The organism is Streptomyces sulphureus DSM 40104, assembly GCF_000381025.1.
In the GTDB taxonomy this organism is placed as follows: Bacteria; Actinomycetota; Actinomycetes; order Streptomycetales; family Streptomycetaceae; genus Streptomyces; species Streptomyces sulphureus.
The window spans coordinates 1-57,671 of sequence record NZ_KB905824.1 but is presented as its reverse complement, the minus strand read 5'-3'; the positions used below and the strand labels follow the sequence as shown (position 1 = coordinate 57,671).

Genomic DNA, 57,671 nt, shown 5'->3' with positions numbered 1-57,671 from the left:
GATTGCCGGGTACAGCGCGCGTGGGGGCGCGTAGAGTCGGCCGCGCTGCTCAACGATCAGAGGTTTCAGGAGTCTTCGGAGGACATGATGGCCACCAACGGCGGCGACGAGGACCGGCTCGGCGTCAAGCGAGCCCACCCCGCGCGCCTCTACGACTTCTACCTCGGTGGCAAGACCAACTACCCCGCCGACCGGGAGACCGCCGCCGAGGTTCTCGGTGCCAACCCGAACGCGATGGTCGCCGCCCGCGAGAACCGCGGCTTCATGCACCGCGCCGTCCGGTACGTCGTCGAGCAGCACGGCATCCGGCAGTTCGTCGACATCGGCACCGGCATCCCCACCGAGCCCAACCTCCACCAGGTCGCGCAGCAGTTCGCGCCGGACGCCCGCGTCGTCTACACCGACAACGACCCCATCGTCCTCACCTACGCACGCGCCCTCCTCACCGGCACCCGCGAGGGCCGCACCGACTACATCGACGCAGACGTGCGCGAGCCGGACCGCATCCTCGAACAGGCCGACAAAACCCTGGACTTGAGCGAACCGGCCTGCCTCTCCGTCGTCGCACTCTTCCACTTCGTCGGCGACGACGCCGACCCGCACGGCCTCACCCAGCGCCTCCTCGACGCCATGGCGCCGGGAAGCGCGCTGATCCTCTCGCACGCCACCGAGGACTTCGACCCCGAGGACGCCACCACGGGCACGATGCGCGAGCTCGGCCGCGTCTACCGCTCGCGGGGGATGACGCTCGCACTCCGCGACAAGGCCACAACGGAACGGTTCTTCCACCAGGCTGGGACCGAGATAGCCGACCCGGGGCTCACCCCGAGCCACGAGTGGCGCACCGAGTTGGAGATCGACCAGAAGCCGCGGCTCGCCGGGATGGTGAGCGCGGCGGAGGTCGGCGTCTGGGCCGGTGTCGGCATCAAGTCCTGAGCGTGACCGTCGAGTTGGGGACGTCGCAGCCGTCGCGGCACCGGCGAGGAGCACACCACAGGCAGGCTCCTCACGTGCCGGGGCCGACATCCGCCGCGGCCACCTGGAGACGCGTATGGCACCCCTCGACGAGCGGGACCCGCTGAGCGGCCGGGCGCGCCCGGGCAACCGGTCGGCAGCCGTCGAGGCTGTCGACGCCCACCCCGGCATCGCCACCGCCCACCCGGTCCGCAACTCCACGCCCCCCGCCGCTTGTTGCCGCGCCGAGCGCGGCAACGTAGGACGGCGCCGAACCCGGCCTCCGCCGCATCACCCAGCAGTGCGCGGCGGAGATGCGCGCCGACCACGCCGACACGCGCACGCCGGCAGCGCACCGACCCTCTCGCCGCCGACATGAGCGACGCTGACGCTGGCCGCCAACTCGAAGCGCACACACTGCACTTCGCGAAGGAGCGGCACGCACCGGTGGCGCGTCGGCCGCTGCCCCCGCACCACCTCGCCCGTCCCCGCCACCTCGGGAGTCACCGGTTGAACAACGCAGCGCAGGACAGGCTCGGCGTCAAGCGCGCCCACCCGGCGAGGCTCTACGACTACATCCTCGGCGGCAAGACCAACTACCCGGCGGACCGGCGGGGCGCGGGCGCCGCTATCGAGGCGTTCCCCGACGCGATCGTCGCCGCGCGCCAGAACCGCAACTTCATGCACCGCGCGACGCGTTGGGCGGTCCAGGAGCACGGCATCCGGCAGTTCCTCGACATCGGCACGGGCGTCCCCACCGAGCCCAACCTCCACCAGGTCGCGCAGGCGCACCGCCCCGACGCGCGCGTCGTCTACGTCGACAACGACCCGATCGTCCTCACGCACGCCCGGGCGCTCCTCACCGGCAACGACGCGGGTCGCACGGCATACGTCGACGCCGACGTGCGCGACCCGGACCGCATCCTCGAACGCGCCGCCGCCACGCTGGACTTCGGCGAACCCGTGGCCCTGTCCCTCATCGCCCTGCTGCACTTCATCACCGACGCCGACGAGCCGCACCGCCTCGTCGCGCACCTCATGGACCGCCTCCCGCCCGGAAGCACGCTCGCCGTCTCGCACGGCACCGAGGACTTCGACCCGCCGACGATGCGCCGCCTCGCCGAGGTCTGCCGCGCACAAGGCATCGAACTCGCCCTCCGCATCCGGGCGGAGACGCAGGCATTCTTCGAACACTCCAGCCCCGCCCTCGAATTGGTCGCACCCGGGCTCGTCGCGACCCACGAGTGGCGACCCACGCTCGCACGCGTCGGCGTGCCCCAGCTTCCCGGTACGGTCGGCCGCGCCGAGGCCGCCGTCTGGGCGGGCGTCGGGGTGAAATCCTGACCGAGCCCCGCGAACACCGGGGAGCCCCTTGCGACGACCGGACGGACGAACCGGCGACGAACGTCCCCACCCCTCGCACCTGCACGACCACTAAATCGGCGGCGCCACCCGCCTCGCCGAGGACCGCCAACCCGCCGCGCACGCAGCGCGGTTGAGCCCCGGCCTGATGGTCGCAGCGCGCGCCAACCGGGCCGTGGCGCACCGCACGACCCGCTGACCAGCCGAGGCGCTGGGCACCCGCCAGTTCCCCGGCATCGGCACCGGCATCCCGCCGCTCCTCACCCCCGCCGCGCCGGAAAGCACCGCCAGCACGACGACGAGTGGCCAAGCCACGCCTCCCCCGCCCGCCCGACCGCGACCCACAGCCACACACACCCGTTCACCCAGCGACCACCCGGCACCGTCACACAAGCCAGTCCCCCACTCTCAACTCCCCGCAATCCCCCGTGCATCCGCCTCGGGCACCCACCCCTCGACGGGCCACTCCCGCCACCCTTCCCGCTCCCCCAACGCACGCGCCGCCTCCACCAGGGCGTCCAGCCCGGGATGCCCCCGCCGCCGGTACACCAACGAGACGGGCGAGAGCGCGCACGGCTCCACCAGGGGCCGCAGCACCATGCCGGGCACGCCCACGAACACCTCGCTCGCCAGCACCGACCACCGACGCTTGCGCACGAGCCGGGCGAACTCGGCCTCGCCCTCGATCTTCGGGAACGGCGGCAGCAGGCCCACCCCCGTTCCGGCGACGAGGGCCTCCGCGTAGTCGGTCCACTCCGCCGTCTCCGGGTTGCCCGCGCCCGCGTACAGCTCGGACCCGCGCAGCAACCGCAGCGGCACCTCCGGCAGTCGGGCTCGCGGGTCGTCCTCGGGGAGCAGTACGCAGACGCGTTCGTAGCGGACCAGGACGTGCCCGAGTCCGGCGCGTGACGCACGGTCCAGCCCCGCGAACCGGCCGAAGGAGGCGTCGAGGCGCCCGTCCGCCATCTCGGCGGCGGCACGCGCCAGCCCGCTGTGGTACCGCGCCACGAACTCCACGCCGGGCGCCGACTCCCGTGCCGCGTCGAGCACTTGCTGCCCGGTCGAGACGGGAGCGGCCACGTCGACCACGTACGGACGCTCGTCGGGCACGAACGCCTCCGCCAACTCCCGCTGCGCCTCGACGACGCGACGTGCAAGCGGCAGCAACCGCGCACCCGCGGCGGTCAACTCCACACGCCGCGTGGTCCGATGGAAGACCGCAGCGCCCAACCGGCGCTCCAGCAGCGCGATGTCCCGGCTCAACGCCTGCTGCGCCACGGGGATACGAGCGGCGGCACGGGTGAAGTGCAGCTCCTCAGCGACTGCGAGGAAGCAGCGGAGCACCCGGGGCGGCAGGTCGGCAGGCATCCGAGGAGGCTAACAACACAACCCGGTGAATCACTCCGCAACAGGTGTTGGACGCCGCAGCCAGCAGCCGTGGACCGTGCACGTATGCCCTTCCACACTCCGGGCCCCAGCTACCGACGGGCCCAACCCCCGTCTGCCCGCGGCCACTTGCCCTGGCTGAGCGGCCACACGCTGCTCATCGCCCAGCCGCACCGCCGATCCCGTACTCCCCGCCGCACCGGCCCGTACGCGCGCCTCTTCACCGTCCGGGGAACCGTCGCCTTCACCCTCGGCAACCTGCTCGCCCGCCTGCCCATGGGGATGTTCAGCGTCAGCGCCGTCCTGATGATCGCCGAGCGGCGCGGCTCGTACGCGCTCGCCGGAGCGGTGGTCGCTGCCGGACTCGCCGCGACGGCGCTCGTCGCCCCGCTCGTCGCGCGCCTCGTCGACCGGCACGGGCAGTCTCGTGTCGCCCTGCCCGCGACGCTCCTCGCCGCCTGCGGCTCCCTCGCGCTCGTCGCCTCGCTGCGCAGCGGTGCCCCCGACTGGACGCTCTTCGCCTGCTACGCGGCGACGGCCACCACGCCCAACACCGGTGGGATGTCGCGCGCCCGCTGGGCCCACCTGTACCGGCACGACGCCTCGGCCCGCCACTCCGCGAACTCCCTGGAACAGGCCCTCGACGAGGGCTGCTTCACCGCGGGTCCCGTCCTCGCCGCGGCGCTCTGCACCGGGCTCTTCCCCGAGGCCGGCACCGTCGCCGGCGTCGTCCTCCTGGTCGTGGGCATGGTGCTCTTCACGGCCCAGCGGAGCACGGAACCGCCGGTGGCGCGCTCCCGGTCGCTGCGTGCGGCAAGTCCGTTGCGTCTTCCCGGCATGCCGTCGCTGCTGGTCGTCTTCCTCGCCGCCGGCGCCGTCTTCGGCTCACTCGAAGTAGTGACGCTCGCCTTCGCCGACGCGCAGGGGCACCCGGCGGCGGGCGGCGCCGTCCTCGCCCTCCAGGCCGCCGGCTCCGCGCTCGCGGGCCTCGCGTTCGGCTCCCGCGACTGGCCGGGCACCGCCGCAGCACGGTTCCTCCCCTGCACGGCCGCGATGGCGACGCTGCTGGCGCTGCCGCTCGTCACCGCCGCGGCGGGCGGCGGCCTCGTCCTCCTCGGCGCTTCCCTCCTCGTCGCCGGCATGGCGACGGCGCCGACGATGGTCACGGGCATGACGCTCCTCCAGGAGCGCACCCCTGCGGCACACCTCAACGAAGGCATGACGCTCGCCGTCACCGCGCTCATGGGCGGTATCGCGGCCGGCTCCGCAGCGGGCGGCCAGGCCGCCGAACGTGCGGACGGCGGGCACACGTACGCCGTGCCCTGGTGCGCCGCGCTCCTCGCCGCCGCTCTGGCATGGCGACTGCGCAGGCGATCCGAGCCACCGACGGGCTTGCCGGAAAGGCCAGTTGGGGACGCCGCTCACACCCGCGGCGAGTAGTGCGTGGGCGAACCCCGCTCGGCCGGCGGCGGAAGGTTGCGCCGCGGCGTCTCCACAACGGGCGCCCCGAGAGCGCGCCGCCCGGCCACGCGCTCCCAGCCCGCGCGTGCGCGCGGGTGGTACCGCCGGGACGGCGGCACCAGGCGCCAACCGAGGTGCACCAGGCGCCCGAACCTGCGCAGCCGCGCCTCGTCGCGGACCGTCCACGCGTACCCGAGCCGCCTCCGCACCGCCGGCGGGAAGAGACCGACGGTGCACCAGAGCATCGGCCGCGCGACGGCCGGACGCACCAGCCGCCACACCGCGTCGGGAAGCAGCCGCAGCACCGGCGGCTTGGCGAGTTCGCCGAGGTCGAGGACGTCCCTGGTCGCGCGGTTGTCCTCCAGGACGTCGGCGGCCATCCGGTCCCAGTAGGCGCAGAAATCCTCCCAGGTACGCGGCACGGGACGGGTGGTCATCCCGTACATCCGCCACCACTGCACGTGCTCGTCGAAGAGTTGCCGCCGCTCGGCCTGCGTCAGCCCGGGGCCGAAGCGGTCGGCGACGAGGAGGGTGAGGACGAAGAAGGTGGCGTGCGCCCAGTAGAAGACCTCGGGATCGAGCGCGTGGTACGGCCGCCCCTGCGCGTCGGTCCCGCGGACGGTGCGGTGGTAGCCGCGCACCTGTCGGGCCGTCTCGGCGGCGCGCGGTCCGTCGTAGACGACGCCGCCGATCGGATAGAGCGAGCGGAAGAGCCGCTGCCAGCGCTCCTCGAAGAAGCGCGAGTGCTCCGCGACGCCCGCGCCGAGCCGCGGGTGCATGTTCTGCATGGCTCCGGCCCAGGGCGCGAGGAGCACCCCGCGCCAGTCGCCGAAGTACTTCCAGGTGAGCGAGTCGGGCCCGAGCGGCTCGGGCGCCGAGTCCTCCGGGGCGTGCGGCATTCCGGGCTCCCTTCCGCGCAGCGCCGTTCCCCGAAGGGTAGGCGCCGTGCGCCCGGCGTCAGCGCCCCGAACCGGCCACTCAATCCGCCACGTCACTCCCCGCCCTGAAGAGACGGTCCCAGGGGGCGAACCGCTCGCCCGTCTCGTCGAACCGGTCGAGCAGTGCCGTTTTCAACGCTTCGGGCGTCTCGCCCGAGTGCCCGGCCAGCTCGTTCAACCGCTTCCGGTTGCGCCGGCGTTGACGCACGGTGAAGACCCCGGGCACCCGCCCGACCGCCACCATGACGGAGAGCGCGGCCTGCTGCCGGGGCACCTGGGGAGCGGGCTGCGAGTGGTCGAGGAGCGGGAGGGACGCCTCCGAGCGCAGCTCCTCCACCATGCCGGGCTTCAGCACCGAGACCCGGTCGCTGAGCCAGTCGCGCCGCTCCACCTCGATCACGCCCGCAGCCTCCAACTGCCGTTCCACGGCCTGGAGCGTGCGCGTGCGGTCACGCTTGATGAGCTTCTCCCATTTCCGCGGACGCATGGAGACGAGTTCCCGCAGCACCCAGTCGAGCATCGGGTCCCCGGTGCGCACGTCCCCGACGGGGGCGGCCCGCCCGTCCCGGTCCTCCAGGCATCCGCGGTGCTGGAGTTCGGTGAGGATGCCGGCGCGCAGGACGTACCCCAGCACGTTGACGCTCCGCAGTCTGCGGCGCTTGGTGTCGCAGGCGAGGAGGTACAGCTTCGCTGGCAGGCAGTCGGGCGCGGGCTTGGCATGCATGGCCTCCATCACAGCACGCCGGCCGGAGCGAGCGCGCCCGTCGTCCGGCAACCGTTACGCGCCCGGCACAGAGCGGCGGAGCCAACCTCCCGGAGCCCGTAGGGGAGTTGACCGCCGCGCCGCAGCCGCCCCGACACGCGACAGGGCCCCCGTCCGCCGTAGCGGAACGGGGGCCCTGCCCACATGGGATCGGTGGAGATGGCGGGAATCGAACCCGCGTCCAACGGAGCGGAAGGAGGGCTTCTCCGAGCGCAGTCCGCGTAACCCCTGCTTGCACAGGGAGCTTTTCTCAGCCCTGGAGCTCTTGCGGACGAGTCTCCGTGGGCTCAGTCACTGTGTGGTGTCCCGGTAGGCCCCGTGACCGGACCTACGCGGTGAGTTCCCTAGCTGATGCCAGGAACCGGGTCGGGAACGCACCCGGGCTGACACTTCACGCTCGCTGCTTAGGCAGCGAGGGCGAAGGAATCGCGCTTTTGGTTGGCGATTATTTTTTTGCGGCACATGGTTAACGAGATCATTGCCGCGTTCCTCGGCTCGCTTCCCCTGCTTCGACATCCGCTGTCGAAACCGATCATCCCCATGTTGAGTTGAGAAACTCCGCGCCCTCTCGGACGCTGCGTCGCCCATCATAAGCGACGGTGCGGCGCCGGTGCCAACGCTTAGCCGTCGGCCCGCATCCTGTTCAACGCATCCGGGCTCCCTCGCATTCCCGCCGCGTCACAGCGCGGCGGCCCGCTGCCTGCGCCGTGCCGCCGAGATCGCACGGTCCGCGTCCCTGCGGTCCTGCTTCTCGCGGAGCGCCTGCCGCTTGTCGTACTCCTTCTTGCCCCTGGCCAGGGCGATCTCGACCTTCGCCCGTCCCTTGCGGAAGTAGAGCTGGAGCGGGACGAGCGTGTACCCCGTCTCCTGGAGCTTCCCCACGAGCTTGTCGATCTCCGCTCGATGAAGGAGCAGCTTCCGCTTTCGTCGCGCTGCGTGGTTGGTCCATGTGCCCTGGGTGTACTCCGGGATGTGCACGTTGTGGAGCCAGACCTCGCCGCGGTCGATCTGGGCGAAGCCGTCCACCAGGGAGGCGCGCCCCTCACGCAGGGACTTGACCTCGGTGCCCGTGAGCACGAGGCCGCACTCGTAGGTGTCGAGGATGTTGTAGTCGTGCCGCGCCTTCTTGTTCTGCGCGACGAGCTTGCGCTCCGGGGCCGTGTCCTTGGCCTGCTTCTTCTTGCTCGCCTTCTTTGCCATAGCCCCGCCATTGTTCCACTACGCCCCCGTACCGAGGCCACCCAATACTCTGCGTGCACGCTCGACGGCCCCCGCCTCCACAGGGAGGTCGGGCACGATCCCCGTGCCCTCCACCCGACGGCCACCCGGCGTCGTGTAGTGACCGACCGTGAGCTCGGCGACGGAACCGTCGGGGAGCTGCCGCGGAATCTGGACCGCCCCCTTGCCGAAGGTGCGTGCGCCGACGATCACCGCGCGGCCGCGGTCCTGGAGCGCCCCTGCGAGCAGCTCGCCCGCGCTCATCGTCCCGCCGTCGACGAGCACCGCGACCGGACGGCGGCCGTCCCCGCCGTGCTCCGCGTAGAGCGCCCGCTGGCCGTCCCCCGCGTCGTACGTCGCGACGAGGCCGCCGTCGAGGAAGGCGCCCGCCGCGTCGACGGCCTCCTCCACGAGGCCGCCCGAGTTGCCGCGCAGGTCGAGGAGGACGCCGGTGCCCTCGGGCTGCGCGGCGACCGCCTCGCGCACCTGCTCGCCCGAGCCGCGGGTGAAGGCGGCGACGCGGACGCGGGCCGTCCCGTCGTCGAGCCGGTCGACCGTCACCGTTCGCGTGCTCAGCCGTGTGCGCTCCAGTGCGGCCCGCCATCTGCGCCCGTCGCGCTCCAGCAGCACACCCACCTCGCTCCCGGGCGCCGCCGCGGCGCGGCCCTCGCCGCCCGAGCCGCGCAGGAGCGCGACCACGTCGGTGACGGGGACGCCCCGCACCGTCGAGCCGCCCACGGTGAGGAGCCTGTCACCCTCCCGCACACCGGCCTCGGCCGCCGGACTCCCCCGCTTGACACCGGCGACCCGGGACCCGGCTGCCGACTCCCGCCCGTGCTCCCGGGCCACCGAGAGGCCGACGCCGATGTAGGTGCCGTCGAGGGCCTGTTGGACGCCCTCGTACTCGCGCGCCGTGTACGCGGTCGCCCAGCGGTCGCCGCTGCGGCTGACCAGCTCCTCCGCGTCGTCGGCGAGTTGGGCGCGCCCCCGGTGGGCCGAGGCGGCGGCGTCCCCGGCGCGCTCGGCGGCGCCGAGTGCCGCGTCGGGACGCAACTCGGCGCGGCCGCCGGACCGGTGGAGCGGCCCGCCGTCCCAGGAACCCGTCGCCGCGCCGGCGGCGAGCGCGCCGGCGAAGACCAACGTCAGCGCAGCGCCACGGGCGCCGACGAGCGCCGGACGTCGCTGAGCGGACCACCACGATCCCGACATGGTGCGGAGTCTAGGACAGCGCCCCCTGGGGCAGGGCAGGTTGGCCACGCCGGAGGGGCGGTCAGACGCGCAGGTACTTGCGCAGGGTGAAGAAGGCGGCGATCGCCGGCATCAGCACACCGACCGCCACCACGAAGGGCAACACCTTGATCACCGCGTCCCAGCCGATGAAGTTGATCAGCACGATCTTCTCGGCGAGCCAACTGTCGATGAGGAAGTACTTGGCGCCCAGCAGCAGTACACAGGCGAGCCCCGCGCCAATCAGCCCCGCGATGGCGGCCTCCAGGATGAACGGCATCTGGATGTAGAAGCTGGAGGCACCGACGAGTCTCATGATCCCCGTCTCGCGCCGGCGGCTGAACGCCGACACCCGCACGGTGTTGACGATCAGCAGCAGCGCAACGACGAGCATCAGCGCCATGACGCAGAGCGCGGCGATGTTCATGCCGTTGAGGAGGTTGAAGAGGTTCTCCAGGAGACTTCGCTGGTCCTGCACTTCCTGCACGCCGTCTCTGCCGGAGAACGCCGTCTGCAGGACCTGGTACTTGGTCGGGTCGTTGAGCTTGACCCGGTAGGACTCCTGCATCTGGTCGGGCGTGAGGGAGTCGGCGAGGGGCGAGTCCTTGAACTGCTCCTTGTAGTGCTTATAGGCGGCGTCGGAGGACTCGTAGTAGACCTTGTCCACCACGTTCATCTCGTCGAGCTCGCTCTTGATCTTCTTCTTCTGCGGCTCGGTGACGGCGCCCTTGGCGCAGTTCGGGTCGGAGGAGGCATCGTTCTTGTTGCAGAGGTAGATCGAGACCTGGACCTTGTCGTACCAGTACCCCTTCATGGTGTTCACCTGCTCGCGAGCGAGCAGCGAACCGCCCGCGAGCGCGAGCGAGAGGGCCACCGAGACGATCACCGCGAAGGTCATCGTGAGATTGCGGCGGAGACCGACGCCGATCTCCGACAGTACGAACTGGGCGCGCATGGCGTCCTTTCAGACAGGTAGTGCGGCTGGAGCGGAAGGGCGCTTGCGCCCGGCTGGCACGGCGCGGTGGGCGCTCAGTGCTGGTAGCCGTAGACGCCGCGCGTCTGGTCGCGTACGAGCCGTCCCATCTCCAGCTCGACCACGCGCTTGCGCATCTGGTCGACGATCTGCTGGTCGTGCGTGGCCATGACGACCGTGGTGCCGGTGCGGTTGATGCGGTCGAGCAGCTTCATGATGCCGACGGAGGTCTGCGGGTCGAGGTTGCCCGTCGGCTCGTCCGCGATGAGCAGCATCGGGCGGTTGGCGAAGGCGCGTGCGATGGCGACGCGCTGCTGCTCACCACCGGAGAGTTCGCCCGGCATCCGGTCGCCCTTGCCCCCGAGGCCGACCAGGTCGAGCACCTCAGGCACCGTCTTGCGGATCTGCCCGCGCGACTTGCCGATGACCTCCAACGCGAACGCCACGTTCTCGCCGACGGTCTTGTTGCTCAGCAGCCTGAAATCCTGGAAGACGGTGCCGAGTTGACGCCGCATCTGCGGCACCTTCCAGTTGGAGAGCCGCGCGAGGTCCTTGCCGAGCACATGCACCCGGCCCTGGCTCGCGCGCTCCTCCCGCAGTATCAGCCTCAGGAACGTCGACTTGCCTGAACCTGAGGAGCCCACCAGAAAGACGAACTCGCCGCGCACGATCTCCAACGACACCTCGCGGAGGGCGGGACGGTTCTGCTTCGGGTAGGACTTGGAGACGCTGTCGAATCGGATCACGGATACACCACGTCGACCTGGGTAGGGGCAGCGGAAGCCGCGGTGCGGCTCCCCGTCGGTGTGGCGACCATACGCGAACCCCCGAGTGCCTTGCAGTCGGGACGGTGTGTTGGTGGGTTTCTTCACGGTGCCAATGGGCACAAAACGGCAGCCCTCGCAGCAGACCGGAGCACCCCGGGACGCCCTCCGCACGTACGGCTGTTGACCACGGACCGGGCCGGCGGGTAGTGCGCTCGGTCGGCTGCCTCGGCGGCCGCGCTGCGCGGGTGGCAGAGTAGGGAGAAGGACCCCCGCCGCCACCGGGGCCGCCGCACTTGCGGAACCGGTGGGCCGCGCCATGCGTCTGCGGGGACAGGCGCCGCCGGAGGCCGTCGCCCCGGAAGCGCCGCTGGGAGAGGAGTACCGCATGACGTGCGACCGACTGGTGTGTGCCAACTGCGCGGGCCCGGTCAGCGAGGGGCGCTGCCACGTCTGCCGTGCCCACCGCGAGCGCCTCCACCGGGACAACCCGCTCGCTGCGCTCTCCCCCGCCGCCCTCCTCGGGCTCTTCGCGGCCCTCGTCGCCGTCGCGCTCGTCGCCCAGCGGGTGGCCACGGCCTGATCGGTTGCGCTCCGCGGCGGGGCGCGAGCGGGGCCCGTTACGGCTGCGGGTGTGCACGGGGCGGCCGAACCGACCCGAGCAACCGTCGCGCGACAGACCGAAGGGCCGGGGAACGCGTCCCCGGCCCTTCGGTGCGCCGACGGGCAAGTGCCCGTCAGGCGCGGGTCGTTCAGGCTGCTGCGCCGCCGTTGCGGCCGAGGAGCCGCGGCAGGAAGCGGAAGCCGACGCCGCCGGCGATCATCGTCGCCGCGCCGACGAGGAGGAAGGTGGTCTCGGCCGCACCGGTGTCGGCGAGCTCCTCCTGGGGCTTCTCGGGCTTGGAGTCCTGCACCGGCTGGCTGCCGGCGCTGTCCGGGTTGGTGCCGCCGCAGTCGACGCTGGCGTCGCCGAGCTCGCAGGTGTCGTCGCCGCCACCGCCGGAGCCGCCGATCGTCGCCGGCTCCTCGCCGCCGCCGTTGCCGCCGTTGCCGCCGCCGTTGTCGGAGCCGCCGTTGTCGGAGCCGCCGTCGCCCCCGGGGCCGCCGTTGCCGCCGCCGTTCTCGCCCGGGTCGCCGTTCTCACCGGGGTCGCCGTTCTCGCCCGGGTCACCGTTCTCACCGGGGTCACCGTTCTCGCCCGGGTCACCGTTCTCGCCCGGGTCACCGTTCTCACCGGGGTCACCGTTCTCACCCGGGTCACCGTTCTCACCCGGGTCGCCGTTGCCGCCCTCGGTGACGCCGGACTGGTCGCCGCCCTCAGGGCCGCCGTTGTCGCCGCCCTCGGTGACGCCCGCCGTGGGGCCTTCGTCACCGCCGCCGCCGAGGAGGCCGCCGAGGAAGCCCCCGCTGTCCTCGCCCTGGGCGGAGACCTCGTTGTTGCCGTCCAGGCCGGCGGCCTGGGCCGCGCCCGCTGCGGTGAGCGAGGCGCCTGCGGCGAAAACGGCGGCGGCGGAGATCCGCGCCACACGCAGCCGCGTCTTGGGATTGGTCATCTTCCAACTACCCCCAGTAGCTGTACTTCGTCGTCAGCGGCCGCGGTGTCGAAGCGCCCGCCCCTGCCGCGAGCTGGGAGGTGCCTGCTCGCCCCGGGACCGCGATGGAATGCGCCTGGCGGCGCGGTGTCGCGCGCGGCGACCTCCACCGAACTGCGGGGAAACGCGGGGAGCTACGGCGTCTCGCACCTGATGCCCCTGACACAGGCATGCCGAGCCGACAGCTTTCCCAGTTTTCACAGCGACGTCAAGTGAAGCCCGGGAAATATCGTCGCAGAAAGGGCAGTTGGGTAGTGGAACGCTCAATTCCCGGAGGCGGCGCCCGGGTTGGCAGTCCGGCGATCAGCCCTTGGCTTCGGCGGCGGCCTGCTGCTCCTGCTGCTTGCGCCAGCGGATGCCGGCCTCGATGAAGCCGTCGATGTCGCCGTCGAGGACCCCCTGCGGATTGCCGACCTCGTGCTCGGTCCGCAGGTCCTTGACCATCTGGTACGGCTGGAGGACGTACGAACGCATCTGGTTGCCCCAGGAGTTGCCGCCGTCGCCCTTGAGCGCGTCCATCTTCTTCTGCTCCTCCTCGCGACGGTGTGCGAGGAGCCGGGCCTGCATGACGCGCATGGCGGCCGCGCGGTTCTGGATCTGCGACTTCTCGTTCTGGCAGGAGACGACGATGCCGGTCGGGATGTGGGTCATCCGGACCGCGGAGTCGGTGGTGTTCACCGACTGGCCACCGGGCCCCGAGGAGCGGAAGACGTCGATCCGCAGCTCGTTCTCCGGGATGTCGATGTGGTCGGTCTGCTCGACGACCGGCATCACCTCGACGCCCGCGAACGACGTCTGCCTCCGCCCCTGGTTGTCGAAGGGCGAGATGCGCACCATGCGGTGGGTGCCCTGCTCGACGGAGAGGGTGCCGTACGCGTACGGGGTCTTCACCGCGAAGGTGGCGGACTTGATGCCGGCCTCCTCCGCGTAGGAGATGTCGTAGGTCTCCGTCGCGTAGCCTTTGCGCTCCGCCCAGCGCAGGTACATCCGCATGAGCTGGTCGGCGAAGTCGGCGGCGTCGACGCCGCCGGCCTCGGCGCGGATGCTCACCATCGCCTCGCGCGGGTCGTACTCGCCGGAGAGGAGGGTGCGGACCTCCATCTCGTCCACCGCCTTGCGGACGGAGTCGAGTTCGGTCTCGGCCTCGGCGCGGGTGTCCGCGTCGTCCTCGCTCGCGGCGAGCTCGAAGAGGACCTCCAGGTCCTCGATCCTGCCGCGCAGCTCCTCGACCTTCCGCAACTGGCCCTGGAGATAGGAGAGCCGACTCGTCACGCGCTGTGCGTTGTCGACGTCGTCCCAGAGATCGGGCGAGGCGGCCTGCTCCTCCAGCGCCGTGATGTCGGCGCGCAGCGCGTCCAGGTCGAGGACGGCCTCGATCGACTCCATCGTGGAGGAGAGGGACTTCAGAGCTTCGGAAACATCGACGACTGCCACGCATCCACCCTAACGGCTGGCTCCGCTTCCCGTTCCCCCGCGACCGGGGCGTACGGCCCCGCGATGCCCGCGCGCCCCCGCACGACCGCGCGCGTGGCCTTCGTCACCACCCGGCTCACTCCGTGGAGCCGTACCCGGCGGCGGGTGCCCGCTGCGACCCGGTGGAGTCGTCGGAGAGCGCGAGCCAGCCGCCGATGCCCAGGGCAGCAGCCACCAGCACGCCGACCGCGCCCAGCCGCAGCCGGCGCCTGCGCTCCGCCAGCCGGTGGCGGGCCGAGCCGGCGCGCGGCTCCCCCGTCGCACGCGGGTTGCGGGCCGTGCCGTGCGCGCCGCCAGCGAGTTCCTCCGCTCCGGGGACGCGCATGCTCGTGTGGGTGTCCCGGTTGGAGTCGGGCCCTGCGCCGGCGTGGACGAGCGGGACGGCGCCCCGCGGCGGCGTGCCCGCCTCGGTCGGCGGCGGCTCCGCGGGGTAGGCGGCGGTCGGCGGCCCCTCGTCGACGAGGTCCTCCGGGTGCTCGTCGATGTCGAGCGGCGGGACGCCTTCGAGCTCCGGCAGCATCTCGCGGAGCCCGGCGGCGAGTTCGGCGGCCCTCAGCCGGGAGGCCGGCGCCTTGGCGAGGCACTGGTGGATCAGACGCCACAGCTCCTCGGGGATGCCGGGCAGCGGCGCGACCGTCTCCGTGACGTGGCGGCGGAGGACGGCGCCCGGGTGGCCGCCGCCGAACGGCGTGAAACCGGAGAGGAGTTCGTAGAGGACGGTCGCGAGCGCGTAGATGTCGACGGAGGCGCGCGGCGGCAGGCCCTCGACGAGTTCGGGCGCGAGGTAGTCGGGGGTGCCGATGATCGAGGTGGCGCGGGTGCGGCGGGGCGAGTCGATGAGCTTCGCGACGCCGAAGTCGGTGAGGAGCGCGGGCGGTGCGCCCGACGGCCCGGGCGGCGCCACGGCGTCGAGGAGGACGTTCTCCGGCTTGACGTCGCGGTGGACGAGCCCGGCTGAGTGCGCGGCGGCGAGGCCCTCCGCGACGTCGGCGGCGATCGCGGCGGCGGCCTGGGGGACGAGCCGGCGCTCGTGGTCGAGACGGGTGCGCAGGTCGGTGCCGCGCACCAGCTCCATGACGAGCGCGAGGTCGCTGCCGTCGACGACGAGGTCGCGGACGCCGACGATCCGCGGATGGTCGAGGGAGAGGAGGGCGCTGCGCTCCTGCACGAAGCGCTCGGCGAGATCCTCGTCCCCTGCGAGGTCCTCACGGAGGATTTTGACGGCCACGGCCCCCTCGGGGCCCTCGCCGAGCCAGACCGTACCGGCGCTGCCGCGGCCCAGGACGCGGTGAGCGGTGTAGCGACTGCCGATCTTCCGTGCCATGGCGACAAAACTACGCGGCGAGGCGGGGGTTGGGCCCGCTGGATGCCGGTAACCGTCGCTTCTGTGCCGGAAAACGCCCGCGGGGAATCGACAAATCTCCTGCGTGGGCGACCGCCCGCCGTGCCCGCGGGTCCGCGGGCACGGCGGGCGGCGTCAGCCGATGTTGTCGAAGAGGTCGCCGACGCGGCCGAAGAAGTCCTTCACCGACTCCCAGAAGCTCCTGCCCTCGGCCCACCACTCGGGCGCCGGCGTGAAGTTCCACACGAGGAAGCAGATCACGGCGAGGATCACGAGCACGAAGAGGCAGCCCTTGAGGCAGCCGAGGCCGGGGATGTGCATCGGGTTGGCACTGCGGCGGCGCTCGCGCGGAGGCTTCGGCTCGCGGGGCGGCTGCGGCTCCCGACGCGGACGCTGCTGCTGCGGCGGGGGCGGCGGGGGACCGCCGTACTGCTGGCCGTAGGGCTGCTGTTGACCGTACGGCTGCCCGTACTGCTGTGCCTGCTGGGGCTGTTGGGGCGGGGGCGCGGGGCGGCGCTGCGGGGGGCGGCGGAGCGGGTCCTCGGCCGGGTCCATCGGGCGGACCTGCGTCTGCTCGTTCCGGTCGCGCGCGGCGCGCAGTTGGCTCTCCCAGGGGTGCGGACCCTCCGGCTCCGGCGGCGGCTGCCCGTGCTGGGCCTGCTGCCCGCCGGGGACAGGCGGCATGACCTGCGTGGGGTCCGCGTTGCCGCCGGCCCCCGGGGTCTGCTGCATGGCGCTGGTCGCCGCCTCCGGGTCGCCGCCCGCCGCCGAGTTGGCGGCCGCCGCGCCCGCGGCACCGCCGAGTGCGGCGCCGCCGAGCGCCGCTCCTGCTGCGCCGTACGGGAGGGACTGCGTCGGGTCCGCGTCGCTCGTCCGCTGCTGTCCCGTGCCGCTCCCCGGCACCTCGGCCGGCTGCGGGTCGGGGGCGAGGAGGGCGCCGACGCCCATCGCGGCCGTCTGCTGCTCGGGGGTGGCCCCCGGCGCGATGCCGGAGGCGACCGTGCGCAGTCCACGCGCGAGGTTGACGGCGCTCGGGCGCTCGTCGGGGTTCTTGCGCAGGCAGCGCTCCACCACCGTCCACAGCGGGTCGGGCACCTGCGGGGGGCGCTGCGGCTCCTCGGCGAGGTGGCGCTGGAGCACCTCCAGTGCGCTGCCGCCGCCGAACGGGGGCTGGCCCGTGAGGAGTTCGTAGAGGAGGATGCCGGCGCCGTAGATGTCGACGGCCGAGGTCTGCGGGCGTCCTTCGGCCGATTCGGGGGCGACGTAGGCGGGGGTGCCGACGAACTCCTGGGTGCGGGTGAGCCCGGGGGAGTCGGCGAGGCGTGCGATACCGAAGTCGGTGAGCATCGGGTGCATGCCCTCCTCTCCCTCGGAGAGGAGGACGTTCGCCGGCTTCAGGTCGCGGTGTACGACGCCGTCCGCGTGGCTGGCGGCGAGCGCGTCGGCGATTTGCGCGGTGACGAGCGCGGCGGCGATCGGCGTGAACGGGCCGTTCTGCCTCAGGTACTGGTGGAGGTCGGGGCCTTCGACCAGGTCCATCACCAGCGCGAGCAGGTCGCCCTCGACGACGAGGTCCCGCGTGCGGACGATGTTGCGGTGGGTGAGCCGCAGGAGCACGGAGCGCTCCCGCAGGAAGCGCATCACCACATCCGCGTCGTTGGCGAGCTCCTCCTTGAGGACCTTGATCGCCACGGCCTCGCCCGGGTGCCCGGCGACCGCCGCCTCGGCGCCCGCCGTCTCCCGCTGGCGGGCGCGCCACACGGTGCCTGTCGCGCCGCGTCCGAGCGGCTCTTCTAGCAGGTACTTGCTGCCTACCGGCCGCACGTCATGCGCTCCCTGGTCTCGTACTGCATCCTGCCCACCATAGTGCCGTGCCGCCCGCTCGCGGCGGGCCGCAGGCGGGCACCTGCTCCCCGTAGTCCCGCTCCGCCCTGCCGTCCGCGCCCGCCGGGAGGGGAAACTCCCTGGAAGACGCCGCACGTCCGGTTCCGGTTGCGCGTGGCGCGGACCGCGGTGTCCCGGGCGGGTGCCCGTTCGCCGCGCGTCCACTCCTCTCCGGTTCGGACGGCCCTCCCGGTGTACCGGGCGTGAATGTGTTGCGCAGGTCCCGGTCGGATTCCGGTCGGATTGCGGTCGGGCGACGGCCCGGAAGGGGTGACCCGTACACGGGAGGGGAAGCCGGGCAGGTCGTAAATACCGTACGTGGGCGGAAGCTTCCTACTTTCCTCACCCGGGCAGGGGCGCTTTCGTCGTGTCTGCGGGCAGTGGCTAGTCGCGGGTGGCTCCCTCGGGCCACACCACATCGACGGGCACGCCCGTACGCCGTGCGTAGGCGACGACGTCCGCCGTCCCGCCGTACCCGCGGGCCGGCTTCCCGTCCCACACCGCGACAAGCCGGTCGACCAGGCCGACGAGAATTTCGCTCCCCGCCTGGTGAGCCTGTGACGTCGATTCGCGCATGCCGGTGTGGTGCGCTTCAGCCGCCCGCGCGAGCAGCTTGTCGTACGTCGGGTGGTGCGACTCGGGTAGACCTTCGCGATACTGCTCGGCGGGCACGACGACCTCGATCCGGCCGCCGCGGTCGAGCACCGCCTCGGCGAACCATGCATCGGGCCCGTCCGCAATGCACGACACCCCGAGTAGCTCGGCCGGGTCGTACTTCCGCAGCTCTTCGTCAAGGGCTTTGCGCACCGTCCGCTCAACCTGGGCGGACAGTCCACGGTGCCCGGTGATCCCCAAACGCACAGTCCTTACCTCTCTCCGTTACAGGAACACGCCGTGCAGGCGGTCGTCGAAGTCGCGCAGGACTTTAGGGGGCGTGGGACCGGAGTACGAGCGGCGCACGGCTCGCGCCCGTTCCACGATGCGCCCCGACTTGTAGCGCAACCCCACTTCGAGTGCCCGTGCAGCCACGGTGAATGCACCGTCAAGGCGCCCGGCTGCGAGATACCCCGACGCCATGTCGAGTTGGAGCAACGCCCGTTGCTTGTCATGCCCCGAGGTCATGACCGCGGTGGTCGAGTCTTGCTCGCTGGCGATCCAGCGGGGCAGCCCAAGCCGTGCGCCGCACGACACGCGGGTCGCGGCGACCTTGGCCTCGGTGAATGAGAACACCCACGGCCACGGTGGCGTGTCCTCGTGTTCGATCTGCTTCGCTCGACGAGCTGCTGTTCGCAGTGCCTCGTCGGCAGAACTCTCGGCACCGCCCGCAGCGTGGGCGAGGGCCTCGACGCCGGACAGCCACGCGTCGGCAATGGCGGGCATGTTCAGCCCAAGCTGCTTGCGCGCGGAACGGGCAAGGCTGAGCCCCTGCGCCGCGTTCCCTGAGTGCGCCTCGAACTGCGCGAGACTCCCCAACTGGTACGCCGCAAGTAGCGGGTTGGTCGCACGCCGGGCAGCCTTGATCGAGGCGCCGTACCAGGTGCGGGCCGACCCGTTGTCGCCCATGTCCCAGTGCAACCACCCGGCGAGACTGGCGATTTCGCTGCCGACGGCCGCGAGTCTCGCCCGCTCGTCTTCGCCCTCGGCATCCTGCGCAATCGATTGCGTCAGTTTCAGATGCGAGAGCACCGTGTCGACGAGTTGCCGCGACGGCGTTGTGCCGTCGAGGCGCCGGAATGCGGTGGTGGCCACGCGAAGGGTGGCCGCTTGTCCGGTCTCGACTGCGTGCGCTTGCTGCGTGGGCGCCATGGAGAGCGCCGGCGCTGCGGCGACCGCCGCGACCCCACCAAGGAAGTTGCGCCGTTCCACATCGGTTCCGTTTCCATCCCTCCGCGCGACGATCGCCGCTGTGTGGTCGGCCAAGCCGACGAGGTGCGGGGGAATCTGAAGATGACTCGCCACCCGTGATAGTTGAGCCGTTTCGTACGACCTCGTGCCCCTCCCCTCAAGGCGCGAAATCGCGGATTGACTCATCCCGCAGGCTTCCCCGAGCTGCCCTTGCGAAAGGCCAGCCGCGGCCCGGGCGAGTTTCACCACCCGGCCGTAGTCGCCTGCTCGTGCAGCGTCGCGGATCGATTGCGCGGACCAATTCACGGGATTTCTTCTCCCCCTCTTGCTACGCGGCATGGACCCGGAGTGCCGCACCGCTATGCGCTGCGCGAATCGCCGTATGCAGTCTGCGGATAGTTCGTGGCCCGTACAGCATGCCCCGGGGTTGAGTGACCGCACTACCCGTCACCGGGAGGACACGCATGGTCGACGAACAACAGGGCGCGCGGCAACTCACTTCGAGGCCCGATCAGCCGCGAGAGTTGGTGCTAACCGGCAAGCCGCAATCGGCCCGTGAGGCACGGCAGTTCGCCCGCGAGTACGTGATGCAGAGTGAGCCGGCCGCGTCGGAGGACTACATCGACGCGATCGTGTTGGTCACGAGCGAGCTCGTCACCAACAGCATTCGCTACGGGACCGAGCCCGGCGACTCCCTTGCGCTCAAGCTGCACACCCGCCACGGCCGCACGCGAGTTGAAGTTCGCGACCCGGTGCGCCGACGCCCGCACCTGCGGCCCGAGTCACACAAGCGTGATCGCGGCCGCGGGTTGGTGATCCTCGACGGGCTGTGCCACTGGGGCGTTGACGACGTGGCGTTCGGAAAGATCGTGTGGGCCGAGGTGATCGCGAAGTGACGAGCGCCCAGCAACTCACCCCGACTGCACCGACTTCGGGCGTGATCGCGTCCCTGTCAGTACGGCCGTGGGTGGACCGGATCAACGATCACGGGTTCGCCCCCATGCTGATCACGCATCCGAGGCCGCGCCGGGACACGGACACCGCAGCCGTAATCGAGTCCCGCATGCTCGGCATAGCGCGAGCCCTCGGCACGGCGCCCGCTCACGCCACGTTGCCCGACGCGGGTGAGCGGATCGCCGTGCACAACGGTGTCGTGCTGCTGCGTCTCGACGGCACCCCGCATGTCCTCACCACCCGCGCCGGGAACTGGGGGCGGGTGATCACCGAGATCGGGTACGTGCTGCTCGCCGTCGGCCTCGACCCGCTGTCGACCGCAGCGAACGGCGCCGAGGTGAACGAGTACATCACCGCGTCGGTCAAGGCGAACCGGCTGTACTTCGCGGCTGCGAGCGTCGCCGCCTCGGCGCGTTGGATACGAGCCGCCGAGGCGGTTCGCCCCTGAGACAGGGTCGTTCGGGGTCGAGTCTCCCCCGTGACTCCCCCGGGCGGCCCGCTTCCCCGCCCGCCGGCCGAAGGAACTTAGCGGTCGGCGGGCGGGGCCCAAGAGCGCCCCTATCCGCCACCAATTACGCCCCGCCGCGGAGGTGCCACGGTGACCCGCCGATTTGCCTATCGGTGCGAAGCCATCGCGCAAGATCTCACCGACTCGTACGAGGTCGTTCTCGCCACCCACCGCGCCATGACGCCGCGCCTCGCTGCCCGTTGGGCCCGCCACACCGCACGCCGGTACGCCGGTCTGCTCGCCCCGGCGCCGACCACGGGATATCTCCTCCGGGCTCCCCTAGTCGAGACTGCGCCGGACGCCCCGCGCCCCGACGTTGTGCTGCTCGGCTGGGCCGACAGCATCGAGCTCTACGCACACGCAGCCGGTGTTCTCGAACGGATGGCGTACGGGTCGTCAGCGTGAACGCCGAAACGGCCACACCCCGGGAGGCTGCCGCGCACATCCTGGCCTCGCTGGATCCTCACCCCGCTAGCGTCGGAGGCAACACGAGCCCCGACAAGCACACGGTGACCCCATGGCCCTCGCAACCCCCGTCGTCGACACGCACGTGATCCTCCGCGACGGCGAGAAGATCCTCATGTCGCAACGCGGCGGCCCCTACGGATACGGCCGCTGGCACCTGCCAAGCGGCAAACTCGACGCCGGCGAACCGCTCACCGCCGGCGCCGCCCACGAGCTCTACGAAGAAACGGGCGTCACCGTCCATCCGGCCCACCTACGGCAGGTGCACACCGTGCACCACCGGCAGTCGAAAGAGATCGAGCGCATCGGCGTCTTCTTCCTCGCGACCGAATGGCAAGGGGAGCCGACCAACCGCGAGCCCGACAAGTGTCTCGACCTGCGTTGGCAGTCGGTGCACGACCTGCCCGGGGACGTCATCGAGTACCCGGCCGCCGGTCTGCACGGCTATCTCGCGGGCACCGTGCTCACCGAACACGGCTGGTAGACCCGCGTCGCCGGTGGGGCTCCGACCGCACGGTCGGAGCCCCACCGTGTGTCCTGGCTCGGCCGCCCCGGCGCCCCTCGACGGCCGAGGTACACCGGCGGCGCGTTCGGACGGCCCTCCCGGTGTACGGGGCGTGAACGTGTTGCGCAGGTCCCGGTCGGATTCCGGTCGGATTCCGGTTGGGCGACGGCCCGGAAGGGGTGATCCCGTACACGGGAGGGGAAGCCGGGCAGGTCGTAAATACCGTACGTGGGCGGCGACTTCCTGTGTGAGGTGCGGTTTCGCCGGGGAGGGAGGGGCGAGTGAGGCGTCTCACTCGCCGGCGCACTCGTCTCCGGAACCGAACAGGTGCGAGATTCATGATCACTTGGCGGTTCCGCAGGTACACCGATGTCGGTGGCAGGTGCGATTATTCGTCCGGCAGCAGAAGCAACCGCGCTAACGTGCCCTGTGCGCCGGCCTGTCCGGCACACCTTGCGGAGGGGACCTGGAGGGACCGATGCAGATCCGGCTGACCGTCACCCTCGGGCCGCGCGCGGGCGGCCCCGGGGCCCCCGCGTCGAGGCAGCCGGGCGCGGGCACCGAGGGGACGGCTTCGCCGCGAGCCGACGTCCTGGTCACCGCGCCCGGCGGCACCCCGCTCTCCGCTGTGGTGAGCGCGCTCGGCTCCGCCGTCGCCTCGGCCGCCTCCGGCGGTGCCATCGGCAGCAGCCCCTCGGGGCGAGGGGGGCGGAGCGCCTCCGGCTCAGGGGGCTCGCAGGAAGCGCCCGCGGTCTACGCCGGCTCCGAACGCCTCGACGCACAGCACCCGTTGGGCGAGCCGCCCCTCCTCGACGGCGCCGTGCTCGCGCTCCACGGCCCCGTCCCCGACGCCTCCTCCGACACCGCCTTCGACACCGCGAAGGCCCGCCTCCACGTCGTCGCGGGGCCCGACGCGGGCGGCATCCACCTCCTCCAGGGCGGCCGGGTACGGCTCGGCCGCTCGGCGGAGGCCGACGTCCCGCTCGACGACCCCGACGTCTCCCGCCTCCACTGCGCGGTCACCGTCACCGAGGGCGGCACGGTCACCGTCACCGACCTCGACTCCACCAACGGCACCAGCGTCGACGGCCTCCGGGTCGCGCCCGGTCCCGTCCTGTTCAAGCCGGGCTCCGTGCTGCGCATCGGGGAGTCGGCGCTCCGCCTCGAAGCGGCGGGCCCGCTTCCGGGGCCGCCGGGTCCGTCCCGTGCCACCGTCCGGGACGGCGAAGGGAGGCTCCGCCTCACCGCGTCGGACGAGCCCACGGCCGAAGGGCGCACGGAGAGCGCACCACCCCCTCCGCCCGCCCCGCCGGACGACGGCGGGACGCACGGCTCCGGGCTCGCTCCGCTTTCCCTCCCCTTGCAGGGAGGAGAAGGCCGCAGGGCCCGCGGCCCCGTCGCCTGGGCGCGGCGGTTCGCCGGCCCCCGGAGTGACGAGGGCCGGCAGCCCGCCTCCCCCGAGCCGCCCCCTGCCGAGCCGCCCGAACCGGAGCCGGCGCTCCCCGATCCGGCCGCCGTACTCCTCGGCGCGCTCGGCCCCGGGCCGCAGTTGTGGGAGGGCGAGCCGCCGCGCGCCGGCGCGCTCGCGGCCCGCCTCGGCACCGCGCACCCGGCCGCGCCGGGCCGCGGCGCGCGCGTCCTCGCCACCGACTTGGGGGAGCACGGCGCACTCGGCCTCGCGGGGCCGCGGTCCCGGCTCGCCGGGCTCGCCCGCTCCGTGCTCGCCCAGCTCGCCGCCGCGCACGGTCCTTCGCGCCTGGAGGTGGTGCTCCTCGCGGCCGACCGCACACGTCCGGCCGCCGAGCGCGCCGCCGAGTGGTCCTGGCTCGGCTGGCTGCCGCACCTCCACCCGCGCCGCGGCCAGGACTGCGGCCTCCTCCTCGCGCTCGACCGCGAGCAGGCGGAGGCCCGCGCCGACGAGCTGCTCCACCGCCTGGAGTCGGCCCGCGGGACGCCGGAGGAGCGCACGCTCCTCGTCGTCGACGGCGACCCGGGCACGGCGACCCTCCGCGAAGCCGTGGCGAGGCTCTCCGTCGAGGGTCCGAGCGCCGGCGTCCACGTCCTCTGCCTCGCGGAGACACCCCCCGCGACCCCCGCCTCACCCGTCGCGGCGACGGTCCGCGCCGCGCTCGCCTCCTCCCCCGCCTTCCGGGCGCTCCGGATCTTCGCCGTCCTCAGCGGGGACGTGGCCACCGCGGTACGCCTCGTCCGCGTGCCCGAGGGTGCGGCTCCGGAGGGCGAACCGCAGCCGCTCGGCCCCGTCGCCACCGTCGACGCCGTCTCGTCCGCCTGGGCCGAGCGGTTCGCGCGCGCCCTCGCCCCACTGCGCGAGCCGGAAGACGACCCGCGCACCGCGCCCACCTCCCCGCTCCCCCACACCTGCCGCCTGCTCGACGAGTTGGGGCTGTCGCGTGCCACCCCCGCGGCACTGCGCGCGCGTTGGGCCGCGCGCGCCGACTCCCCCGCCGGCGTACCGCTCCTCTTCGGCGCGGGGCTGCGCGGCCCGCTCCAGGCCGACCTCGCCTCGCTCGGCGGGACGGCCGTGGTGCGGGGGCCTGCCGGCTCGGGCAGGTCGGAGCTGCTGCGGTCGCTCGCCGCCTCGCTCGCCGCGGGCGAACCGCCCGAGCGCCTCGGGCTGCTCCTCGTCGACGGCGCGGCCCAGCCGGGCGACGAGCGCGGCGGGCTCGCCCCGTGCGGCCAACTCCCGCATGTCCGGGGCCAGATGAACGGCTCGGAGCCGGTCGCCATGCGGGAGTTCGCGCAGTCGCTCGGTGCGGAGCTGAAGCGCCGCGCCGAAGTCCTCGACTCCTACGGTGCACGCACCTGGGAGCAGTACACCGGCTCCGCTTCCCGCACCTCCGCGGGCCGCGCGGGCGCGAGCGGCCCCGCACCCCATCCCGGTGCCGAACCGTCCCGGCACACCGCGCCATCCACCGCCGACGCCCCGCCCGCACTGCCCCGGCTCGCCGTGCTCGTCGACGACTTCGACACGCTCGTCGAGCCGGCGCTCGGCAACCCCGGCCGCCCGGCGGCGGGTTCGGTCGTCAGGGCGCTGGAGGCCGTCGCGCGCGGCGGCGCGGAACTCGGCGTCCACCTCGTCCTCACGACGGGGCGTTCGACCCGCGCCGCCGAGACGACGGCCGTGCGAGCGGCGTCCCTCCTCGCCGAGTTGAGCGGGGAGGAGGGAGGCGCCCCGCGCGGGCGCGGCACCCTCCGCGGGCCGCAGGAGGCGGCAGCCTTCCAGTCGGCCCGCGTCACCGGACGCATCCCCCGTACGGCCACGATGCGGCCCACCGTCGTCCCCGTCGACTGGGCCCGAGCCGGCGACCCGCCGACCCGCCGCCAGGTCCGCGAGCTGGGCAACGGACCCACCGATCTCGCCCTGCTCACCAGCGCGTTGGAGCGCGCCGCCGGCACGGGCGCCCCACCCCGGGTCGTCCCTCCGGACACCGGCGACGTCCCCCGAACCCCGGCGCCGCGCTCCCCTTCCGATGCGCTGCCGTCCAACACGCACGCGGGGGCTGTTTCCCCGGCGCCCGACGGGCGGCCCGAGGTGCGCCCCGACGCTTCCGTGCCCAACGCGCGGGAGGAAACGACGCGTACACCGAGCGCAGCCCCGGCCGAGGAACGCCCCGATCCCCGCGTCGCCTCACCGGGCGCCCCGGCACGCGGGCGCGAGCGGGGGCGCGCGGAGGGAGCGTCCGCTCGGCCGAGCGTGCCGCTTGGTGGGGAGGGACCCGAGGGGTAGGGGCGCTGGAGCGCCCCCGGGACAACACCCGTGATTGCTCGGCGCGTTGGAGCTCCGACCCGCGGGCCGAGAGCAAGCCACGAGCCGGGGACGTCACGGCAACGCACCGGAGGCTCCTCCTCGCGGAGAACGCGGCGTGCTTGGGGTGGCCCCGGGGCCGCCATGGAACGCCGGCCGCTACCGCAAGGGGCGTAGGCGAGTTGCCGGCACGTGAGCCCCCGCGTCTGGAGAATTCGGCGGCGTCCCGAAAACCCGGTGGTCGTCGGCGTGCGCGGGGCAGGGCAGCAGGGACTGGTGTGTTGCTTGAGAGTGCGCCTGCCAGCGCCAGGGAGAAGATTTCCCGCAACGTCGCCCTTGGTCGGCGGCGCACAACGCAAGAAGTTCCGCACGAGAAGGAGCGGAAAGGACAGACCCCGGGCGGAGAGCAATCGCCTCAACCGCCCTTGTCACCAGCTCATTTCGATGGTCGCCCGCCTCCGAGGCATCCTCTTTCGGCGGACCGGGACACCGGTAGCCGTCCACGCCTCGGCCTACCCGAAGAGATCGAGCCAGTAGCGGTAGGCAGAGGCGAAAGGTTCGGCGCCGTCACCGCCTCGGCTGCCCGCCTCCACCAGCCACTCGCAGGTCTCCAGGGCGGTGCTGACGACGCTCTCGGGGTAGGCGTGCACGGCTCGGTGTTCGGCGAACTCGTCCTCGTCCTCGATCCGGGGCTCGCCGCCGGGAGGCCGCACGACGTCGAGATCGAGGTCCACCATGCGCAGGACGGTCCCGTCGGCGTTCCACTCGGGCACCGTGCACACGTCGCAGTACATCTCGGGGCCGGGTGCCGCACAGAACGTGGCCGTCCACCACTCGCCGCGCGGGACCAGCATCACGTACGCGAACCGGCTCGTCCAACCGCCCGTGGCCGAGCCGACGGAGACTCCCCGCGCCGTGCCCAACCAGACCCCGTACTCGTCTTCACCGAGCCGGTCGGCGGTCCACCGCGCACTCAGGCTGCCGTCGTACTTCCGGATGTCGACCAGCACGGAGGGGCTCTTTGCGCTCACACGCAGGACGCTAGCGCGACAGCTCTGCCGAGGCGAGCACGGAAGGCCGCCAACTGCGCGCGCTGTGCACGACGTTGGTCCGCGGCACAGGCGTCGGCCCGAGCGGGCCGGTGCCGGTGCATGGCCACGGGTGTCGCACGGCGCACGGGAGGCTCCTTTCGAAGAGACCAGCCCGGAGCAGCAACCCCGACTGCCGCCGTGACCAGCCTCGTGCGACGGCCGCCCGCCTCGGCAAGACCCGCCCTCCGCACCCGAAGCCCGCACACACCCACCCGGCACCGACCGGTCGCACCCCGACGCCCTGGCCACGGCGGCGAGCTCTCGTATGCCTGCTTCACCGCGGGAGGGCGTCACCGGCTCTCCCCGCCGCCCCGTTCCCTTCGCCGCAACCCCCCACCCCCGTACCGCAGTTCACCCCCCACCGCCCTATTGCCGTCCGCCCGCGCCGGGCGTACACCTATGCGCACGGAAAGCACAGTGCGAGGCGCCCGGTAGGAAGCGCGCTGCGAACGGGGGACGAGAGGCATGCCTACATCGCTACGCGGCAAGGGCGCCGGACGGCTCGCGAGTGTCGGGTTGCGGGGCGCGCTGGTGCTGGCGGCCGTCGCCGCGCTCGCCGTCACCGCCGTCGGTCGGGAGGAGACGGACGAGGGCAGTTGGGCGAAGGAGCACAGGCCCACGGTGCGGCTCCCTTCGCTGAAGGGCGAGAAGTTGCAGGTGGCCGCCGTCTGGACGGGTCCGGAGGAGGCCAACTTCCGCCGTGTGCTCGCCGAGTTCGAGCGGCGGACCGGCGCCACCGTGGAGTTCGTCCCGACGGGCGACAACGTCGCCACCTACATCGGCTCGAAGGTCGAGGGCGGCAAGCCGCCGGACGTGGTGATGGTCCCGCAGGTCGGCGTCGTCGAGCAGTTCGCCGCGAAGGGGTGGCTCAAGCCGCTCGGACCGCAGGCGCGGCAGCAGTTGGAGAAGAACTTCTCGCGCGGCTGGCAGGACCTCGCGACGTACGAGGGCACCCGCTACGGCGTCTACTACAAGGTCGCCAACAAGTCCCTGATCTGGTACAACACCGCCGCCTACCGGGATGCGGGGGTGGGCGAGGCGAAGACCTGGCAGCAGTTCCTCGACGACGCGCGCACCCTCACCGACTCCGGGGTGCCCGCCGTCTCGGTCGGCGGCGCCGACGGCTGGGTGCTCACCGACTGGTTCGAGAACATCTACCTCTCCCAGGCGGGCCCCGACCTCTACGACAAGCTCGCGGCGCACGAGATCCCCTGGACCCACCCCTCGGTAGGCCGGGCGCTGAAGACGCTCGGCGAACTCTTCGGCGAGCGCCGCCTGCTCGCCGGGGGGCCGCGGGGCGCGCTCCAGACCGAGTTCCCGGCCTCCGTGACGAAGGCGTTCGGCGACCTCGCCTCGCCGCAAGCCGCCTCGGTCTTCGAGGCGGACTTCGTCGGCGTCAACATCGCGGGCGACACCAACGCGCGGATCGGCAAGGAGGCGAAGGCGTACCCCTTCCCCGCGGTGGACGGGGAGTCGCCGGTGGTGACGGCGGGGGACGCGGCGGTCGTCCTGCGGCAGAGCGAGGGCGCCCAGGCGCTGTTGACCTTCCTCGCCTCGACCGACGCCGCCGGCATCGCCGCGGAAGCCGGCGGATTCCTCTCCCCCAACCGGGAGTTGGACCTCGCCGCGTATCCGGACGCCGTACAGCGCCGCATCGCCCGCGCGCTCGTCTCGGCCGGCGACGACTTCCGCTTCGACATGTCGGACCAGGCCCCCGCCGCGTTCGGCGGCACCAAGGGCCAGGGCGAGTGGAAAGCGCTCCAGGACTTCCTCCTCAAGCCGCACGACGTCGAGGGCGCGCAGCAGAACCTGGAGGCCGCCGCTGCGAAGGCGTACGAGAAGTGACAGGACCGGCAGCGCCCACCACCCGGCACACCACACCACGTACCGACCAGGCCCGCGGCAGAGCCCGCCGCAGCGGCCGCTGACGGAACAGGGGAGACCACCGTCATGTCGACCGACCCCGCCGCACCGCAGGCCCCCGGCCGCACCACCGGAGCACCGGGCGCGCGCCCCGCGGTGGGCCGTTCGCGCGCCTGGATCGCATGGCTCTTCCTGCTTCCCGCGCTGGTGCTGCTCGGCGCGCTCGTCGCCTACCCGATCGCCTATTCCGTCTACCGCAGCCTCTTCGACGCAAGCGGAGGCGCCTTCGTCGGCCTCGCCAACTACGGTGAGATCTTCACCGATTCGGGCATCCTGACGGCGCTGCGCAACAACCTGATCTGGGTGATCGTCGCGCCCTCGCTCGCGACGGCGCTCGGACTGCTCTTCGCCGTCCTCACCGAGCGCATCCGCTGGGCGACCGCCTTCAAGCTAATCGTCTTCATGCCGATGGCCGTCTCCATGCTCGCGGCCGGCATCACCTTCCGCCTCGTCTACGAGCAGGACCCGGAACGCGGCGTCGCCAACGCGGTGTGGACGGGAGTCCACGACACCTTCGCCGAGTCCTCGCCCTGGCCCGGGGCCCAGCCGCGCGAGGGCGCGGGCCTTGAGCCCTCGGACGGCGGGGCGTTCACGACGAAGGCGACGGCCTCGGCCGGCGAGGTGGCGTTGCTGCCGCTCGTCGGCATCCCCCCGAAGGAGGCCGCGGGTGCGCAGCGCGCCGAGCCGGCGCCGCGGGCCGAGGGGGGCGGCGTCGCCGGCGTCGTCTGGCTGGACTTCGTCCGCGGCGGCGGCAGCGAGCACGGACGGGTCGACGCAGGCGAGAAGGGCCTCGCCGGAGTGAAGGTCGAGGCCGTCAAGGACGGGAAGAGAATCGCGGAGGCGACGAGCGGCCCCGACGGCGTCTTCACCCTGCCGCCCTCGGCCGACGGCGCCCAACTCCGCCTGCCTGCGAGTAATTTCGCCGCACCGTACGGCGGCGTCGACTGGCTCGGGCCGACCCTCGTCACCCCCGCGATCATCGGCTCCTACGTGTGGATGTGGGCAGGGTTCGCGATGGTGCTGATCGCCGCGGGGCTCGCGGGCATCCCGCGGGAGCTGCTGGAAGCCGCCCGGATGGACGGCGCCAACGAGTGGCAGGTCTTCCGGAGGGTCACGGTGCCGGTGCTCGCGCCCGTCCTCGGCGTCGTCTTCGTGACGCTGGTGATCAACGTCCTGAAGATCTTCGACCTCGTCTACGTCATCGCACCGGGCGCCACCCAGAGCGACGCCAACGTCCTCGCGCTCCAGCTCTACCTGTCCTCCTTCGGCAGCAGCGCCGACCAGGGCGTCGGCAGCGCGATCGCCGTCGTCCTGCTGCTGCTCGTGGTCCCCGTGATGGTCGTCAACATCCGCCGCCTGCGGAGGGAGTCCCAGAGGTGACCACCGTCAGCACCCCGGCCCGGGCGCCGGAACCGACGAACGAGCGGCCCGGCTCCGGGCCGCGCCGCCGCACCGCGGGGGCACGCGTCGCCGCGCTCACGGGGCACTGGGCGGTCCGCCTGTTCCTCGTCGTGATCGCGCTCTTCTGGCTGATGCCGACGGCGGGGCTCCTCGGCTCCTCGGTCCGCGACCGCGCCGACATCTCGACGAGCGGCTGGTGGCAGATCTTCGGCTTCAGCTCCTCGTTCCCGTGGATCATCGACCCCGGCCGGCTCACCCTCGACAACTACGACGCGCTCCTCACCAACGCGCAGATCACCGACTCCGTCGTCACCACGGTGCTGATCACGGTGCCGGCGACCGTCCTCGTCGTGCTCGTCGCCGCGCTCGCCGGGTACGCCTTCGCCTGGCTCGACTTCCCCGGCCGGGACTACTGGTTCCTCGCCGTCGTCGGCCTGCTCGTCGTGCCGGTGCAGGTGGCACTCGTCCCGGTGGCGAAGCTCTTCAACGCGCTGGGGATCTTCGAGACGACGCCCGGGGTCGTCCTCTTCCACACCGCCTTCGGGCTGCCGTTCGGCATCTTCCTGCTGCGGAGCTTCTTCGCCGAGATCCCGCGCGAACTCCTGGAGGCCGCACGGCTCGACGGCGCGGGCGAGATACGGCTCTTCACACGCGTCGTCCTGCCGCTCGGCGGCCCGGCGATCGCCTCGCTCGGCATCTTCCAGTTCCTCTGGGTATGGAACGACATGCTCGTCGCGCTGATCTTCGCCGACGCCGCCAACCCACCGATCACCGTCGCGCTCCAGCAGCAGGTCCGCCAGTTCGGGAACAACATCGACGTCCTCGCGCCGGGGGCCTTCCTCTCGATGCTGATCCCGCTCGCCGTCTTCTTCGCCTTCCAGAAGCAGTTCGTCTCCGGGGTGATGGCCGGGGCCGTCAAGTAGCCGGTGTCGGGGGCAGGCGGTGAGCGCGGTCGCGGACCGGGGCGTCGACGGGGAGCGGCAGCCGGGCGACCCCTTCGACCAGCCGGCGCAAGGCGCCGAGCCCCGGCAGGAAGGCCGCGGGCACCGCCTCGCCACCGTCCCGGGGTACAGAGGGACCGGGGCCGGTCGACAGCGCGTACCTGGCTGGTTACGGTGACCAACAGACGGATAATTCGGATGATTACCTGCAAACCTCGCCCGATCCCCACAGAACCGGGTGAAGACAGGGAATCTCCTGCCCGGCCGTTGGGATGGGTGGAACGCCGTGCCTCGATTCAGCGTGATCGTCCCCGCCTACCAGGTGCAGGCGTACCTCCACGAGTCGCTCCAGTCCGTCCTCGGACAGTCCTGCACGGACCTGGAGTTGATCGCCGTCGACGACCACTCGCCCGACGACTCCCCGCGGATCATCGACGAGTGCGCCGCCGCAGACCCCCGCGTACGCCCCCTCCACCTCCCGTCCAACGTCGGACTCGGCGGGGCCCGCAACGCCGGGGTCGAGGCCGCGCGCGGGGAGTACCTCCTCTTCCTCGACGCCGACGACACCCTCACCCCCGGCGCCCTCGACGCGCTCGCCGACCGCCTCACCGCCACGGGCGACCCGGACATCCTCGTCTACGACTTCGCGCTCGCGCACTGGCACGGCGAGCTCGCCCCCAACCCGCGCACCGCGCTCCTCGCCCCGCGCGAGGGCCCCGAGGTCACCACCCTCGCCGACCGCCCCGAGCTGCTGCGCCTCCTCCCCGTCGTCTGGAACAAGGCGTACCGCAGGGACTTCGTCGCGCACCAGGGCCTCGCCTTCCCGCCCGGCTACTACGAGGACACCGTGTGGACGTACCCGGCGCTGCTCGCGGCGGAATCGATCGCGACGCTCGACCGCGTCTGCGTCCACTACCGGCAGCGCCGGCGCGGCAGCATCGTCCGCACGGCGGGCCGACGGCACTTCGACGTCTTCACCCAGTACGAGCGGATCTTCGACTTCCTCGACGCGCGCCCCTGGCTCGACCGCTGGCGCCCGGCCCTCTACCGGCGCATGCTCGACCACCTCACCACGATCGCGACCGCACCCAGCCGCCTCCCGCACACCCTCCGGGCCGAGTTCTTCGCCCGCAGCCGCCGCTACTGCCGCATCCACCACCCGCGCACCAGCCGGCCGCCCGCGGGTGGGCGAGGGCAACCGCTGCCCACGGGCGGCAGTTGGCGCACCGTCGTCCGCCATCTGCTGATGCGCAGCGGCTCGCACCGCCTCTTCCGGACGCTCCACCGCGCCGACCGCGCAGCGGCCACGACGCGCACCCGCTCCCGCTCGGCCGCGAACCTCGCCAAGCGGGCCGCGCTCCTCCTCTACTACGCGGCACAGCGGCAGCGCCCGCTCGACCCGCACCTCGCCGTCTTCTCCGCCTACTGGGGACGCGGCTACGCCTGCAACCCCGCAGCGATCGAGGCGAAGGCCCGCGCACTCGCACCCGGCCTCCGTACGGCCTGGGTCGCCCCGCGCGCGTACGCGCACACGCTGCCGCCCGGCGTACGCCGCCTGGAGCCGGGCTCCGCCTCCTACTGGCGCGCCCTCGCGCGCGCCACCTACCTCGTCAACAACGTCAACTTCCCTGCGCGGTACGTGAAGAGACCGGGGCAGACCCACCTCCAGACCCACCACGGGACGCCGCTGAAACGGATGGGCCTCGACCTCCAGCAGTACCCGGCGGCCGCACGTGGCATGGACTTCCGGCGGCTCCTCACCCACGCCGACCGCTGGGACTTCAGCCTCAGCGCCAACCGGCACTCGACGCTCGCCTGGGAGCGCGCGTACCCCGCCGCGTACACACCGCTGGAGTTCGGCTACCCGCGCAACGACGTCCTGCTCACCGCAGGCCCCGAAGAGGTCCTCGCCGCACGCGCCGCGCTCGGCCTCCCCGAGGGCGCGATCGCCGTCCTCTACGCACCGACCCACCGCGACCATCTGCACGACGCGCCCTACCCCCTCGACCCGGCCCGCCTCGCCCGGCTCCTCGGCCCCGGCCACGTCCTGCTCGTCCGCGCGCACTACTTCGACACCCCGCCGGGTACGCCCCCCGGCGCCGGTCGGCTCGTCGACGTCTCGGCCCATCCCCGCACGGAGGAGCTCTACCTCGCCTCCGACGCCCTCGTCACGGACTACTCCTCGGCGCTCTTCGACTACGCGGTGCTCGACCGCCCGCTCGTCGTCCACGCTCCCGACTGGGAGGTCTACCGGGCGACCCGCGGCGTCTACTTCGACCTGCTCGACGCGCCGCCCGGTCATGTGACGCACGACGAGAGCGAGTTGGCCGCCGTCTTCACGACGGGCGCCTGGTGCGACGCGGAGTCCGCGCGGCGCCGCGCCGGTTTCCGGGAACGGTTCTGCACTCACGACGACGGCCACGCGGCCGAACGCACCGTGCGCCACGTGCTGCTGGGCGAGCCGCTGGACGCGCTGCCGCCCCACGTGCCCCCGGCGGAACGGCGCCCCGCGCCCGCCCCGGCCGAGGCGCGACGGATACTCCGCGACCGCGACTCCCCGCCCCGGGTCGGCACCCGCGCCGCCGGCTGACCGGCCGACCGCCCACCGCTCCGCAGAGATTGGCAGAGCCGATGTCGCTCCACCCCACCGGCGCACGCGCCCGCTTCAGCGTCGTCGTCCCCGTCTACAAGGTCCAGGGGTACCTGCGCGAGTGCCTCGACTCGGTGCTCGGACAGTCCTTCCGCGACCTGGAGGTCCTCGCCGTCGACGACTGCTCGCCCGACGGCTGCGGACGCATCCTCGACGAGTACGCGGCGCGCGACCCGCGGCTGCGCGTACTCCACCTCCCCCGCAACGGCGGACTCGGCCCGGCACGCAACGCCGGCACGGCGCAGGCCACCGGCGAGTACCTGCTCTTCCTCGACAGCGACGACCGCTACCTCCCCGGCGCCCTGGCGTCGATCGACCGCCGCCTCACCGCGGCGGGCGACCCGGAGCTGCTCGTCTTCGACCACCAGCGTTCGTACTGGTGGGGCGAGGTGGTACCGAGCCGCTACGGCGTCCAACTCGCCGAGGCGGCAGGCGGGACCGGCGGCGTGGACGAGCGGCCCGAGTTGCTCTCGCTCTTCCACGTCGCCTGGAACAAGGCGTACCGGCGGGACTTCTACACGGGCAACGGACTCTCCTTCGAGCCGGGGCTCTACGAGGACGTGCCCGTCGCCAACGAGGCGATGGTCTGCGCCGCGCGCGTCGCGTGCCTGCCGCGGATCTGCGTCGACTACCGGCAGCGCCACCTCGGCGCCATCACCCGCTCCCCCGGACGGCGCCACTTCGACATCTTTCCGCAGTACGCCTCACTCTTCGCCTTCCTCGACCGCCACCCGGAGCTCGACGGCGTACGCCCGCTCCTCTTCGAGCGGATGGTGACGCACCTGCTCTTCTGCCTGCGCCGCACCGACCGCGTCCGCCCTGCCGACCGCCGCGCCTACTTCGACCGAGCCTCCAGCTTCTACCACCGCTACCGTCCGGACGGCTTCCGCCCACCGGCGGGCGACCGCGGGTTCCGGGCGCTCGCACAGGGGCACTACGCACCCTTCGCCGCCGAACTCCGCGCCAGGCGCGGCGCGTCGGCCGTACGCGGGCGCCTCGGCACGCTCCGCCGCGGCGGAGTGCGCCAGGCACGCCGCGGCTACTACGCGGTCCACCGCCGTCTCCCGCTCCGGGACGACCTGGCGCTCTACAGCGCGTACTGGAGCCGCGGCTTCGCCTGCAACCCGGCCGCCGTCCACCGGGAGGCCCTGCGGCGCGCGCCGCAAATCCACGGAGTGTGGGTGGTGAGCCCGGAGGGCGCCGCCTCGCTGCCGCCCGGGACCGACCACGTCCATCCGGGCTCGCGCCGCTACTGGCGGCTGCTCGCCCGCGCGCGCTACCTCGTCAACAACGTCAACTGGCCCGACTCCACGGTGAAGCGGCCGGGACAGCTCCACGTGATGACCCACCACGGCACCCCACTCAAGCGCATGGGCCTCGACCAACTCCCCTACCCGGCCTCGGCGCGCGGCACCGACTTCCCCCGCCTGCTCCGCCGCAGCGAGCGCTGGGACATCAGCGTCACCGCCAATCCGCACAGCTCGGAGCACTGGGAGCGCGCCTACCCCTGCGACTACGAGGATCTGCCGGCCGGTTACCCCCGCAACGACCGCTACGTACGCGCCGACGCGGACGAGGTCGCAGCGCTGCGCACCCGGCTCGGCATCCCCGAGGGCCGCACGGCCCTGCTCTACGCGCCGACGATGCGCGACTACCGGGAGGACTTCGTCCCCCTCCTCGACCTGGAGCGGTTCGCCGCGTCCCTCGGGGACGAGCACCTCCTCCTCGTCCGCACCCACTACTTCTACGGGCCCGACCAGGAGCTCCGCGAACTCGCCGAGCGCGGACTGCTGTTGGACGTCTCGGCGCATCCGCACACGGAGGAGCTGTGCCTCGCCGCCGACGGCCTGATCACCGACTACTCCTCCCTGATGTTCGACTACGCCAACCTCGACCGCCCCCTCGTGATCTACGCCCCCGACTGGGAGGCGTACCGCAGCGCCAGGGGCGTCTACTTCGACCTGCTCTCCGGACGCCCGGGCGAGACCCCGGGCGCCGTCGCCCGCACCGAGGAGGAGCTGTTCGCCCTCTTCCGCACGGGCGAGTGGCGCGGCCCGCACTCGGACGCGCTCCGGAACGCCTTCCGCGAGCGGTTCTGCCCCTACGACGACGGCCGCGCCGCCGAACGCGTCGTCCGCCGCGTCTTCCTGGGGGAACCACCAGAGACCCTTCCCGCACCCCTGCCCCTGAGCGTCCGGCGCCCGGCGCCCCTCACCCGGCCCGACGAACCGGCGATCGCGCCGGCGCACGGCTGACGGGGACCCGCAACCGTCCCGGGGTCTTTTCGGCTCACCGGCTCGGCGCGACGGCACATCCGGTCGCCGAATCGCCCTCTTGCCCGTCGCGTTGGCGGGTTCGGGCTGGGCGCCGGCTGGCCGGAGCTCCGACGTAAGGGGACGTCGCGCTGGGCAGCAGCCCCGGCGCGTCCCCCCTGCCGGCCGCCCCGCTCTCCGAACGGGGCTGGCACCACGAGCGGCCTCCCAACGCCGCCCGCCCGCACGGAAACGAGCCGCCGCACGCCCGAACTGCCCCGTCAGCACGAGCAGTCGGCCCCGCAGAACTCACCCCCGCCCCGGCAGCCAGCCCTTCCCCACCCGCCGCACCCGAGCCGGCACACCCCTGCGTACCCAGGACCGCCGTACGTCCACCGGCGGCGTCTCTGCGGGACGCCCCCACTCCCCGGCGGCCACCGCCTCCTGCCATCTCAACACCCCTCGGACCGCCTCGTGCTGCTCCTCCCGTGCCAGCTCCAGCACCGTCCGCCGCTCCGGGTCTAGGCGCTCCAGCACCCCGTCCCCGTACCGCTCGACGAGCGCCCCCGCGCCTCTGCACACCGCGCGCTGCGCCGGCGGCTCCAGGGCGAGGAAGCCATGGCGGAAGAGTTGGTAGAGCTCGACGTGGAAGTGCCGTCTGTGGAAGCCGCGGCGCAGCTCCTCGTCGCCTTCGAGGAGCGCGTGCGTCGCGTCGAGGAGCCGCTCGGCGCACCGCAGGCGCACCTCAGGACCGGTGCGGTAGGTGATGTTGCCCGAGTCGGCACGGCGGACGGCGTGGTAGTAGACCCGGTCGGCGAGGACGGAGATCCGCCGCGCGCGGACGCACGCGCCGAGGACGAACGGCTGGTCGCTGAAGGCCGGCATCCCTTCCTCGTAGCGGAGGCCGTGGCGCTCCAGCAGCTCCCTGCGGAAGAGTTTGGTGTTGGAGAGCGCCCACGGGAGCCCGTCCCCGACGAGCCTGATCGCGGGCGCGCTGCGTGCGAACACCCCGCTGGGTACCTTTCGTTCGCCGACCGCCGCCATCTTGCACAGCAGCACGTCGCTGCCGTGCGCGTCGGCCGCCCCGACCATCCGCTCCAGCGCCTCGGGCACGAGGTGGTCGTCGGCCCCGAGGAAGAAGACGTACCTGCCGCACGCCCTCTCCAGGCCGAGGTTGCTCGGAAGCGCGGGCCCACCGGAGTTCTGCGGCAGACGCTCGGTGCGGAAGAGTTCAGGACGCTTGCCCGCCCACGCCGCGATCTCGTCGCCCGAGCCGTCCGTCGAACCGTCGTCGACGACGATCACCTCCAACCGCCCCTCGCCGAGGGTCTGTTCGGCGAGCGAGTGCAGGCAGGTGCTCAGGTACGGCATGGTGTCGTGGACGGCCACGACGACACTCACATCCGGCGGCCCGGCGGCCCGGCGGGGCACACCGCGGGGCGAGGCGCCGCGCGTCGGCACCGTCACGCCGGCGCAGCCTCCTCCGTCGGCGCCCCCAGCACCACGCGGTCCACGCCGCGCCAGCGCTCCGGCACGGTCACCCGCCTCCCGTCGACGAGCACCCGCAGGTACGGCAGGTCCGCGGCACCGAGTTCGCGGTACCCCGCGTGGTCGGCCTGGACGACGGCCGCCGTCACCGGCTCTCCCGCGTACGGCGGCAGCCCGAGCGCCGAGAGTTCGGCCGCGTCGTAGAGCGGATCGGAGACGTACGGCTCGGCGCCGTGCGCGTGCAGCGCGTCGACCGTCGCGAACACCCCGGAGAAAGCAGTCTCCTTGACGCCTCCCCGGTACGCCGCGCCGAGCACCAGCACCTGGGCGCCGTCGAGTGCGCCGTACGCCTCGGCTAGCCGCTCGACCGCGTACTCCGGCATCAGCGCGTTCGCCTCGCGCGCCGCGCGGACCACGCTCGCCTGCGGATCGTTCCACAGGTACATCCGCGGGTAGACGGGGATGCAGTGCCCGCCGACGGCGATGCCCGGACGGTGGATATGGCTGTAGGGCTGCGTGTTGCACGCCTCGATCACCGGCTCGACGTCGATCCCCACCCGGTCGGCGAAGCGCGCGAACTGGTTGGCGAGGCCGATGTTGACGTCCCGGTAGGTGGTCTCGGCGAGCTTCGCCAGCTCCGCCGCCTCGGCCGAGCCGAGGTCCCACACGCCGTTGGGGCGCGGCAGGTCAGTCCGCTCGTCGAAGTCGAGGACGCTCTCGTAGAAGGCGGCGCCGCGGCGCGCGGACTCGGGCCCGATGCCGCCGACGAGCTTCGGGTAGCGGCGCAGGTCGGCGAAGACCCGCCCGGTGAGCACGCGTTCGGGGCTGAAGACCAGCGAGAAGTCCCGCTCGGCCATGAGCCCTGAGCCGTCCTCCAGCATCGGCGCCCACCGCTTGCGCGTGGTGCCGACGGGCAGCGTCGTCTCGTAGCTCACCAGCGTGCCGCGGCGCAGCCCGGCCGCGACGTCCCGGGTCGCGCTGTCCATCCACGTGAAGTCCGGCTCGCCCGTGGACGTCACGAAGACCGGCACCACGAGCACCACCGCCTCGCTCTCGGCGACCGCCGCGGCGGTGTCGACGGTGGCGCGCAGCCGCCCCGCGGCCACGGCCTCCTTGAGCCGGTCGGCGAGGAGGTGCTCGCCGGGGAACGGCTCGGCACCGTCGTTCACCGCGTCGACGACCCGCTGCGAGGCGTCCGCGCCGACCACCGTGTGTCCGGCACCGGCGAACCGCACCGCGAGCGGCAGCCCGATCTTCCCGAGCGCTACCACGCAGATCCGCATGCTCTCCTCCTCCGACTCGCTTACGCCTGCGGTCACTTCGCGCGCTTCCCTCACTGCCGCACCCCGGCTCTCGGCGCCGCCGAGAGCCCCACGACGGTGCTGAGCCGGCCGCCGCCCTGCGGTACCGGCGGCCGGCCCAGCAGCTCCGCGTAGAGCCGGTCGAGCTTCGCCGCCTGCGCCTCCCACGTCCACTGGGGGAGGAGGCCCGGCTTGTCGTACGCCGCGCGGTAGCGCTGCGGGTGGTCGAGCACGCGGCGCAACGCCTCCGCACAGTCCTGCACGTCGCCCGCCGTGAAGACCTCGCCCTGGCCCGTCGCCCGCACCATCTGCGCCATCGCCCGTACGTCGCTGGTGACGAGCGGCAGCCGGGCCTGCGCGTACTCGAAGAACTTGTTGCTCATCGCCACTTCGTGGTTGGGCAGGTGGACGAGCGGGCTCACCGCCGCGTCCGCCCTCCGCAGATACGGCACGACCTGCCAGTGCGGCACGTACGGCAGCAGGTGGACGCGGTCCTCGTACTCTTCCGCGCGGATCGCCGCGCGCGCCGCCCCCGAGATGCCGCCGCCGGGTGGCTGGGATACCAACGCCAGGTGCACATCGGGGAGTTCGGCGAGCGCCGCGATGACAGTGTCCACCCCGCGCACCGGCGCGATCCCGCCGACGTAGACGACGAGCCGCGTCTCGGGACCGACGCCGCACTGGGCACGCAGGTCGGGCAGCTCCGCCGTCCGCTGCTCGGCCGTGAGCTCCGTGACGGGCGCGTTGTAGACGACGGTCGGCAGCTCCGCGAGCCCGTGGTCCTTGCGGAGCTGCTCGGCGAGCGGCGGCGAGACCGTCACCACGGCGTCCGCGAACGGCGCGTGCTCCTTCTCCCAGGCGTGCAGGGCCGGAATCCAGCGATGATGCGGCGCGTTGAGCCCCGGCACGTACTCGTGCGCGTCCCAGAGGAGCTTGACGTCCCTGCCCTCGGCCCGCGCCCGCACCGCCGCGCGGGCCCCGACGCCGAGCATGCGGAAGTCGTGCGCGTGGATGAGGTCGGGTTGCAGCGCGTCGATCTCGGCGCAGAACGCCAACTCGTAGTCGTACAGGTGGGGTTCGAGGCGGCGCCAGGAGCGGTTGCCGAGGAGGGTGCGCCACGCCGCGGTGGCGAGCCGGTCGAGACGGCCCTCCAGGGTCGTGCGGTGCTCCTCGGCCTGCTGCCGCTGCCGGTCGCGCAGCGCGATCCACCGCATCGCCAGCCGCGAGGCGGCGCCCGGCACGCGCAGCCACCCGCGGGCGAGCCGCAGCGGCACCGTACGCACGCCGCTCGGGCTGCGCCGCAACGCGAGGTCGAGCACGGCCCTGCGCATCCGCAGGTCGCTGCGGCGTGCTTTCGCCCACTGCTCCTTGTACGCGGCGGCACGGGCGTCGGGGTAGGCGAGCGGCCGGCGGAAGGCGGCGCTGCGCAGCGTGTGCCTCCTGGTGTGGAGCGGCGCCGGCCGCGGCAGCAGCCGCACGCGCGCACCGCCGAGCGAGAACCTGCGCCGCGCCGGACCCGGTGCCCGTCCCAGGAGGTAGACCTCCCAGCCGGCGGCCGCGGCGGAGGCCGCCGACTTCTGGACGCGCGAGTCGCCCCGCACCCCGTTGTCGACGAGCATCACGATCCGCCCGCGGTTGGTAACGCCACCGTCCACGATGTCTCCTCTCCCGGCCCGTCCGCAGCCGGGAACGCGCGCGTGGATTCCCGCGTGCACGGGACGGGGCGGCATGGGGAAAGGCTGCGCACGCGCATTCTCGGTCCACGGCCGAAGACTCACCGGTTGCGCTTTTCTCACTGGCTGACTGACTGTCGTTATGATCGCCGAACGCGTTGTCAACAACAGCGGCAACAAGCAGGCCAACGGGGTGAATCCGCACTTCGGACGCCGTCTCGCGGCCCTGCTTCCGCCCTGAGCACTTCCGTCCCAGCCTGTCGAATTCCCGCCGCCGCACCCCTGTGAGCGCACATGAGAGTCGTCAGCATCGTGGGCGCACGCCCGCAGTTGGTAAAACTCGCACCGATCTCGACCGCACTCGCCAAGGACGGCCACGAGCACACGATCGTCCACACGGGACAGCACTACGACGCCGACCTCTCCGACGTCTTCTTCTCCGGACTCGGCATTCCGGCACCCGACGTGCACCTCGGTACCGGCTCCGGCAGCCACGGAGCGCAGACCGGGCACGCGCTCGCCGCGCTCGACCCCGTCCTCGCCGACACGGCCCCCGACTGGGTCCTCGTCTACGGCGACACCAACAGCACCCTCGCCGGCGCCCTCTCCGCGGTGAAGCAGCACCTGCCGGTCGCGCACCTGGAGGCGGGGCTGCGCTCCTTCAACCGCCGGATGCCCGAAGAGCACAACCGCGTCCTCACCGACCACGCGGCCGACCTGCTGCTCGCCCCCACCGAGGAGGCCGTCCGCCACCTGACGGCCGAGGGGCTCGACGACCGCGCCGAGCTCACGGGCGACGTGATGGTGGACGTCTGCCTCGCCACCAGGGACGCCGTGCACGCGGGGAGCGCACCGCCGGCTCCGCTGCCGGACGGACTGCGCCCGGGGGAGCCGTACCTCCTCGCCACGCTCCACCGCGCGGAGAACACGGAGCCGCCGGGCCGGCTCGAGGCGCTCGCCTCGTCCCTCGCTGACTTGCCGCTGCCCGTCGTCCTCCTCGCGCATCCGCGCCTCGTGGACCGCGCCGGGGCGCAGGGCGTCGAGCTGGCGCGCGGGAGCGTGCACGTGTCGCGTCCGCTGCCGTACGCGCAGCTCGTCGCTGCGGTGCTGGGCGCGCACGGCGTCGTCACCGATTCGGGCGGGCTCCAGAAGGAGGCGTACCTCCTCGGGCGCCCGTGCACCACGCTGCGGACGGAGACCGAGTGGCCGGAGACGCTCGCCGGCGACTGGAACATCCTCGTCCCCGACCCCGACGCGCTCGGCGCCGACTGCTGGGCCGACCTGGCGACCCGCCCCGCGCCCCACCAGGAGCGCACCGCCCCGTACGGCGACGGGACAGCCGCGCTCACGGCCGTCGCCGCGATGCGGCGCGGGGCCTCCTGATGGCGGGCCCGAAGTCTCCCTCCACGGACGGGAGTTCGGGGCGCAGACCGCGGCTCGTCGTGCTCAGCGCCGAGGTGCTCGACGAGTCGGCGCCCGCCCGGGTGCCGGGTGCTGCCGCGCGGGTGCGGGGGATCTGCGAGGCGGCCGTGCGTACCGGTTGGGACGTCGCGGTGCTCGCGCGGAGTGCGGGGAGCGGGCGCCGGCACACGGTGCTGGGGACGGTGCCCGTGGTGCTGCTGCCGGTGGGCGGGTGGCCGCTGCGGCGCCCGCCGCGCAGACCGGCTGCGCGGCTGCGGCGGAAGGCACTGCGGCACGTCGCGGCCGCCGTGCGGCGAGGCGCGCGGCAGGCGCGGAGGGCCCACGACGTCGCACGCCTGCGTCCGCACGGGCTGCTCGCGGCCGGAGCGAGGGGCGGCCTCGAGCGGCTCGACGGAGCGGTGCGTACGGAGCGGGTGCGCGCGGCCCGGTGGTCGGCGCCGTCCGAACTCCTCGTCCACCGCCCGCGGCTGCTCGCGCTCGACCTCGCCTTCGGGCCGCTGCTGGAGCGGTTGCGCCCCGACGCGGTGCACGCGTGCGGGCTGCCGACGGCGGTCGCCGCGGCGCACGCGGCGGCGCGGATGCGCGCGACGGGCCACCGGTGCCGCTGGGTCTACGAGCCGCGCAGACCCGCCGGCGCCGACTCCGCGGCCGAGTGCGTACTCCTCCACCGCGCCGACGCGGTCGTCACCGAGACCGAGGCCCGCGCCGGCGCCCTCCGCGCGGAGCACCGACTCGCGATCGCGCCTCCGGTGCTCCCCGCGACCGAACTGCCCTACAAATACGCGGAGTTGACCGGCCTGCTGCCACCGCCCGCCGACTTCGACGCGGCGGGGCGGAGCTGCCGCAGACGGGCTCCCGCGCCGCAGCCGGACGCGCCACAGCCGCGCTGGACCCCGCTGGGGGAGACGCCCGTACGGCTCGGCCTCGGGCCCGCCAACCACTCGGGGCAGCTCGCCGAGGTCGCCCGCGCCGTCTGCGCGGCGCGCGACGACGTCTCCGCCGAGGTCTTCATGGCGAACGCCGCCGAAAAGCTCGTCCACCCCGTCGACGTCTTCCTCGACCCGCGGTCGTCTTACCGCCCGCACGTTCAACTGGAGCAGCTCCAACGGGTGTTGGCCGGGTACACGCACCTGCTCGCGGACGCCTTCCGCCCCGTGTTCGGACGCCTCAACGGGCCGCATCTGGAGGACGACCTGCCCGACCTGCTCCGCAGCCCGCTGCGCACGGCCCTCCTCGCACGCGGCAGCGAGGTGCGCCATCCGGCCCGCCACCTGGAACGGCACGGCGCCGACTCGCTCTTCCGCGATGCACCGGAGGAGGTGCGGCGGAGGCTGACCAGGCTCGCCGAACGCAACCGCAGAGTCGCCGAGGAGAGCGGTCTCCCCGTCTTCGCCACCACCCCCGACCTCCTCGCCGACCTCCCCGCGGGCGCCGTCTGGATGCCGCTCGTCGTCGACGTCGCCGCCTTCGCCAGGGGCTACCCGGTGATGAAGCGCTCCCGGCCCGTCGTGCTCCACGCGCCCTCGCAGCGGTGGACGAAGGGGACCGAGCGCATCGTGCCCGCGCTGGAGGAGCTCGACCGGCGCGGCCACGTGCGGTTCGAGCTCGTCGAAGGGGTGCCGCGTGCGGAGGTCCGGGAGCGGGTGCGCAGGGCCGACGTCGTCGTCGACCAGTTCGGCGTCGGCGCCTACGGCAACCTCGCCTGCGAGGCGATGGCCGCGGGCAAGCCGGTGCTCGCGCGCCTCGACGCCGCGGTGGAGGCAGCGCTCGGCGTGCCGGTGCCGCTCGTCAACGCCCGTGCGGGGACCGTCCGTTGCGCGCTGGAGGCGCTTCTCGACGACCGCGAGGAGGCGACCCGGATCGGTGCGGCTGCGCGCAAGTTCGCCGAGGAACACCACGACGGCCGCCGGACCGTCCAGGCGCTCTCCGCCTTCCTCGGACGCGGCTGACCGGCGGCCGCCCGGTCACGGCCCGGCGACCTCCCGTGTCCCGTGGAGCCCGCCCGTGCGGGTCCAGGTGGGCGTCGTGGGCTGCTCCAGCAGCGGGAGTCGGGCGTACGGCTCCTGGTCGAGCGAGTTGGAGACATCCAAGTGCGGGTACCTGCGGGCGAGTTGCCAGCCGAGCACGGTGGCGGGCTCGTCGCAGACGAAGACGCGCTCGGCCGCGCCGGGCCGCAGCTCGGCGAGGAGGTGCCGGCGGGCGAGCCTGGCGAACGTACGGGGACGGGACAGGCGCCGCGCACGCTGGTAGACGCGCTGGTGGAAGAGGTCGGAGGCGCGGAGCTGCTTGCGCCGCAGCGCCGCGATGCCGGTCTCGGGCGCGATCGTCGAGCGGGCCCGGCGAGCGAGGCGCTCGGCGCGCACGAGGACCCGGCGCGGCAGCCCGAAGACGAGGAACCGCTCGATCCGCGGCCCCGCCAGCCTGCGTTCGGCCTCCTGCACGCTCAACAGCCGTACGCGCGGGTCGAGTCGGGTGCCGGACCAGCGCCCGCGGTCGGCGGTGACGAGGTCGACGGGGACGCCGCGCGCCACGAGGTAGTCGGCGAAGCCGCTCACCCGGCGCGGGCGCCCGGGCGCGACAGCGAGCAGCACCACGCGGCCCGGCGCCCGGCTCGCCGCGTCTGGCGCGACGGCGCGCGCGACGTCGCTTGCGCCCGGAGCGGGCGGGGCGGCGGGCTCGGTGACGGAGGGCACCGCCTGCGTACGGGTGGCCGCGGGCGCGTCCGACGCCTGCGGTGCCGCCGGCGCCTCCGCGGTGGGCAGGGGTGCAGCGCCGGCCGAAACGATGTCGCCCGCGCCGTCGGAGACGAACCCGAAGGCCGTCCCGGGGCGGCGGCCGAGGGGCGGCACCTCCGGCTCGTCCTGCTCCTCGTCGTAGCTGTCGGCCCCCTCCTTGCGGTACTCGTCGGGGCCGCGCTCGTCGTTTTCGGTGAACTCTTCGGGGTCCTCGGCGTTTTGGCCCGGCGCCAACGAGCCGACGATCCAGGGGAGTTCGATGGTGTCCGTGTCGTCGTCGCCCAGCGCGGGGCCGCCGCCGCGGTAGACCTCGGCGAGTCGGGCGCCGATCACCTCCCTGCCGTAGCGCGCTTTCAACTCCTCGGTGGCGCGCGGGAGATCGAGCCGGTCGACGCGGCCCCGCAGCGCGCGGTAGGCGTCGACGATCACCTGAGGGTCCTCGCTGACGTCCATCAGCCCGCCCACGAGCTCCTCGACGCCCTGCATCGTCTCCGTAGGCCCGTGGCTGCGCGCGGCGAGCACCGGCATGCCGGTGGCGACGGCTTCGGGGAGCGTCATCCCGAAGGTCTCGAACCACGACGGATGGACGAGCAGGTCATGCCGGTGATACAGGGTGTTGACCTCCTCGGGGGCCACGGGGGGCAGCACCGTGAAGCGGTCTCCGAGGCCGAGTTCGGCGGCGCGCTCCCGCAGTGCGCACTCGCGGGCTCCCGAGCCGACCATCGTCAGTGCGGCCTCCGGCTCATCCGCGGCCACCTGTGCGAACGCTTCCAACAGCGCGTCCACGCCCTTGTGTTCGACGAGGCGGCCCAGGTACAGCCACCGCAGCAGCCGCGGATCGCGGGGCGGTCCGGGAGCGAACCTGTCGAAGTCGATGACGTTCGGGAGCACCTGCACCTTCTCCGCGTACTGCGGGAACTCTTCGGCGAGTTGGTCGCGGAGGAGGCTGCCGACGCAGAGGAATGCGTCGGCCCGCTCCAGCACCCGCTCGTAGAGCGCCTTCGCCGCGCGCTGCTCGAAGATGCGGCTCAGGAACGTCGCGTGCTCGGTGACGACGATGCGCGCGTCGGGGCGGCCGAGCCGCATGGCGAGGACGCCGCCGTAGATGCCGGTGTGCGCGTGGATCACGGGAGCCTCGATCCGCCCCGTGGGGAGCGCCTTGCGCAGCGCCTGCTCCTTCGCCGCGACCCACTGCGCGTAGTCCCGGCGGCGGCCCACCACCACGGGTACGCGCGTGAGTTCGCCCTCGGGGGTGTCGAGGACGGGGATGCGCGCGGGGTCGTCGAGGAGGCGGTCGGCCGCCGCGACCGCCGCCGACTGCACGCGGCCGTGCGTCTCCCCCGTCCAGTCCTCGGTGTGCAGGATCGAGATCCGCTCGGCCGCCTCGCGCACAGCGTCCGTCGACGCCTGCACGAAGGCGCCGGCGAAGGGGTTGTTCGGCGACGGGTACCACGGCGTCACGACCGCGAGCTCCGCGGGAGAGGTGCGCCGTCCGACGACGCCCGACGGCTCGAGCACCAGGCGTACGCCCGGCCTCCGCCGCACCGCGCGCCATCCGACGGGCAGCGCGACGGCGTCGCCCGCGACGAGCAGGTCGGTGCGGGGCAGCGGGCTGCGCGGGGAGGCGAGCAACCGGTCCGCCGCGCGGATCGCGGCCTGCCCGCCGGAGGTGTCCAGGACCACCCGGGCCACGCCCGGCACCTTTCCGGCCTGCCGCCAGGCCGGGGTGTCGGGCACCACGAGGAGCACCTGGTGGCCCGCCGCCGCGAACTCCCGTACGCGGTCGAGCGCCGCGCGAATGCGGAAGCCGCCGAGCGCCAGGTAGAGCACGCGGCTTCCGGTCGGTGCCGGCGCCGCTGCCGTCGTCCGCCTCATCGTGTCGCCTCCGCTTTCCGCTCCGACTGGTCTGCCGACGCCTCGGGGTCGTCCTCCGGGGCCGGGTGCCCCGCCAGCCTCCGCAGCCGCCGCTCCCAGGGTCCGAGGGTCGCCTCCCGGGTGAACGCCCGCGCGTGCGCGACGGCGCGCGTGTGGCGCTCGCGGTCCCCCGCGCGCGCCGCCTCGGCCGCCGCGACGAAGGAGCGCGCCACCTCCTCCGCCGTCAACTCCCCGCCGGCGAACCACAGCGGGTACCCGCTCAGCACCTCGGCCGCCGCGATCTCCGGTTCGTGCACCGAGACGACCGGCTTCCCCGACGCCATGTACTCGAAGACCTTCCCCGAGGTCACGTACCGCGCCCCCGGCACGCAGAAGACCAGCGCGTCGTTCTGCGCGTAGACGGACCGCACGTCCGCCTTGTCGAAGGGACCCGCGTACCGCACACCCGTCTCGCCGCCCACGGGCAGGCGCCGGCGCAGTGCGGCGGCGTCCTTGGGGAAGAAGCCGAGATGCCCGTGGATCACCAACTCGGCCCCCTCCAGCAGCGGATGGCTGCGCGCGAGCTGCCACCCTTCGAAGAGCTCCCGGAGCGGCAGGTAGGACGTGACGGTGCCGAGGTACCCGAAGCGCAGGGGGCGGTCCGGGTCCGGCGGACGGAACGCCTGGTCGCCCAGGAGCTCCGGCTCCCACCCGTTGGGCACGACCGTCATGCGCTCAGCCGCCGACGGATAGCGCTCCCGGTGCCACTGCCGCATCCCGTCGTTGACGAAGACCGCCTCGGCCGCCCCTTCGAGAACGCGCCGCTCCCACCCGTGGGCGGGGGAGCCGGCGGGGAACTTCGGCTCCTCGGTGAACTGGTTGAAAGTCCACGCGTCCCGGTAGTCCACGGCGTACGGGACGCCGAGGAGCCGCCCGAGGAACCAGGCGGCAGCGAAGGACACGAAGGGGTTGCCCGTCGCGAGCACGAGGTCGAAGGGCCGCCGCAGATGGCAGGCGACCGCGTCCGCGAGCACCCGCGGTATCCAGTTGAGGTACAGCTCGGGGAAGACGCGGCTCTGGAGCGCGCGGTGCAGCTCCCGCGAGAGCGCGGGGAAGTTGCGGCGCAGCACGCCGTATCTGCGCACGTCGCGCTCCCAGTGCGAGAACGACATCGGCGGCCTGTGCACCCGGACCCGCGGATGGACGGTCGCCTCGAGCGAGGGGTCGCACGCCCCCCTGAGGTACTCCTCGAAGAACTCCCTCGGCGCCGCGAAGACCGTAGTCTCCCAGCCCCGGGACGCGAGGTGGTTGGCCGTCGCCCGGGCGCGGAAGACGCCGCTCGCACGGCTGGGCGGGAAGTAGTAGGCGAGGTAGAGGACGCGCGGCGCCCCGGCTCTTCCGCCTCTTCCCCGCAACATCCTGTTCATCGGCGAGTCGGGCATCGGCGGGCCTTCCTACGTGGCTGCTCGGATCGGTGTGCCCGCCGCGTCACAGCGGCGCGGGCGCGTGGCTCGGTTCGCCGGCCGCGCCGCCGACGTCGCTGCGTGCGCGTGCGGACTCCAGCACGGCGGCGGAGACCTCGACGGTGCGCAACCCCTGGCGCACCGTCACGAGGTCCGCGACCTCGGCAGCGCCGGCGTGCACCGCATCCCTGAACCGCTCGTGCTCCACCTGCAGCGGTTCCCGCTTGGGGAAGGCGTAGCGGATCATGTCGCCCTCCGCGACGCCGCGGAAGGCGCGCAGCGCCTCCCACTCCGTCGCGAACGCCCCGTTGGCGTGGAAGGTGAGGTCGGCCGTGAGGGTGTCGGCGACGAAGCAGCCGCGCTCGCCCGTCACCGCGGTGAACCGCTCCTTGAAGGGGCTCAGCCAGTTGACGAGGTGGCTGACGATCGTGCCGTCGGCCAACTCCCCGACGACCGAGACCATGTCCTCGTGGACGCGCCCGCTCTTCGAGGCCGTCCGCGCCGAGAGCGAGGTGTACGGCTGGCCCGTGATCCAACTGGTCAGGTCGATGTCGTGGGTCGCCAGGTCCTTCACCACACCGACGTCGGCTATCCGGTGCGGGAAAGGCCCCTGCCGCCGCGTCACCACCTGGAAGACCTCGCCCAGCTCCCCGGCCTCCAGCCGCGAACGGAGCTGCTGGAACGCCGGGTTGAACCGCTCGATGTGTCCGACGCCCGCGACGAGGCCCGCGGCCTCGAACGCGTCGACGAGCCGCCGCGCCGCCTCCGGCGTATGCGCCAGCGGCTTCTCGATCAGCGCGTGGATGCCGCCGGCGGCCAGCCGCAGACCGACCTCCTCGTGGTACCCGGTGGGGCAGGCCACCACCGCGTAGTCGGGGGCGAGTTCGAGCAGTCGCTCCAGCCGGTCGAGGAGCGGCACGCCCGGCGGCATCTCGGCCACGTCCGCCGCCGGGTCGACGACGCCGACGAGGTCCACCCCGTCGAGCCCCGAGAGGACCCGCGCATGGTTGCGCCCCATCGCACCGAGGCCGACGAGCCCGGCGCGCAGCGTCGGCCTGTCCACGGCCGCGTCCGCCGTGCTCATTCGACCACCGCCCCTGCCGCGGCCGCCGCCTCGTCGACGGCGCCCACCACCCTCGCCAGGTCGCCGGCGGTGAGCGTGGGATGGACGGGGAGCGAGAGCACCTCGGCCGCGGCCCTGTCGGTCTCGGGGAGCCCCGCCTGCTGCTGCGCGTACGGCGTGAGCCGGTGGATCGGCGTCGGGTAGTAGACGGCGCTGCCGACGCCGCGGAGCTCCAACTCCCGCTGCACCGCGTCCCGTCGGCCGCCGGGGACGCGCACCGTGTACTGGTGGTAGACGTGTCGGGCACCATCGGCGACCGGCGGGGTGGCCAGGGTCGTGATCCCCGAGTCGAGCGCCTTCGCGTTGGCCCTCCGCCGCTCCGTGTACGCGGGCAGCCGGCCGAGCTGGACCCGTCCGACGGCCGCGGCGACGTCGGTCATCCGCAAGTTGGCGCCGACGATCTCGTTGTCGTACCGACGCTCCATGCCCTGGTTGCGCAACAGCCGCAGCGTGCGGGCGAGTTCGGCGTCCTCGACGGCGACCATGCCGCCCTCCAGCGCGTGCATGTTCTTCGTCGGGTAGAAGCTGAAGCAGCCGGCCTCACCGAACGTGCCGACGCGCACGTCGTGGAGGGCGGCGCCGTGCGCCTGGCAGGCGTCCTCCACGAGGGCGAGCCCGTACCGCCTGGCGAGCGCACCGAGGCGGTCGGCGGCGGCAGGGTGTCCGTAGAGGTGGACGGGGAGCAGCGCGGCGGTGCGCGGGCCGATCGCGGAGGCGGCGGCGTCCGGGTCGAGGCAGAAGGTCTCGGGGTCGATCTCGGCGAAGACCGGCTCGGCGCCGGCGAGGCGCACCGCGTTCGCCGTCGCGGCGAAGGAGAAGGACGGGACGACGACCTCGTCACCGTGCCCGATGCCGAGCGCCAGCAGGGAGAGGTGGAGCGCCGACGTCCCCGAGTTGACGGCGACGCAGGCACGTCCGTCGACGAACTCGGCGAACTCCTCCTCGAAGGCGGCCACCTCGGGCCCCTGCACGACGCGGCCGCTGCGCAGCACCCGCACCGCGGCCTCGATCTCCTCCTCACCGATCACCGGCTGTGCGGCCGGCACGTTCTCGGGTGCGTTGCGCTCGCGGTCCATGGCGCGATCCCTCCGTCAGCACGGCTCGTTCCCCTCCATGTCGACCCGGTCGCGGCAGCGCGCTAGCGGCCGCACCGAGGAATTCGCCCGTACGGCCCGGCTCAGCCGAGCGGCAGGGCGGCGCGCTCCCTTCCCGGCTCCCCCGCAGCCGCCGACGGCTCCTCGACGAGCCCCCCGCCCTCCCGCTCCCGATAGACCTCGCCCGTACGCGGGCACTCCCACACGCCGGGCTCGCCCGCGCGCTCCACCAGTTGCGCCCCGTCCCTGCCGACCCAGCCGATCCGCCGGGCGGGCACGCCGGCGACGAGCGCGAAGTCCGGCACGTCCGCCGTCACGACGGCACCGGCCGCGACCATCGCCCACCGCCCGACCCGCACCGGCGCGACGCACACCGACCGCGCCCCCAGCGACGCCCCCTCGGCGACGGAGACACCGACGGGCTCCCAGTCCCCGGCCCGCTTCGCCGAGCCGTCGGGCGTCACGGCGCGCGGCGCCCGGTCGTTGGTGAGCACGACGGCCGGGCCGACGAAGACGCCGTCCGCGAGGGCGGCGGGCTCGTAGACGAGGGCGTGGTTCTGCACCTTGACCCGGTTCCCCGCCTCGACCCCGGGGCCGATGTACGCGCCCCGTCCGATCACGCAGTCGGCACCGATCCTGGCGCCCTCGCGTACCTGCGCCAGCTCCCAGACCGCCGACCCTGCGCCGATCTCGGCGTCCTCGGCGACCTGCGCCCCCGGCGCGACGCGGCACTGCTGGCTCTGCATGGGCACTCCCGTATCCGTGCGGTACGACTCGCTGCCACGAGGAGCCGCCCCGGAGGACGGCACCCAACCCGCTTGCGGCGACGGGTGGTTGGCCCGCTCACCGTTCCGGTCGGAGACCCCTCGTACGGGGACCGCAAGGGCGGCCCCGCGTTTGGCATCCAATCGCGGCCGCGCGCCGGCGGCACCTCGGGCGGGCCGACCGGGTGAGGGCGACGAAGGCGCCGGCGGCCCACACGCGTGCACAGGCGGACGCACGCGGAAGGTGCCGCGACGCCCGCTGCCTCACGTACGCGGCGTCCGAATCCCCCAGGAAGCGGCGCACTTCGGCGCCGCCGAGCTCGACAAGCAGAGCGGCCCGCGCGGGCGTGCGGTGCCAGGCGCGGAGCCGGCGAGGACCGCGCCCTCGGGCTCCACGCGGCAGAACCGGCGCCGCCCTGCTCGCGCTCGGGAGCAGGGCGGCCGGGGTCGCAGCGCCAGGACCGCGGAGAGACTCCCGTCCGCGGTGAGCGCCGCCTCGGTTGCCCCGCGCGCGCTGCCCCGGCGTCCTCGAAAAAGTTTCAACGGACGGAAAATGGCACGTAGTTCACAGGCGTGCCCGCGCGCCCAGCGCACGCCCCCGCACCCGGACGAGCCCGCGCACCACGGCAGGCGGCAGCCAGTCCACCGCGGTTCGCCGCAGCCCCGCGGGTACACGGGCGCGGGACGCCCGTACCCCGGACGCCGGCCTGTCGGCCGCCTCCCCGCCGGACGTGCACCGCGGCGACGGGAGCGGCGGCGGCGCCGAGTCCTTCGCCGCGACGAGCAGCAACCGCTGCCCCGCGACCTCCTGCCACTGCAACCAGCACCTGCCGCGCTCGCTCAACCGCTCGTACAACTCCTCCTGGAGCGGCGCCGGATCGCCCCAGGTGCCGTAGAACTTGTGCGGGCTGGTGCAGATCGGCCGCAATCCGCCGCGGAGGACCGCCTCCCAGGTGGCGCAGGCGACGCCGGGGGTGTGGCCGGAGCGGTAGTCGTCGAGGACGGCGATGCCGGCGCCGCCGAGGACGCCTCGGGTCGCGGCGATGTCGGCGCGCACGTGCTCGTAGAGGTGGGAGGCGTCCACGTGGACGAAGCGGCAGCTTTCCGCGGGGACCTCGCGGGGCACCACGCTCGTCGGCGCGTGGAGGATACGGGGCAACTCCTCGTGGAAGGCGAGGTAGTTCGCCTCGAAGCCGCGGCGGGTCAGGGTGGCGTAGGAGCGCTCGGTCTCCCGGCTGTTGTGCTCGGTCGGCGCCGGGGAGCCGAAGAGGTCGCAGACGGTGAAGGTCTCCTCAGGACGCAGGTACGCCCGCAGAAGCACCGCGCTCTTCCCGAGGTAGGCGCCCATCTCCAACATGTCGCCCCGGTGTCGGAGACGGCGCTGCCGGTCGAGGAGGAGATCGAAGAGGATCAGGTCGGTGTTGTAGAACCAGCCGGGCACCTCGTGGAGCGAACGCGGCGGCTGCGCCGGGTGCGCGTCGGCTTCGGCGGCGCCGGGTGCTTGTGGTGCGGACATCGGGGAGGGCGCTCCTGAACAAGCGGGGTGGTGGAGCCCTGCGGTACGCACGCCGGGGCTCGCGTCGGTCCACGGCCTGTATAGGCGAGCGCAGGGGGCGTGCGCAGCGCCGCGCACCTCGAATCGTCAGGGCTTGTCGGGACCGTCCGCCGCGAGACATCCGATGTTCAGTCGGCGTTCGCGCCCGCCGTCGAACTCTGCACCCCGGCGCCCGTCCCGGTCCGCTGTGTGGATGTCCGGGGCCGCGGAGTGAGGAAACCCGGCAGCCGCGGCTCGACGAGCGGACGCAGCCACCGGCAGACCGGAGCCGTCGAGAGCCCGACGGCCGCGGCTGCCGCGAGCAGTGTCACGGGCACCATCGCCAAGGCGCCCCAGTCGACGACGAGTTCGTACCCGCCGAGCCCCTCGAACGCCTTGATGAGCAGCCCGTGGAGCAGGAACGGATACATGGTGCGGGCGCCGAAGGCGGTGAACCGCGTGTGCACGGCGGGAACGGCCGCGAGGAACGCGGCGCACAGCAGCAGGCCGACCGCGAAGAGGACGAGCCGCATCCCGAGGTAGACCTCCGGAGCGACGCCGAGCTGCTCGTAGCTCTGCTGCATCAGCAGCCACTGCGTCGTCACCCGGGGCGCCGCCCAGTACGCGCCGACAAGAGCCCCCACCAGCACCGGCAGCGCCCACCTGCGGCTCGCCCTGTTGCGGAGCGGACGCAACTGGGACGACCTGAGCCGCAACCCCAGCACGAACCAGGGAAGGAACATCAGGACCTTGCAGAGGGCGAGTTCACCCCCGACGTCGGTGAGCCCGGCGACGAGCGAGATCGCCACCGCGAACGCGAGCGGGAAGCGCACCGCCGACCACAGCGGCGCCGTGAGCCGCCAGAAGAAGAGCCCCACGAGGAACCAGCACAGGTACCGCGGCGACGTCGGCGTCCAGGCGAACTCCTCGCCGAAGCAGACCACGTACATCGCGGAGTAGATCGCCTCGAAGGCGAGGTAGGGCAGGAGCACCCCCGCGACGAGCCTGCGGACCTGGTCGGGACGGCCTTGGAAGTTCCGCGAGAAGTAACCGCACAGTGTGACGAAGAGGGGCATGTGGAAGGCGTAGACGAAGAGGTAGAGCGGCTTCACCGCCGGCACCGCCTCGACGACGGGCCCCCAGCTATGGCCCACCGCGACGAGCACGACAAGGAGGAACTTCGCGTTGTCCAGGAACGGATCTCTGCTGCGTCCGTCGACGACCGCAGAGGCGGTCGAGCCGGAGAGGACGCGCGAGGGCACCAGCTTGGCGAGGAAAGAGAGCCCGCCGGTCTCCGGGGGCTTCCGACGGGGCGGGTGAACGCTCCCCGCCGCTTCCGGTGATGCGGTGGACCGGAGCTCGGCCTCTTGCAGGTTCGGCATCTCTCGTCCCTCGGGCATCTCCTGCACCGCGAGCCCCGCTGCGGTACCGCGGCTTGCCTGCTCCACGGCCGTGTACGCGGTCCTCGGTGCCGTCCTGGCACGGTCGGCGATCTCCATTGATCCGACCATAAGGACGGGCGTGCACCACCCCGGAGCGCCTTGCCGCCGGGAACCCGAAAGAGGGATAGCGCTGAGTCGTTCCAGGACCGATCCTGCCCCTGCATGAGGTACGTACGCGCTGGTCAGCGCCTCACGCGCGCCAGAGCACCGGCTCCGACCCCCGCAACATGAATTGCGCAATACGGGAGCGCAGTGCATATCACTGTGCATATCACTCAGAGCAGTAAGAGAAGAACACCCGTATCACTGCGGGGGGAGAAAGTGCGGAGCACCTGATGAGGATCGCTTTCCTGCTGGACAACGCCTACGGCATCGGCGGCACCATTCGTTCGACCGTCAACCTCTCCCGGGCCCTCGCCGATCGGCACGAGGTCCAGGTAGTCAGCCTCAGGAGGACACGAGAGACCCCGGCACTCCCCTTCGACCCGCGCATCACCCTCACCTCCCTCATCGACCTGCGCCGCGACTCCCCCGGCTACGACGGCGACGATCCCCGCTTCCACCGGCCCAGCCGCCGCTTCACCGAGGGCGCCGACCACCTCGCGCGCGGCATCTCCACCGAGCTCGGTGACGACCGCATCCGGGAGTGCCTGCGCACCCTTGCGGCCGACGTCGTCATCGCCACCCGGCCGAAGATCAACGACTACCTGGCGGCGTACGGCTCGCCCGACACCCTCCGCATCGGCCAGGAGCACCTGACGCACCGCATGCACGGCGAGCACAAGCGGCGCCATCAGGACGCCGCCATCGCGCACCTCGACGGCTTCGTCACCGTCTCGTACGCGGACGCCGCCGACTACCGGGCCGCCCTCATGGAAAGCGACACCGAGATCGTCTGCATCCCCAACGCCGTCCCGCCGGCCGATGTCGAGCCCTCCGACGGCGAGTCCCGGACGATCATCGCCGCCGGCCGGCTGATCAAGGTGAAGCGGTACGACCGGCTGCTGCGGGCCTTCGCGCTCGTCAGCGAGAAGCACCCGGACTGGCGGCTGCGCATCTACGGCCGCGGCCAGCAGCGCGCCAATCTGCGCCGCTCCATCGACGAACTCGGCCTCTACGACCGGGCGTTCCTCATGGGCGCCCACTCGCCGCTGGAGACCGAGTGGGCTAAGGGGGCGATCGCCGCCGTCTCCTCGGACGCCGAGTCCTTCGGCATGACGATCATCGAGGCGATGCACTGCGGCGTCCCCGTCGTCAGCACCGACTGCCCCTACGGACCGGGCGAGATCATCACCAACGGCAAGGACGGCGTCCTCTCGCCGCGCGGTGAGGAGGAGTTCACCGTCCACGCGTACGCCGACGGGCTCCTCCACCTCATCGAGGACCCCGGACTGCGCCGGCGCATGAGCAGGAACGCACTCGACAAGGCGGCCCGGTACGCGCCCGAGCGGATCGCCACCGAGTACGAGCAGCTCTTCGAGCGGCTGCTCGCCGAGCGCCCCGCGCGCAGCGCCCCGCAGCACCCGCCCGAGCCGCTCCAGCCGCTCACCCCCGGCGGCGTTCCGCACGCGGCGGCACCCGCGAAGAAGAACGCGGAGTCCGCCACCTCGCCGCCGGGCGAGGGCGAAAGCTCCGGCGCCGGCGCCGCGGTCCGCGCCACCGGCGGGCGCGCGCTGCGCCGGGTCCCGGGTGCGCCCCGGGTGCGCAGACTCCTCGCCGGGGTGCTCCGCCCGGTGCTCCGGCGCCTGCGCCCGGCGCGCGGGAACGCGCAGCGCCGGCCGTCGCTCCCGAACCCCTCCGCGCACGTACGCGTCGCACGCGACGGGGGGCTGCACGTTGCGCTGCGCACCGCCGAACTCCCCGCGGGAAGCACCGCATTGGTGCTGCGTACCCGGTACGAGAAGGAAGGGGTGCCCGAGGTGCGGCTGCCGCTGCCCGAGCAGCAGGGGGCCTCGGTCGAGGAGCGCACCGAAGTCGTGGTGGACCGGCGGGAGCAGCGGCTTGCCGAAGCCCGCTGGGATGCCTTCGTCGAAGTGAGGACGTCAGCCGGAGCGGAGCACACCCGGGTGCGGGTCGAAATGGTCGAGAGCGCACGGCTGTTGAGCAACCCGGCGCCGCTCCAGGTCGGCGGTTCGGGGCAGGTGCTCACACCGTGGGTCCCGTACGCCACGGCCGGCGGGTTCCTCGCCGTACGCGCGTGGCACAGGGACGGGCACGCCGAGGTCGTCGAGGTCTCGCTCGGCCCCAGCTCCTGCACGCTCGACACCGAGCTGTACGGCCGCGCCGCGGAGGAGGCGCGCCGTGCCCCCGAGGGGCAGGCGATGCTCGCAGGCGTGGCCCGCGGCGAGGACGCCCGCAGCTTCGAACTGCCCCTCGCCCGGCTCGGTACGGCCGGCGCCGATCGCGCCTCCGCGAGCTTCGAGGTGCCCTACGACCTGCCCGGCGCCCTCGCCCGCAGCGACGAGGAGACCGCCTGGGACCTCTGGTTCAGGCCCGCTCCGGGGGCGCGTCCCGTGCGGCTCGCGCGGCTCCTCGACGACCTCCCCGACCGCAAGAAGACCGACATGCCGCCCCGCGTGGCGCTGAGCACCGAGAGGTCGCTGCGGCTCTACTTCTCCGTCAACAACAACCTGGTGCTCGCGGCAGGCCCGACACCGCAGGACTCCACCCCACCGCTCACCGCCACCCCGCGCGACGAGACCGCGCCCGCCGGCGCCTCGGGGCCCGAGGAGGTGCCGCAGACCTCGACCCCCGCGTGAAACCGTCGACGCAGCCGCCGGGCGACCTCAGCCCGGCGCCTCGGCGCGGCCCGCGAGACGGGTGTCCCGGTCCTCCGCCTCGGCGACGAGGCGGAGGACCGCACGGCCGAACCGCTCCAGCGGGGGCGGCTCGTTCGGTCCGAGGAGGTATGCCCTCAACTCCGCCCGCGCCTCGGCGAGTCGGTCCTCCCCCGGGTTGCGGACGCTCTCCAGCAGCGCGGGAACGCCGGACGCGTCGGGGGTGAGGATCGTCGCCGCGCGCACCGTCGGGAACTGCTCGCGGTACTCGGACTCCGGCAGACCGCTCGTGTTCACGACGGCGTACGGCTTCTCGCTCACCAGGTAGTCGGAGACGACGCTGGAGACGTCGGAGACGAGCAGGTCCGCCTCGTTGAAGCAGGAGAAGAGGCCGGGACGTGGCCCGGTGACGATCTGGTGCTCCCACTCGGGCAGCGAAGCCCAGTACGTCTCCTCCCAGGCGGCCGCCGCCTCCCGCACCCGCGCCGCCCACCCCGGCTCGGGCTGCGACTGGCGCAGCATCAGCTCGACCTCGTCCGCGTCCCTGCGGCGGCGGTCGCCGACGAGCGCGGCCATCTCGACGGTTCTACGGGCGAGCTCGTCGCGCCCGCTGGGTCGGGGTCCGGTGCGTTGGGTGTTGGCGTGGCGGATGAGGGTTTGGATGCGGTGGTCGGCTTCGGCGGCGCGGGGGTCGACGGTGCCGGTCATGGGGTGGGGTTTGTAGAGGAGGCGGATGTGGTCGTGGGCGAGGAGGGCGGTGACGAGGTGTTCGCCGGCGTGGATGATGCTGGTGTTGCCGGGGTCGTCGGTCCAGCCTTCCCAGGTGGGTGCGTAGAGGACGGTGGTGTGGCGGTCGGGGGTGGGGGGTCCGGTGTGGGGGTTGATGGGGGCGAGTTGGGGGCGGCCGACTTCGATGATGTCTTTGTCTTCGACGCCGATGTCGGCGAGGTGGTAGCGCTCGCGGGCGGCGGGGCCTGCGACCCAGACTTCGTCGTAGGCCTTGGCGTAGGGGTTGCAGGAGGAGAGTTTGTCGCTTTCGCCGTGGTTGGTGAAGGCGTGTTTGATGGTGGGGATGCGGAGGACCTGGCTGGTTTTGCCGGAGTTGGCGGGGTGGAGGAGCATGCGGAGGCTGGAGTGTTCCAGGCGCATGAGGTCGGCGACTTTGGGGATGCACAGGATCGGTACGTCGGTCGCTTCGATGCGTTGGACCATGAACCGCTCCCGCAACACGATCACCGGGCGTCCCTCCAGCGCGCCCAAGGTCGAGAGCCACATGTTCGCCTGATACGCCGAAGACGTACCCCCCGAGAAATACATCCCCACCGTCGGCCGATACTCCCCCAACCACGCATCCAACCACTCC

At 73.1% G+C, this 57,671-nt stretch carries 41 protein-coding genes, 1 other RNA gene and 1 pseudogene; 17 read left to right on the top strand and 26 right to left on the bottom strand.

Annotated features, from left to right (window positions below):
- Positions 1-84 precede the first annotated feature (84 nt).
- Both F603_RS0126520 and F603_RS0126515 read left to right on the top strand, forming a co-directional pair.
- A complete protein-coding gene (locus F603_RS0126520) occupies positions 85-936 on the top strand; it encodes an SAM-dependent methyltransferase (RefSeq protein ID WP_019548970.1) in 852 nt (283 codons plus the stop codon).
- Between the two features lie 393 nt (positions 937-1,329).
- Positions 1,330-2,298: an SAM-dependent methyltransferase gene (locus tag F603_RS0126515; RefSeq protein WP_019548969.1), complete on the top strand. Its 969-nt coding sequence runs from the start codon at positions 1,330-1,332 to the stop codon at positions 2,296-2,298.
- A gap of 426 nt (positions 2,299-2,724) precedes the next feature.
- On the opposite strand, the gene F603_RS0126510 is transcribed toward F603_RS0126515, so the two are convergent.
- The gene (locus F603_RS0126510; RefSeq protein ID WP_019548968.1) at positions 2,725-3,684 is read right to left on the bottom strand and encodes a LysR family transcriptional regulator; all 960 of its coding nucleotides are present in this window, start codon (positions 3,682-3,684) and stop codon (positions 2,725-2,727) included.
- Between the two features lie 147 nt (positions 3,685-3,831).
- On the opposite strand from F603_RS0126510, the gene F603_RS0126505 reads away from it, so the two are divergent.
- Entirely contained in the window at positions 3,832-5,142 is a 1,311-nt protein-coding gene (locus tag F603_RS0126505; RefSeq protein ID WP_019548967.1) for an MFS transporter, read from the top strand.
- Here the strand turns inward: F603_RS0126505 and F603_RS0126500 are convergent.
- The 7 genes from F603_RS0126500 to ftsE form a co-directional block, all read right to left on the bottom strand.
- Positions 5,124-6,062 (bottom strand): oxygenase MpaB family protein, encoded by a 939-nt coding sequence (locus tag F603_RS0126500; protein ID WP_019548966.1) that lies wholly within the window; start codon positions 6,060-6,062, stop codon positions 5,124-5,126. The two genes, F603_RS0126505 and F603_RS0126500, sit on opposite strands and share 19 nt — an antisense overlap.
- A gap of 79 nt (positions 6,063-6,141) precedes the next feature.
- The gene (locus F603_RS0126495; RefSeq protein ID WP_245600913.1) at positions 6,142-6,825 is read right to left on the bottom strand and encodes a GOLPH3/VPS74 family protein; all 684 of its coding nucleotides are present in this window, start codon (positions 6,823-6,825) and stop codon (positions 6,142-6,144) included.
- A gap of 190 nt (positions 6,826-7,015) precedes the next feature.
- Positions 7,016-7,404: a transfer-messenger RNA gene (ssrA, locus tag F603_RS34370) on the bottom strand.
- Positions 7,405-7,542: 138 nt separating this feature from the next.
- On the bottom strand, positions 7,543-8,064 hold the full coding sequence (gene smpB / locus F603_RS0126490) for an SsrA-binding protein SmpB (RefSeq protein ID WP_019548964.1): 522 nt from the start codon (positions 8,062-8,064) through the stop codon (positions 7,543-7,545).
- 18 nt (positions 8,065-8,082) lie between these two features.
- Positions 8,083-9,291 carry a S41 family peptidase gene (locus F603_RS0126485; RefSeq protein ID WP_026328733.1) on the bottom strand — a complete coding sequence of 403 codons (1,209 nt, stop codon included), beginning with the start codon at positions 9,289-9,291 and terminating at the stop codon, positions 8,083-8,085.
- Between the two features lie 61 nt (positions 9,292-9,352).
- Positions 9,353-10,264: a permease-like cell division protein FtsX gene (gene ftsX / locus F603_RS0126480; RefSeq protein ID WP_019548962.1), complete on the bottom strand. Its 912-nt coding sequence runs from the start codon at positions 10,262-10,264 to the stop codon at positions 9,353-9,355.
- Between the two features lie 74 nt (positions 10,265-10,338).
- Positions 10,339-11,028 carry a cell division ATP-binding protein FtsE gene (ftsE, locus tag F603_RS0126475; protein ID WP_019548961.1) on the bottom strand — a complete coding sequence of 230 codons (690 nt, stop codon included), beginning with the start codon at positions 11,026-11,028 and terminating at the stop codon, positions 10,339-10,341.
- A gap of 406 nt (positions 11,029-11,434) precedes the next feature.
- Here ftsE and F603_RS0126470 point away from each other — a divergent pair, with 406 nt between their 5' ends.
- Entirely contained in the window at positions 11,435-11,629 is a 195-nt protein-coding gene (locus tag F603_RS0126470) for a hypothetical protein (protein ID WP_026328732.1), read from the top strand.
- 169 nt (positions 11,630-11,798) lie between these two features.
- On the opposite strand, the gene F603_RS0126465 is transcribed toward F603_RS0126470, so the two are convergent.
- The 6 genes from F603_RS0126465 to F603_RS33020 all read right to left on the bottom strand — a co-directional run bounded on the left by F603_RS0126465 (position 11,799) and on the right by F603_RS33020 (position 19,521).
- The gene (locus F603_RS0126465) at positions 11,799-12,599 is read right to left on the bottom strand and encodes a collagen-like protein (protein WP_019548959.1); all 801 of its coding nucleotides are present in this window, start codon (positions 12,597-12,599) and stop codon (positions 11,799-11,801) included.
- 342 nt (positions 12,600-12,941) lie between these two features.
- Positions 12,942-14,072: a peptide chain release factor 2 gene (prfB, locus tag F603_RS0126460; protein WP_026328731.1), complete on the bottom strand. Its 1,131-nt coding sequence runs from the start codon at positions 14,070-14,072 to the stop codon at positions 12,942-12,944.
- Between the two features lie 115 nt (positions 14,073-14,187).
- Entirely contained in the window at positions 14,188-15,435 is a 1,248-nt protein-coding gene (locus tag F603_RS0126450) for a serine/threonine-protein kinase (protein WP_019548957.1), read from the bottom strand.
- A gap of 153 nt (positions 15,436-15,588) precedes the next feature.
- Positions 15,589-17,277, bottom strand: a complete 1,689-nt coding sequence (locus F603_RS0126445) for a serine/threonine-protein kinase (RefSeq protein ID WP_019548956.1) — start codon at positions 17,275-17,277, stop codon at positions 15,589-15,591.
- A gap of 444 nt (positions 17,278-17,721) precedes the next feature.
- Entirely contained in the window at positions 17,722-18,198 is a 477-nt protein-coding gene (locus tag F603_RS0126440; RefSeq protein WP_026328730.1) for a hypothetical protein, read from the bottom strand.
- Between the two features lie 18 nt (positions 18,199-18,216).
- On the bottom strand, positions 18,217-19,521 hold the full coding sequence (locus tag F603_RS33020) for an NsdA family TPR-like regulatory protein (RefSeq protein WP_106431410.1): 1,305 nt from the start codon (positions 19,519-19,521) through the stop codon (positions 18,217-18,219).
- 125 nt (positions 19,522-19,646) lie between these two features.
- Between F603_RS33020 and F603_RS0126430 the strand changes: the two genes are divergently transcribed.
- The 5 genes from F603_RS0126430 to F603_RS33010 all read left to right on the top strand — a co-directional run bounded on the left by F603_RS0126430 (position 19,647) and on the right by F603_RS33010 (position 25,362).
- Positions 19,647-20,078, top strand: coding sequence for an ATP-binding protein (locus F603_RS0126430; RefSeq protein ID WP_019548953.1), 432 nt, complete (start codon positions 19,647-19,649; stop codon positions 20,076-20,078).
- The gene (locus tag F603_RS0126425) at positions 20,075-20,584 is read left to right on the top strand and encodes a hypothetical protein (RefSeq protein WP_019548952.1); all 510 of its coding nucleotides are present in this window, start codon (positions 20,075-20,077) and stop codon (positions 20,582-20,584) included. The genes F603_RS0126430 and F603_RS0126425 overlap by 4 nt, the downstream gene beginning before the upstream one ends.
- 150 nt (positions 20,585-20,734) lie before the next feature.
- The gene (locus F603_RS33015; protein WP_019548951.1) at positions 20,735-21,049 is read left to right on the top strand and encodes a hypothetical protein; all 315 of its coding nucleotides are present in this window, start codon (positions 20,735-20,737) and stop codon (positions 21,047-21,049) included.
- Between the two features lie 112 nt (positions 21,050-21,161).
- Positions 21,162-21,593, top strand: coding sequence for an NUDIX hydrolase (locus tag F603_RS0126415; RefSeq protein ID WP_019548950.1), 432 nt, complete (start codon positions 21,162-21,164; stop codon positions 21,591-21,593).
- A gap of 499 nt (positions 21,594-22,092) precedes the next feature.
- Positions 22,093-25,362, top strand: a complete 3,270-nt coding sequence (locus F603_RS33010; protein ID WP_019548949.1) for an FHA domain-containing protein — start codon at positions 22,093-22,095, stop codon at positions 25,360-25,362.
- Between the two features lie 530 nt (positions 25,363-25,892).
- Here the strand turns inward: F603_RS33010 and F603_RS0126405 are convergent.
- Positions 25,893-26,411 (bottom strand): ribonuclease FAU-1 family protein, encoded by a 519-nt coding sequence (locus tag F603_RS0126405; protein ID WP_211231128.1) that lies wholly within the window; start codon positions 26,409-26,411, stop codon positions 25,893-25,895.
- 525 nt (positions 26,412-26,936) lie between these two features.
- Here F603_RS0126405 and F603_RS0126400 point away from each other — a divergent pair.
- From F603_RS0126400 to F603_RS0126380, 5 genes are all read left to right on the top strand, one after another.
- Positions 26,937-28,316 (top strand): ABC transporter substrate-binding protein, encoded by a 1,380-nt coding sequence (locus F603_RS0126400; protein WP_169379088.1) that lies wholly within the window; start codon positions 26,937-26,939, stop codon positions 28,314-28,316.
- Between the two features lie 105 nt (positions 28,317-28,421).
- Positions 28,422-29,774 (top strand): carbohydrate ABC transporter permease, encoded by a 1,353-nt coding sequence (locus F603_RS0126395; RefSeq protein WP_019548946.1) that lies wholly within the window; start codon positions 28,422-28,424, stop codon positions 29,772-29,774.
- A complete protein-coding gene (locus F603_RS0126390) occupies positions 29,771-30,718 on the top strand; it encodes a carbohydrate ABC transporter permease (protein ID WP_019548945.1) in 948 nt (315 codons plus the stop codon). Before F603_RS0126395 ends, F603_RS0126390 begins: the two co-directional genes overlap by 4 nt.
- Before the next feature lie 304 nt (positions 30,719-31,022).
- Complete coding sequence (locus F603_RS0126385) at positions 31,023-33,326, top strand: bifunctional glycosyltransferase/CDP-glycerol:glycerophosphate glycerophosphotransferase (RefSeq protein ID WP_245600912.1); 2,304 nt, start codon at positions 31,023-31,025, stop codon at positions 33,324-33,326.
- Positions 33,327-33,367: 41 nt separating this feature from the next.
- Positions 33,368-35,641: a bifunctional glycosyltransferase/CDP-glycerol:glycerophosphate glycerophosphotransferase gene (locus F603_RS0126380; RefSeq protein ID WP_019548943.1), complete on the top strand. Its 2,274-nt coding sequence runs from the start codon at positions 33,368-33,370 to the stop codon at positions 35,639-35,641.
- A gap of 306 nt (positions 35,642-35,947) precedes the next feature.
- Here the strand turns inward: F603_RS0126380 and F603_RS0126375 are convergent, their stop codons facing one another.
- Genes F603_RS0126375 through F603_RS0126365 form a run of 3 tightly spaced genes read right to left on the bottom strand, consistent with a single transcriptional unit; the run spans position 35,948 to position 40,082 of the window.
- On the bottom strand, positions 35,948-37,105 hold the full coding sequence (locus tag F603_RS0126375) for a glycosyltransferase family 2 protein (protein ID WP_019548942.1): 1,158 nt from the start codon (positions 37,103-37,105) through the stop codon (positions 35,948-35,950).
- Entirely contained in the window at positions 37,102-38,409 is a 1,308-nt protein-coding gene (locus F603_RS0126370; RefSeq protein ID WP_026328728.1) for a nucleotide sugar dehydrogenase, read from the bottom strand. The genes F603_RS0126375 and F603_RS0126370 overlap by 4 nt, the downstream gene beginning before the upstream one ends.
- Positions 38,410-38,459: 50 nt before the next feature.
- Complete coding sequence (locus F603_RS0126365; RefSeq protein ID WP_019548940.1) at positions 38,460-40,082, bottom strand: glycosyltransferase; 1,623 nt, start codon at positions 40,080-40,082, stop codon at positions 38,460-38,462.
- Between the two features lie 312 nt (positions 40,083-40,394).
- Between F603_RS0126365 and wecB the strand changes: the two genes are divergently transcribed.
- Positions 40,395-41,483, top strand: coding sequence for a non-hydrolyzing UDP-N-acetylglucosamine 2-epimerase (gene wecB / locus F603_RS0126360; RefSeq protein WP_019548939.1), 1,089 nt, complete (start codon positions 40,395-40,397; stop codon positions 41,481-41,483).
- A complete protein-coding gene (locus F603_RS0126355; protein ID WP_245600911.1) occupies positions 41,483-43,471 on the top strand; it encodes a glycosyltransferase family 1 protein in 1,989 nt (662 codons plus the stop codon). Before wecB ends, F603_RS0126355 begins: the two co-directional genes overlap by 1 nt.
- A 15-nt stretch (positions 43,472-43,486) precedes the next feature.
- On the opposite strand, the gene F603_RS33635 is transcribed toward F603_RS0126355, so the two are convergent.
- From F603_RS33635 to F603_RS33000, 7 genes are all read right to left on the bottom strand, one after another.
- A complete protein-coding gene (locus F603_RS33635) occupies positions 43,487-46,132 on the bottom strand; it encodes a glycosyltransferase family 4 protein (protein ID WP_019548937.1) in 2,646 nt (881 codons plus the stop codon).
- Positions 46,129-47,553 carry a glycosyltransferase gene (locus F603_RS0126345; protein WP_019548936.1) on the bottom strand — a complete coding sequence of 475 codons (1,425 nt, stop codon included), beginning with the start codon at positions 47,551-47,553 and terminating at the stop codon, positions 46,129-46,131. Before F603_RS0126345 ends, F603_RS33635 begins: the two co-directional genes overlap by 4 nt.
- Positions 47,554-47,599: 46 nt before the next feature.
- Entirely contained in the window at positions 47,600-48,658 is a 1,059-nt protein-coding gene (locus F603_RS0126340) for a Gfo/Idh/MocA family protein (RefSeq protein WP_019548935.1), read from the bottom strand.
- Positions 48,655-49,773 (bottom strand): DegT/DnrJ/EryC1/StrS family aminotransferase, encoded by a 1,119-nt coding sequence (locus tag F603_RS0126335; protein ID WP_019548934.1) that lies wholly within the window; start codon positions 49,771-49,773, stop codon positions 48,655-48,657. The genes F603_RS0126340 and F603_RS0126335 overlap by 4 nt, the downstream gene beginning before the upstream one ends.
- 101 nt (positions 49,774-49,874) lie before the next feature.
- Entirely contained in the window at positions 49,875-50,537 is a 663-nt protein-coding gene (locus F603_RS0126330) for an acyltransferase (protein WP_019548933.1), read from the bottom strand.
- 583 nt (positions 50,538-51,120) lie between these two features.
- On the bottom strand, positions 51,121-52,071 hold the full coding sequence (locus F603_RS0126325; protein WP_019548932.1) for a class I SAM-dependent methyltransferase: 951 nt from the start codon (positions 52,069-52,071) through the stop codon (positions 51,121-51,123).
- A gap of 167 nt (positions 52,072-52,238) precedes the next feature.
- On the bottom strand, positions 52,239-53,588 hold the full coding sequence (locus F603_RS33000) for an acyltransferase family protein (protein ID WP_019548931.1): 1,350 nt from the start codon (positions 53,586-53,588) through the stop codon (positions 52,239-52,241).
- A gap of 278 nt (positions 53,589-53,866) precedes the next feature.
- Between F603_RS33000 and F603_RS0126315 the strand changes: the two genes are divergently transcribed.
- Positions 53,867-56,290 (top strand): glycosyltransferase family 4 protein, encoded by a 2,424-nt coding sequence (locus tag F603_RS0126315; protein WP_019548930.1) that lies wholly within the window; start codon positions 53,867-53,869, stop codon positions 56,288-56,290.
- Positions 56,291-56,317: 27 nt separating this feature from the next.
- Here the strand turns inward: F603_RS0126315 and F603_RS32995 are convergent.
- Positions 56,318-57,671: pseudogene (locus F603_RS32995) on the bottom strand (hypothetical protein); the annotation flags it as partial.

What these genes read in the sequence shown, in the direction of transcription:
- F603_RS0126415 (WP_019548950.1), top strand. Translation starts at nt 21,162, where the DNA reads ATGGCCCTCGCAACCCCCGTCGTCGACACGCACGTGATCCTCCGCGAC.
- F603_RS0126470 (WP_026328732.1), top strand. Translation starts at nt 11,435, where the DNA reads ATGACGTGCGACCGACTGGTGTGTGCCAACTGCGCGGGCCCGGTCAGC.
- F603_RS33000 (WP_019548931.1), bottom strand. Translation starts at nt 53,588, where the DNA reads ATGGAGATCGCCGACCGTGCCAGGACGGCACCGAGGACCGCGTACACG.
- F603_RS0126370 (WP_026328728.1), bottom strand. Translation starts at nt 38,409, where the DNA reads ATGCGGATCTGCGTGGTAGCGCTCGGGAAGATCGGGCTGCCGCTCGCG.
- smpB (WP_019548964.1), bottom strand. Translation starts at nt 8,064, where the DNA reads ATGGCAAAGAAGGCGAGCAAGAAGAAGCAGGCCAAGGACACGGCCCCG.
- F603_RS33010 (WP_019548949.1), top strand. Translation starts at nt 22,093, where the DNA reads ATGCAGATCCGGCTGACCGTCACCCTCGGGCCGCGCGCGGGCGGCCCC.
- F603_RS0126520 (WP_019548970.1), top strand. Translation starts at nt 85, where the DNA reads ATGATGGCCACCAACGGCGGCGACGAGGACCGGCTCGGCGTCAAGCGA.
- F603_RS0126315 (WP_019548930.1), top strand. Translation starts at nt 53,867, where the DNA reads ATGAGGATCGCTTTCCTGCTGGACAACGCCTACGGCATCGGCGGCACC.
- F603_RS0126325 (WP_019548932.1), bottom strand. Translation starts at nt 52,071, where the DNA reads ATGTCCGCACCACAAGCACCCGGCGCCGCCGAAGCCGACGCGCACCCG.
- F603_RS0126330 (WP_019548933.1), bottom strand. Translation starts at nt 50,537, where the DNA reads ATGCAGAGCCAGCAGTGCCGCGTCGCGCCGGGGGCGCAGGTCGCCGAG.
- F603_RS0126400 (WP_169379088.1), top strand. Translation starts at nt 26,937, where the DNA reads ATGCCTACATCGCTACGCGGCAAGGGCGCCGGACGGCTCGCGAGTGTC.
- F603_RS33635 (WP_019548937.1), bottom strand. Translation starts at nt 46,132, where the DNA reads ATGAGGCGGACGACGGCAGCGGCGCCGGCACCGACCGGAAGCCGCGTG.
- F603_RS0126450 (WP_019548957.1), bottom strand. Translation starts at nt 15,435, where the DNA reads ATGGCACGGAAGATCGGCAGTCGCTACACCGCTCACCGCGTCCTGGGC.
- F603_RS0126510 (WP_019548968.1), bottom strand. Translation starts at nt 3,684, where the DNA reads ATGCCTGCCGACCTGCCGCCCCGGGTGCTCCGCTGCTTCCTCGCAGTC.
- F603_RS0126335 (WP_019548934.1), bottom strand. Translation starts at nt 49,773, where the DNA reads ATGGACCGCGAGCGCAACGCACCCGAGAACGTGCCGGCCGCACAGCCG.
- F603_RS0126355 (WP_245600911.1), top strand. Translation starts at nt 41,483, where the DNA reads ATGGCGGGCCCGAAGTCTCCCTCCACGGACGGGAGTTCGGGGCGCAGA.
- ftsX (WP_019548962.1), bottom strand. Translation starts at nt 10,264, where the DNA reads ATGCGCGCCCAGTTCGTACTGTCGGAGATCGGCGTCGGTCTCCGCCGC.
- F603_RS33020 (WP_106431410.1), bottom strand. Translation starts at nt 19,521, where the DNA reads ATGCCGCGTAGCAAGAGGGGGAGAAGAAATCCCGTGAATTGGTCCGCG.
- F603_RS0126515 (WP_019548969.1), top strand. Translation starts at nt 1,330, where the DNA reads ATGAGCGACGCTGACGCTGGCCGCCAACTCGAAGCGCACACACTGCAC.
- F603_RS0126485 (WP_026328733.1), bottom strand. Translation starts at nt 9,291, where the DNA reads ATGTCGGGATCGTGGTGGTCCGCTCAGCGACGTCCGGCGCTCGTCGGC.
- F603_RS0126395 (WP_019548946.1), top strand. Translation starts at nt 28,422, where the DNA reads ATGTCGACCGACCCCGCCGCACCGCAGGCCCCCGGCCGCACCACCGGA.
- F603_RS0126340 (WP_019548935.1), bottom strand. Translation starts at nt 48,658, where the DNA reads ATGAGCACGGCGGACGCGGCCGTGGACAGGCCGACGCTGCGCGCCGGG.
- wecB (WP_019548939.1), top strand. Translation starts at nt 40,395, where the DNA reads ATGAGAGTCGTCAGCATCGTGGGCGCACGCCCGCAGTTGGTAAAACTC.
- F603_RS0126500 (WP_019548966.1), bottom strand. Translation starts at nt 6,062, where the DNA reads ATGCCGCACGCCCCGGAGGACTCGGCGCCCGAGCCGCTCGGGCCCGAC.
- F603_RS0126380 (WP_019548943.1), top strand. Translation starts at nt 33,368, where the DNA reads ATGTCGCTCCACCCCACCGGCGCACGCGCCCGCTTCAGCGTCGTCGTC.
- F603_RS0126495 (WP_245600913.1), bottom strand. Translation starts at nt 6,825, where the DNA reads ATGCATGCCAAGCCCGCGCCCGACTGCCTGCCAGCGAAGCTGTACCTC.
- F603_RS0126345 (WP_019548936.1), bottom strand. Translation starts at nt 47,553, where the DNA reads ATGCCCGACTCGCCGATGAACAGGATGTTGCGGGGAAGAGGCGGAAGA.
- F603_RS0126430 (WP_019548953.1), top strand. Translation starts at nt 19,647, where the DNA reads ATGGTCGACGAACAACAGGGCGCGCGGCAACTCACTTCGAGGCCCGAT.
- F603_RS0126465 (WP_019548959.1), bottom strand. Translation starts at nt 12,599, where the DNA reads ATGACCAATCCCAAGACGCGGCTGCGTGTGGCGCGGATCTCCGCCGCC.